Origin of the sequence: Streptomyces sp. NPDC048420, assembly GCF_040651535.1 — a bacterium.
Classification (GTDB): Bacteria; Actinomycetota; Actinomycetes; order Streptomycetales; family Streptomycetaceae; genus Streptomyces.
On the sequence record NZ_JBEZKG010000022.1, the window covers coordinates 113,556 to 163,713 of the forward strand.

A 50,158-nucleotide genomic window follows, 5' to 3' on the forward strand; every position below is an offset into this window, starting at 1 on the left:
GATCGATGTCGAGCGGCGGGTTCGGGTTCGGGTCGAGGCGGATGGAACCCGTCGGGACTCCTCGGCAGCCCCGGATCCCGGCTGGCCGTCCGCCGCGCTCGCGCCCGGCGGGGCCGCGGCTCTGTGGCTGGAGCAGGACGCGGCGGTGCCGAGTGTGGTCGACGCGGTGATTCTGGAGCGGGCCGCGGGGGCCGTACGGCTCGTTCTGGACCGTACGCGCGGACGTGCTGCCGTCGACGATCCCGCGCTGGTCGAGACCGTGCTGGACGCCACGGCTCCGGAGACGGCCCGGCTGCACGCGGCGCGTGGGCTCGGGCTGGACCCGGCAGCGTCCGCGCGTGTGCTGGCCCGGCTCGACGGGCGGCCCCGGATCGTGCCCGACCACCCCGCCGCCGAGCTGCCCGCCGGGCGGGTCGGGGTGGGCCCCGCCGTGCCCGTGCTCGACCTGCCGCGGTCCTGGGCCGACGCCCGCACCGCGCTGCGGTTCACGGCGGACGGAACGGCTCAGGACCCCGGGCCCGCAGTCGTGCACGCCGAGGAGCTGGGCGGTGTCGCGCTGCTGGCCGAACTCGTCGTACCCGGTGCCGAACCGCCGCCGGACGTCCAGCAGTTGGAGGTGGCGGCGGCGACCACGCCATGGCTGCTCACCGCCCTGCACGCCGTGGTCTCGACGGCTAGCCTGCGGGCGGCCGCCGCCGAGATCAACGTCCACCACTCCACGCTGCAGGACCGGTTGTCCCACGCCGAGCATCTGCTGGGCTGGCCGCTGCGTACGCCTCAGGGTCGGCTGCGGGCCCAACTGGCTTTGGTGATGCGGCAGTTGGCGCGACCGTAGCGCCGGGGCGACACGGTCAGCGGAACTCGTGCACGACCTCGATCTCGCCGACGATGTGCGCGTTGAACTCGTCGAGCTCCTCGGCCGGCACCCACAGTTCGAGGATCGTACGGCCGCCCGCCTGCTGGACGGGACAGCGGCTGACGAAGTCAGACTCGACCTCGAAGCGGGTCACGAAACCGGCGCCCTCGTGCTTGACGTTCCAGTCGCGGGCGATCCTGATCGCGTAGTCCTCGTTGAGCACCGGGTAGAAGATCGGCTGATCGGGCAGCCTCGGCGGCCAGGCACGCCAGGCGAGCTCCCGGACCAGGTCCAGCTCCTTGGGGCCGGTCGGGCGCCAGAGGGTCGTGGTGGTGGGCCGGGCGGTCATGGGCGTCGCTCTCTGCTTGCGGGGCGGGTACTTGCGGGCGCTCTATAGAAGCAGACGCTGGAAGTTTCAGAGATGCAATATCCTGGACGTACCCGTATCGGGACGGAGGAAAGCAGGCCCCATGACCGCCACAGACCCCGCGATGACCGCCCTCGCTCAGGGGTGGTGCGCGCTCTCTTTGTTGCACGGCCGGATCGAGGCCCATGTCGAGAGGGCCCTGCAGGCCGGGCACGACCTCAGTGTGCGGGAGTACTCACTGCTCGACGTGCTGGGACGGCAGCATGACGGGGAGGGCGGGCATCTGCAGATGAAGCAGGTCGCCGACGCGGTCGTGCTGAGCCAGAGCGCCACCACACGTCTGGTGACGCGCCTGGAGGACCGCGGGCTGCTCTCCCGCTATCTGTGTCCCACCGACCGCCGCGGCATCTACACCGATGTCACCGACGCCGGCCGCACCCTCCTCGAAGAGGCCCGCCCCACCAACGAGAAGGCCCTGCGCGAGGCCCTCGACGAGGCTGTGAAGAACCCCGAACTCGCGCCTCTCGTCCGGGCGTTGGAGTCACTTCGCGCACCGGCTTGAGTCAGGGGTGACAGGACGCCGTTCGTCGGGGTGAGCACCGCTTCGGCGGCCGTGTCGGCGCTCCGGGGTGCCGTCTGGCGAGGCCGCTGCCGCGCGTGATGACACGGGCCGGGCCGTCGGGGTCGACGCCGAAGTCGCGGCGGAGCCGGGTTCACCCCCGGCCATCACCACGGGCGGCCTTTGGCGGCCGCCGGTTCCTCCCCGCTGACCGTGGCGTCGATCAGGGGCCCCTTCGGGTGTTCGTCAACGGCGGCCTCCACACCCCCGGCCGAGAACGAAGGCTCCCCCTTGAGCACCCGGCGGTGGCGCGTGCCGCCGGACCGTCGGGTTCCGGGAGGAATTGCCGCCAAGCGCGACGGGCAAGGTGTTGGAGGACCAGCTGTGCCGGAACGCGCCGTGTTTCGCGGCCGAGGAACGGAGATCCAGCGTCATGACGAACCAGGCCACCGCCACCGCCCCGGGGGAAGACATGTCACTCACTCGGATAGAGCGTCTCGACGAGGAGATCATCGCGCTGCTCGCGCGCCGACGGGAGATGGCTCAGGAACTCCCCGCCCCGGCCCGGGCCCGCGCCGTCGACCCCGGCTTCGTGGAGACCGTACGGGACATCACGGACCGCTACCGCCAGGAGCTGGGCGGGGCCGGAGAGCTGGTCGCCCGCGCGGTTCTGGTGCTGTGCCATCCGGACCGTCAGAACTGATATGGCGGCCCTTCCGAAGGGCCGTACAAAGCTCTCGCCCCGGCGGTGAGGTGACCTGCCGGACAGCCATGAGGTGGTGAAGAGCACAGGTGGCGGGGCTACGGCGATCGTTGACACCCTCTCGGATTTGGCCGTACAAAGGGCCGCATGAGCGTGCCTCAGCTTCCCCTGTCCGGGGTCACGGTGGTCAGCCTCGAGCAGGCCGTGGCCGCGCCCTACGCCACCCGCCAGCTCGCCGACCTCGGCGCCAGGGTGATCAAGGTGGAACGACCGGGCGACGGTGACTTCGCCCGGCGCTACGACACGACCGTGCACGGCCACTCCAGCTACTTCGTGTGGCTCAACCGGTCGAAGGAATCACTCACGCTGGACCTGAAGGCCCCGCGAGGCCTTGAGATCCTGCGTCAACTCCTCGACGGTGCCGACGTGTTCGTCCAGAACCTGGCGCCGGGCGCGGCCGACCGGCTCGGGCTGGGCGTGGACGTCCTCCCCGCACGGTGGCCGCGGCTGATCCCCTGCACGATCTCCGGATACGGCACGGACGGGCCGTGGGCCGATCGCAAGTCGTACGACCTGCTGGTGCAGTGCCAGACGGGCCTGGTGTCGCTGACCGGGACCGCCGAGGAGACCGCGCGCGTGGGGATCTCCGTCGCGGACATCGCGGCGGGGATGTACGCCTACAGCGGCATCTTGACCGCCCTGTACGTGCGCGCCACCACCGGCACGGCTCACCCGGTGGAGGTGTCGCTCTTCGAGGCACTGGCCGAGTGGATGAGCCAGCCGGCCAATTACACGCGCTACGGGGGCAGTCAGCCGCCGCGCCTGGGCACCCAGCACGCCACCATCGCCCCGTACGGCGCCTTCACGGCCGCGGACGGCAAGGACGTGCTCTTCTCCATCCAGAACCAACGCGAGTGGCTGGTCCTCTGCTCCACTTTCCTGGGCCGCCCCCGACTGGCAGAGGACCCCCGCTTCGCAACTGGCTCGGACCGGGTCGCCCACCGCGAGGAGCTCAACGCGATCGTGGCCGAGCGGATCGCGCGCTCCGACGCCGTCAGCGTTCTCGAGGACCTGGAGGACATCGGCATCGCCTGCGCCGGGGTCAACGACGTCGCCGCATTCCTCGACCACCCGGTCCTGGCCGCCCGCGGCCGCTGGCACGAAGTGGCCGTCCCCGGCGGGGCCACGGTGGAGGCGCTGCTGCCGCCGGCCGACCTCGCGGGGCTGCCCGCGCGCATGGACCCCGTCCCGGCAGTGGGCGAACACACGGAGGCGATCCTCACCGAACTCGGCCGCACCGGCGACGACATCGCGGCGCTGCGCGCCGACTCGGTCGTCTGAGCACCCGCCCCCGCCCCCACTCCCGAACGGAGACACGAGCCATGAGCGTCCTGGACATCCTCTCCGACGATGTGCGGATTTACGGAGGTCACAGCGACGCGGTGCAGTTGGCGGCGCGGGGTGGTCTCGATGGTTGAGCAGAGCCAGCGGGACAGCATCTATCTGCGGCTCGCCCGGGAGCTGCGGACGGCCATCCTGCGCCAGGACTTCCCGGAGGGCGTCCGGCTGCCCACGGAGGCCGAGCTGGCCCAACGGTTCGGGATCAGCCGGCAGACCGTACGGCGGGCCTTCCAGGACCTGGTCGCCGAGGGCCTGGTGCACCGGGTCCCGGGCCGGGGCACCTTCGCCACTCCGCGTGAGGAGCAGTACCTGCGCCAGTTCGGCTCGGTGGACGACCTGATGGGGCTGTCCCTCGACACCCGCATGGACGTCGTCACTCCCCTGCACCGACGGGTGGACGTCGACGCGGCGGGCCGCCTCGGCCTGCACACCGACCGGGTGCACATGATGGCGTTTCTACGGCTGCACGAGGACACCGCGTTCTGCCACACCTGCGTCTTCCTGCCGCCGGAGGTCGGCCGGCTGCTGGAGCCGGTCCCTGAACTGGCGAAGCCGGGCGCCGCAGGAGCCACCACCGTCATCGGCCTGCTCGACGAACGGCTTCCCGAGCCGATCGCCGAGGCCGAGCAGAGCATCACGGTCGCGGCGGCAAGCGCCGAGATCGCCGGACACCTCGGCTGCGAACCGGGACGTGCACTGCTGCGCATCGACCGGGCCTACGAGTCGGCCGCCGGACAGCTCGTGGAGCTGGCCGTCAGTCACTTCCTACCCGAGCACTACTCGTACCGCGTGCGGCTGCGGCGCAGCGGGCGCTGACGTTTTGTCACCAGCAACTCCGCCGCCGTGGAGGCCGCCCCGGCTGCCAGTGACGTGTCGGAGCTGAGTGTGACCTTCTCCGCGCCGGCCACCGGCACCAAGGTCACCGGCCGCACCCCGCGCGAGTCTACCGGGCGTCCTGCCTCCCGGGCCGCGGTGGACGCGGGCTGATACCCGCACACCAACCAGGTCGGCCAGACCGGCAAGAGCATGTCGCCGCAGCTGTACATCGCCCACGGCATCTCCGGCGCGATCCAGCACCACGGCGTCGTCGGCGACCTCTTCGACGTCGTCCCCGCCCTCACCGAGGAGATCAACACCCGCAAGGGCTGAGTTCAGCTCTGCGTCACCACGGCAACGGCCCGTTGACGTCGAAGTAGCCGCCGGTCGGGCCGTCCGCGGCGACCTGCGCCATGCGGACGATGATCTCGGCGCCCTCCGCGACGGTCTGTGTGCCCGTGTTGCCGTTGAGGTCGGTCTTGGTGAAGCCGGGTTCCACGGAGTTGATCCGCATGGCCGGGAATGCCTTCGCGTACTGCACGGTGAGCATGTTGAGCGCCGTCTTGGACGTCGGGTAGGCGATGCCCGGGTAGAAGTGCGCGGGGTGGTCGGGGTCGGAGAGGTGGGTGAGTGAGCCCAGGCCGCTGCTGACGTTGACCACGACGGGCGCGGTCGAGCGCTGGAGCAGCGGCACGAAGGCGTGCAGGACGCGGACCACACCGAAGACGTTCGTCTCGAAGGTGTTGCGCATCTGGTCGGCGGTCACGGTCGCGGCCACCGGCACACTGTTGTCCTCCGTCCTGGTCTCGATGCCCGCGTTGTTGATCAGGACGTCCAGGCCGCCGTCGGCCTCGACTGCCTTGGCGGCGGCCTCCACGGAGGCGTCGTCGGTGACGTCGAGCTGGACGAACCGGGCGCCGAGTTCGTCGGCGGCGCGTCGGCCGCGCTGGACGTCACGGGCACCCACGTAGACGGTGTGACCTGCGGCGATGAGTCGGCGGGCGGTCTCGAAGCCGATGCCCTTGTTCGCTCCGGTGATGAGTGTTGTCGTCATGCCGTCCAGGTTGCTGCGCCGCGGCGGGGACAGCCAGGAGACCCTTCTTCCTGGGACTGGCGGTACCAGGCACATCGACGCCCGACGGTGTTCACTGAGGGGCATGGCGGCGACAGAACTGGGACAGGCGCTGCGGCGCTGGCGGGACCGGGTCCGCCCGGACGCGGCCGGACTGCCCACCGGCGGTCAGCGCCGCGCGGCGGGGCTGCGGCGTGAGGAACTGGCCCTGCTGGCCGGCATCTCGGTCGACTACGTCACGCGTCTCGAACAGGGGCGGGCGGCCAACCCGTCCGCTCAGGTCGTCGAGGCGCTGGCCCGGGCACTGCGGCTGTCGGGGGACGAGCGGACGTACCTCTTCGGGCTGGCGGGGCTGGTACCGCCGGGCCCCGACGTAGTGCCCGGCCACATCACGCCCAGCGTGCAGCGGCTCCTTGACCGGCTGGTCGACACTCCCGTCGCGGTCTCCGACGCGGCCATGACGCTGCTGCTGGCCAACCCGATGTACGCGGCGCTGATGGGTGACCCGTCCGCCCTGCACGGCTTCGAACGCAACACTGTGTGGCGCAACTTCACGGGCATGCCGAGCCGGGTGCGGCACACACCGGAGGAACGGCGGGTTTTCGAGGCCGGCATGGTCGCCGAACTGCGCGCGACCGCGGCCCGCTATCCCGCCGACCGTCAACTGCCCCACCTCATCGCCGAGTTGCGCGCGAAGAGCGCGCGGTTCGCCGAGCTGTGGGACGCGGGGGTGGTGGGCCGTCTCGCCGCCTCCCACAAGACGGTCGAGCACCCGCAGGTGGGCACGATCACCCTCGACTGCGACCTTCTCCGGGTGGAGGAGAACGACCTTCACATCCTGGTCTACTCGGCCGAGCCCGGCACCGAGGCCGCCGAGAAGCTGCGGCTGCTCTCGGTGCTGGGCACCCAGAACCTGGTCGCGAAGAGCTAGCGGAGCACCTTCACGTCCCACGGGGCCGAGAGTCACCTCGTCCCCGTACACCGCGTCCGTCAGTACGTCCCGGACCGGCGCCGGCAGTGGCATCGTCGCCTCGGCCCACGACCAGTTGTGCCGGAAGCGCACCCGGCGGCCGTCCGGTGCGGTGGCCGAGGTGGCGGTGACACTCGGGTGCGCGGGACGCCACTCCGCGGGCGCGGCCCACTCGAACAGCGCCCGCACGAAGGCGGGCTCCGGGACCGTGCCGACGTAGGTGATCCGGCCCGCGCCGTAGGTCCGCGAGCCGGAACCCGCCACGTCAATGGTTCGCACCGGATCGGGCACGGAAGGGGCGGCCGAGGGCCCCGACCGCCCGCGCCTTCAGTAGCCGTACCGGCTCTTCAGGTGGCGCCAGAAGTCGCGCAGCATCCACTTGTCGAACTCGGTGATCTGGGCCGCGCTGCCCGCCTTCATCAGGAAGCAGCACTGGCCGGTCGGGGTCCAGTCGTAGAAGTCGTCGAGGCCGAAGGTGTGGCCGACCTCGTGGAGATAGATATGGATGTTCTCCTGGGCCAGGGCGCCGGTGAAGTACTCCTGGCCGACACGCTGGCCCCAGTCACCCCCGGCACCGCCCTGGAAGCCCTTGGTCAGCCAGAGCGACTGGTCGTAGTGGCGGGCCACACCGCCGGGACACTTCGAGTAGTTGCCGTCCTGATGGAAGAAGCGGCCGCAGTCGGGGGCACACTGCGGGGCACCGCCGTCGTCCAGGTTTCCGGCGTAGATGTCGACCGAGTTGTCGGTCCACTGCAGGGTCGAGCGGTTCTTCACCGCCCAGCCGACGATGTTGACCGGCACCGTGGTGTAGGGCCAGGCGTTGGTGCCGGTGCCGTTGTCGAGCATGGCCGCCATCCACTTGCCGAACTGCTTCTTCAGCGCCGCGTGGACCTGGTCCCGGAGAGCGGCGCTGACCGGGGCGTCCGACTCCCAGCGGACGCAGTAGTTGACGCTTCCCTTGTTGGCCATGACCTGGTCCCAGCCGTAGTTGCGGAAGCCGTAGAGGTCGGGGTAGGTCGACTCGACGTGGTTCCACACCTCGCCCAGGGGCTGCACGAGGTTCGCGGGCGGGTTCCAGTTGTCCGCCGCCTGCGCCGGGGTCGCCGTGACGGCGGGTGCGGCGAGCACCGCGAGCAGGGCGGCGAGGACGGTGACGAAACGCACGATACGGGTGCGCATGGAGTGAACTCCCTTCGTGGGGGCGGGATTTCACTGGTGTGTCGCCGCTGCTCGCGAACGGGTTGCCCCCTGCCGCGGACAGGGTCGGCCGTGTTGTCATGGAAGCGGGCGGGGAGGTGAACACGCATGCGGATAGGAGGCCGCTACCGCCTGACGGAAAGGGTCGGGCAGGGCGGCATGGGGCGGGTGTGGCGCGCATGCGACGAGGTGCTGGAACGCCCGGTCGCGGTCAAGGAGTTGTACCTGGAGGGGCCGGGCACGGACCCCGACGAGCGGACCCGCCGCGAGCGCGCGCTGCGTGAGGCGCGGGCCGGTGCGCGTATCGACCATCCGGGCGTGGTCCGCGTCTACGACGTGGCCGAGGAAGACGACCGGCTCTGGATCGTGATGGAGCTGATCGAGGCCCCCTCGCTGGAGCGGACCGTCACCGACCGGGGTCCGCTGGGCGTACGCGAGACGGCCCGTGTCGGACTGGCGCTCACCCAGGCGCTGCGCCGGGTACATGCCGCCGGGGTGCTGCACCGTGACGTCAAGCCGGGCAACGTCCTGCTCGGCCCCGGAAACCGGGTCGTGCTCACCGACTTCGGGATCGCCGCCCTCCAGGACACCCAGGGGCTGACCAGGGACGGCGCGCTGATCGGCTCCCCGGAGTACATGCCCCCGGAACGAACCACGGGGGCCGATCCTGGTCCGGCCTCGGACTGGTGGTCCCTGGGCGCCACCCTCTGCACGGCCCTGACCGGCCGCTCCCCCTTCGCCCGCCCCTCGATGCCGGCGACACTGCTGGCGGTGGTCTACGAGGAGCCCGAACTACCGGGCGTGGACTGCCCGTTGACGCCGTTGCTGCGCCGGCTCCTCCACAAGGATCCGGCGCTGCGGCCCGGCGCGGACGAGATCGCAGCGTATCTGGCTCCGCTGGCCTCGGCACCCGAACCGACGGGTCCGACCGGAGGGCCCGCCCGCGACCCGCACTCCCGGCTCCTGATCGCGCTGGTCCTGATCGCCGCCGCGGCTGTCGCCGCCGTCATGATCGTGACCGCGATTCCACCCGGCGGCGAGACCCGGCTGCCGGAGACCACCCCGCCCCCGACGGTCGCCGGCACCTCCCGGCCACCCTCCTCACCAGCGACGACGGCTCCCTGAGAAGCCAAACACAAGCGGAATGTGACCCACCCCACAATCGATACGCTCCCGTTTCGATACCCGCGGAGTTACTCTGATTCCCACGAGAACGAAACCGTTTCGTTCAGCAGATTTGCCGCTGGACGAGGATGGAGCACGCGCCATGACCAGCGTCCTCATCGCCACCGGCCAGGCACTTCAGCGTGTCGGCCTCCGTATGCTCCTGGAGTCCCAGCCCGACCTGACCGTCGTCGGCGAGGCGTCGCACGGGTCGCAGGCGATCCGGCTGAGCGCCCTGTTGCGGCCGGACGTCGTCCTGCTGGACGGCCGCAGCGCCGAACCGGACACCGTCGAGACCGTCCGCCGTCTCGCCCAGGTCCCCGACGGGCCCGCCCCGCACGTCCTGCTCCTCACCACGGACACCGACACCTACCCCTACGGCGCCCTGCGCGCCGGAGCCGCCGGGCATCTGCCCGAGGGCGCCACCGCCGACGAACTGGTCGCGGCCGTCCGGGTCGTGGCCGCCGGTGACGTCGTCGTCTCCCCCGGACTGACCCGCGCCCTCATCGACGCGGTCCGCAACCAGCGTGCCCTGGAGAGCCACCCGCCGGGCAACCGGCTGGACACCCTCACCGGACGCGAGCGTGACGTCCTCACCGCGGTCGCCTCCGGCGACTCCAACTCCGAGATCGCCGACCGTCTCTCCATCGCTCCGACCACCGTGAAGTCCCACGTCAGCAGCATCCTCACGAAGATCGGCGCCCGCGGGCGGGTGCAGGCGGTGGTCTTCGCCTACGAGTCGGGGCTGGTCAGACCTACCCAGCACGTCCTGCACGCCTGATTTGGCCTCTGATACGTATCAGCCCCGTCCCGCCCGCCTGGAGACCCGCTGCCGCCGCTGTGGCCGTGGTGCCACTTCCTGTACCGGCCCGCCCAGGCCGAACTCGCCCCACCGCAGTTGCGCAACACCCGCTCCTGTGCACGATCCTGGGCAGGGCCGCACCGGTCCGGCCGGGCGCCGCCGGACGGCACCCGGCCACGCTCGACGACCGGAGCCTGCCGCGGGGCTCCTCCGGTTCAGCGCGCTGACGGCCAACGCCCATCGCATCCGCTACGGCGTCCCGTATCACCGGGACATCGAGGGCTACCCGGATCTCGTCGTGCACAGCCCGCTGCCCCCAGCCCGTGTCTACGACGGTTCGTTTCCCTCAGCGCTGTCAGGTTCCCGCCTACGCGACAGTCAGAGCAGGTCCAGGGCGTCGAAGGCGTAGCTGGGGCTGAGGTAGCCCCCACCGCCCGCCGAGCCGCTGGCGGCGTCGATCCGCAGTGTGTTGGTGCCGGTCCGCAACTGGGCGGCGGGGATGACGTACGTGTAGGTGTGGTTGTTGCCTCGGTAGCTGCCCACGGTCAGGGTGCGGGTGGAGGGCTCGGTGGCGGCAGCCGGGATGGTGGAGGTCCAGGTGTCGTTGACGGTGATCTGAGGGCGGCCGTTCGCCTTGGCCGTGGTGACGCCGATGCGCAGGGTGCGGTCGGCTGCCGCCTGCGCCGCGGTGAGGGTGAAGGAGACCAGCAGGCCCTGGTTGATCTCCTTGAACTGGTAGGCGGGCCAGGCCGAGGCCGTCGAGGTGCCGATGACGTAGGTGCCGGCGGTCCAGGCGGCGGCCCGGGAGTCGGAGGGGTGGGCGTGGGTGACGAGGGAGGCGTTCTTCAAGCCGGCCGGGGTGCCGTTCCAGTCGCCGATGCGCCAGATGGCGGTGTCGGCGGTGGGATCGCCGGTGATGGTGATGGTGTGCACGCTGGTGGCGGCGCCGGCGGTGACCGTGACGTCCTGGGTGTGCACGGCGAGTTCGCCCTTGTAGACGGTGAGGGTGTAGGTGCCGGGAAGGATGCCGCTGACCGCGTACTTGCCGGTGCTCGCGTCGGCCTTCCCCCAGTACTGCGCCACGGCGTTGGACACACCCACCACATAGGGGGATGAAGTGTCCCGTCCCGCCAGGCCGTTGCCGACGATCCGTCCGCGCCCGCTCGCGCCGGTCCAGCCGGTCAGGCCGAGGGCGTCCACCCAGGCGGTGTTGTCGCGGCCGGACACGGCGGTCGTCGGCGCGGACCCGTCGGTGAAGGCGAGGACGTACGGGCCGTGCAGACCGAAGCGCTCGGCCTCCGTCTGGCCTTCGGCGTAGTAGAGGTGCTCGTAGAGCCCGGCTCCTGACTCGTTTCCGTGGCGCAGGAGTTGACGGATGAAGGGCCCGCCGGAGTCCTTCTCCTTGTTGGAGCGTACGACCCAGATCGAGGCGGCGGAGGCACTGAAGCCGAAGTAGTCGTAGTCGATGGTCCGCAGGTCGGAGAAGTGCTTGGACCTGGTGGTGCCGTCGGCCTTCGCGAAAACGTCGGCGGACTCGATGACGGTGTCGGAGTTGGACCAGGTGTCCGGGTAGGTGGTCGGGAAGATGCCGGGCTTGAGGCGTGCGATGTAGCGACTGGCGGTGACGGAGGTGTCGGCCTTGTAGGTGAAGAGGTAGATGTTGTTCTCGCCGCTGCGCGCCGCGTAGTAGTGGATCAGGGTGCCATGGACGACCTTGATGAGGACGACTCCGGTGGCAGGGGTGGAGACCGTCACCGTCGAGGTGCCGAGGCCGCTCTCGATGTGGGAGTTCTTGCCGTCGTAGCCCTGGTACTCGGTGCCCTTGTAGACGAAGGACGAGAGGTCGCCGTTGCCGTGGTCGACCTTGAAGACCAGACCGGCTCCGGTGTCGACGACGTAGTGGGTCCCGTCGTCCGTGTAGCCGAAGCTCGCGGCCGAGGCGGTGACGGGAGTGGCGAGGGCCAGGGCGAGTCCGGCTGCCGAGGCGAGGACGGTACGGCGGGAGAGCGGGCTGTCGAACGACATGCGGTCAACTCCTGTGAGTGGAGGAGGGAGTTCGAGGGAGGGGCAGCCCGAGCTTGCCCTCCCGAAGGGCTCCGCACGAAGATCGACAATCGATGATCACAAAGCTGAAACAGCAGGTCACACCCAGTCCCAAGATGTGGGATCCGGGGCTGGATCCGCTTGATCATGAACGCTTCTTTTCACTTCTGTGGCATTTCCCGGTGGGAAGGGTTTGTTTCCGTACGCTTCCGTCCGTCCACAGAAAGGGATCTTCCGATGCGCTTGACCTGGGCCACCGTTGTGGTGAGCCTCGCCGCCGCGGTCGCCACCGCACTGCCCACCGATGCCGCCGCCGCGCCGAACCATCAAGGGCCTTACTGCCACAGCCAGTTGCTGGCCCGCGACGACTTCCGGCACGGCACCGGCCAGTGGTCGGCCGAGCTGGAGCAGGGCGGCAGCGTCACGGCGAAGCACGGCGTACTCGACGTCGACGTGCCCGCCGGGGCCTCTGTCTGGTTCAAGCGGCCCTTCTCGGGCCGCTACGAGATCGACTTCACGGCGACCCCCGTCTCGGCGGGCGGTGCCAACGACCGGGTCAGCGACCTGAACTCCTTCTGGAACGCCCGCGACCCGCGGTCCCCGCAGAACCTGTTCGCCACCACCCGCAGCGGAGCCCTCGCCGACTACGACGAGCTCACCACGTACTACGCGGGCCTCGGCGCGAACTCCAACACCACCACCCGCCTTCGCCGTTACGTCGGCACGGCGGGCTCCCGGCCGCTGATCTACGACTACACCTCGCCGCTGCTCACCGCGAACGAGCCCAACCGCATCCGGATCGTCTCCGACGGCAACCACATCCAGTACTGGGACAACGGCCGACTGGTCTTCGACTACATCGACGAAGACCCGTACACCAGCGGCTGGTTCGCCTTCCGCACCACCTGGAGTCACTTCCACATCACCGACTTCCGCGTCTGGCGGCTCCAGGGTGGTCAGGGTGCCTGAGATATCGCGCAGAGACGCTCTCAAGGCGGCAGCCGCGACAGTCGTGGCGACCCAGCTCTCCTGGGCACTCGCCGCCGACCCGGCCGCGGCGGCGCCGGCCCAAGCCCCCGCCGACCCCGTGAAGCTCACCTGGCTGGAGGGCGGCACCCCGGCCGAGGCCCCCGGCACCACCTTCGGCGTGGCCTGGCCCAAGGGCACGCTCCGCGCCGACCAGACCTTCGCCCTCACCGCCGGCAACGGCACCGCGGTCCCCGTCCAGTCCTGGCCCACCGCCTACTGGCCCGACGGCACCCTGAAATGGACCGCCCACGCGGTCGGCGCCACCGCCGAGCCCGCCGAGAACTACACCCTGAGTGCGGGCACGCCCACGAAGGCGGACACCGCGCTCACCGTGGACACCCGAGGCGGCACGATCGACGTCGACACCGGCGTGATCCAGGTCAGCATCGCCAAGGCGGGCGCACACGATCCCAACCGCAAGGTCCGCACCGACGGCTACACCCCCAGGGACCGCCACGCCCTGTCCATCGGCTTCGGCACCGACTGGAGCGGGCTCGGCTGGGCCTGGTGGACCGAGTGGGAGCGGCGCGGCCCCAAGTGGCGCACGGCGAAGAAGAAGCTGCTGGCCAGCGCCTCGACCATCGCCGCACAGCCCAACGGCTTCGTCCAGGGCAGTGGTCTGTACGACCTCGACACGGGCGCCTTCGCCATCCAGACCGCCCCGGTCGTCGCCGTCTCCCACCTCTCCGCCAGCTTCGGCCTGCCCGAACTGGCCGCCGAGCTGATCGGCGCCCTCGGTGAGAGCGACATCCCCGGGTTCCGGGCCGCCTGGCTGGACTACTGCCGCTACTACAACGCCTTCCCCGCCGAGCAGAAGGCCCGCTACGGCACGAGTTTCAAGGCAAGTCTGGTCCAGGGCCACTCCCGCCTGGACGCGTACGCGGCGAGCCTCACCGGCGAGGCCGCACTCGCCACCCGGGCCTGGACCAAGTTCAGCACGGGCGACGGCTACCCGGACGCGAGCACCCCCTGGGCGACCACGAAGATCAACGGCCCCGCCGTGCTCAATCCCGGGTCCGACGCCACCTGGATCAGCACCAACTCCACGGCGCTGTACGGTCTCGCGGCCATCCAGGACCTCGCTCTCGTCGGCGACGCGCTCGACTGAGGCGCCGGGCCGCACCGCGCCGGGCCCGCACCGGACCGGTGCGGGCCCGGCGCGGCGACCCAGGCTGCGCGTGCCTTCTCGGCGGGCGCGCGGTCTGGGAACAGTCGCCTTGCATGCATCTGACCAGCTCTCCAGGAGGAGCGCTCGGGGGCACGGACGGCGTGTGCACCGATCAGGCGGCCGTGTATCCGAGTTGGCGCCGCATGTAGGGCGTCATGAGGGTCTTCGCCTTGGCCAGGGTGGTGGTGCGGCCGCCGAGGACCGCGGTCTCGCCGCCCGGTACGGGCAGCATGGTCACCCCGTCGGCCGGACCGAAGGGCACGATCAGCGGGGTGCGGTGGATGGGGCGGTAGAAGCGCGGCTCCTTGCGGTGCCGGCCCGAACTGTTCAGGTGGGCGCGGATGTTCCAGGCCGCGAGGTCGGCCTGGGCGAGCGCGGCCGGGGTGATCTTGAGCTCGGAGGCGTCGTTGACGTCGCCGACCGCGAAGACGTCCAGCTGACCCTCGGCCCGCAGCGTGCGGTCGACCTTCACATGGCCCGCGGGGTTCAGCCAGTCGCCGTGTCCGCCCAGGCGCAGCCAGAGCGTGTTGGGGGTGGTGCCGGTGGCGAAGAAGGAGAGGTCGGCGGTGATGACGCCACCGCGAGTGTCGCGGTAGGTCCCGAACTCGTTGCCCGGGGACATGAAGGAGTCGAGCCGTACCTCCACGTCGTGGGCCTCCAGCCAGGCCTTCGCCTTGCGCCCGGCCCGTTCGCTGCCCGTGTTGCCGAGCAGCGCGGAACCGGAGTGCGCGAGCGTGACCCGGGCCTCCGGCCGGGCCAGCCGGATCTCGGCGCTGAGCTCGACTCCGGAGGGACCACCGCCGACGACGAGGATGTGCTCGGCGAAGGCGATCTTCTGCTGGTGCTCGCTGAAGGACTTCATCGCCTCCTCGGTGGTGCTCCCGGCGAACCGGGCCGGTGCCGGGTAGTCGGCGCCGGTCGCGATCACCACGACGTCGTACGGCAGCCTCGTCCCGTCGGCCAGCAGCACCCGGCGCTCGGCGGTGTCGATGGTGACCGCCTTGCCCACAACGACCCGGCCGTGGCGCAGCAGCCGGTCGTAGGGGATGAAGGGGGTCACGGTCCACTCCTTGCGCACCCCCGCCCGCAGCGAGGAGATGCGATGGAAGAAGACCTCCTTGCGGTCCACGAGCGTTACCCGTGCCGTCGCGTCCAGCCGTTTCGCCAGCCGAACGCCCGCATAGCCGCCGCCGATCACCACTACATCGCCGTCACTCACGCCGAGACTCCTGAAACCGTGGGGGGAGGGAGCGCCAGCGGACGAGCCGCTCCCCCGAGCACTCGGATGCCGGTGAGCGTAACCCTTGAAACCTCAAGTGTCAGTCGGGTCGTGTGTGTTTTTTGTGAAGCTGTCAGCGGCGGCGGTGTGTGATGTGCCCTCCGGTGACGGTGAGTTGGCCGGCGCGTCGGCGATGTCGAGGGCGGCGCGGGTGGTGCAGCCCTGCGGGTGCGGCGGCCGCTCCGCGCGGGGACCGTGCGGTGGCCAGGACGGGCCGGCGTCGTGATGGGCGATGGGCCGGTCGAGCCGAGTGCAGACGGTTGTCGCGCGTGGTGTTGCCGGTCGTGATGCTGGAGGCGTCGATGCGGACCTGGACGCGGCTCTGGGACATGTCCTGCGCGATCTGGATGCCGCCGTCGAACCGCTCGAAGCGGCCGTGGACGTGGGCCATGCCGACGCGCTTGGCGATGAAGCGGATCGCGGTGTGCGGCGGATCGAACAACCAGACGCGGGGCGAAGGGAGTTGGAGCGCCTGCGCCGGCTGGAGCCAGACCCGCTCGGCGGGGGTCATCCCGTTCGGCGCGACATCGACCGTCTCGCGGTGCGGCTGGAGTTCTTCGGCGGCGGCCAGCAGGCTGTAGCGGCCGGGCGGGAGTACGGCGACGAAGCAGCCGTAGGGGTCGGTCGTCCCCCGCGCCGCGACCCGGAGAGTGTCCAGGGCGGTGACGGTGACGTCCGCGCCCGCCATGGGCGAGCCCATGGGGTCGACGATCTCACGCGTCACGGCGCCGGCGCCGGGCGGCAGGGGGACGGAGAGGCCCGCCGCCTCGGCAAGGGCGGCTTGGACCGCCTGCGCCTGAGGAGTGCGAGGGCCATGGTGTTCACCTTTCTTCAGGGGATTGCTGGTGAGGCGCTCACGGTTGCCGTCCCTCGTGGGCGGCCCGCAGGAGCGCCCGCACGCCGTCCGCCGTCACAGGACGCGGGTTGGCGTACGGCTGCCCCGCCACCTGTACGGCCGCCTCCGCCACGTCGGCCTCCTTGAGACCGAGTTCGGCGAGGGAACGCGGTGCGCCGAGGCGTCCGGTCAGTTCCCACAGGGCATGTGACGGGTCGTCGGTGCCAAGTGCCCGCCTCAGTACCGTCAACGCCCCTGGGATCTCAGGGCCGTTGTAGGCGAGGGCGTACGGCAGGACGACGGTGTGGGTCTCGGCGTGCGGGAGCCCGTAGGTGCCGCCCAGCGCGTGGCACAGCTTGTGGTGCAGGCCCATGGTGGTGGAGCCGAGGCAGGACCCGCAGAGCCATGCCGCGTATAGCGCCTGTCCGCGTGCCTCCAGGTCCGCCGGGTCGGCGGCCAGTCGGGGCAGCGCCTCGGTCATCGCCCGCACACCCTCCTCCGCCATCAACGCGATCAGCGGCGAGGTGTCCGGGGCGTAGAGCGCCTCGACCGCGTGCGCGAGGGCGTTGATGCCGCTGGTCACGGTGAGCGGTACCGGCAGGGAGACGGTCAGTTCGGGGTCGTAGACGACACTGCGGGGCTGGACCTTCGGGTCCCGTCCGGTGCGCTTGACGCCGTTCTCCGTCAGGCCCCAGACGGGGGTCATCTCGGAGCCCGAGTAGGTCGACGGCACGGCGATCAGCGGCAGTCCGGTGCGCAGCGCGATGGCCTTGCCCAGGCCGATCGAGGAACCGCCGCCGACCGCGACGACCCCGTCGGCGCCGACTGCGCGTGCCGCCTCGACGGCCCGGTCGGCGTCCTCGACGGGGACATGCATACGGGCCTCGGCGTGCAGCCCGGCGCAGGAGGCGCCGAGCGCGTCGGCGACGGCCCGTGCGACCGTCTCACCCCGGCTGCCGCAGACCACCAACAGCCGTGACAAGCCTAGGTGTTCGGCCTCCCCGGGGGTCGCGGCAACTGCGGCACCGGGGCGGAAGACGACCCGACCGGGACGGCTCTCGTAGGTGAAGTCGTCCGAGAACGTCATGCGTCGGTCTCCAGTACGAGGTCGAAGCGGGCGTGCCGGAAGGGGTTCGGGATGCCGAACTCCGCGGCCAGGGAGGGGTCGTCGGTGGTGGCGAAGTCCTGGACCAGGCTCTGCTTCACGGCGAAGACGGCGTCGGAGTCGAGGTAGTCGCTGCCCGCGACGAAGATGTGGGTGGTGACCGGGGTGTGTCCTTCGGCGCCCGCGATGAAGTGGATGTGCGCGGGCCGGTAGGGGTGCCGGCCGGTCGCCCGGAGCAGGTCGCCCACCGGTCCGTCGGTGGGGATCGGGTAGGGCGCCGGGACGCAGGTGCGGAACCAGAAACGGCCCTCGGCGTCGGCGGTGAACAGTCCGCGTCCGTTGCCCGCGGGCTGCACGTCGGGCTGCTGGACGTCGTAGAAGCCCTGGTCGTCGGCCTGCCAGACATCGAGGACGGCACCCGGCAGCGGGGTGCCGTCCGCGGAGAGCACCCGGCCGCTGACCACGCAGGGCTCGGCGCCGCCCACGAGGTCGATGTCGTCGCCGAGTTCCCGGACGGGCGACTCGGTCATGTGGAAGGGGCCGAGCACGGTGGACTCGGTGGCGCCCTGCACGCGGTCGCCGTTGATCGTCTCGACGAGCATGGAGACGCCGAGGACGTCCGAGAGGAGGATGAACTCCTGCCGGGTGTCGGTGCACATCTGCCCGGTCGCCGTCAGGAAGGCGATCGCCTTCTCCCACTCCTCCTGGGTGAGCCGGGTCTCGCGCACGAAGTCGTGCAGATGGCCGATGAGCCCGGCGAGCAGCTCGCGCAGGCGTGGGTCGGTGGTCGCGTGGAGGCTGGCGACGGCCTCCTCGGTGACGCTGGTTCCGCTCGCGTCGCTGGTCATCCCGGCTCCTCCTGATCGACGGCGTTGCGCTTCTGCCATGGTCGCGCGTCTTCAGCCGTGACCGAGGATCCGCCGCAGCGCGTCCGTGAACAGCGCTTCGGCGTCCGGGGCCGCGGTCGCGTGCCGGAAGGCGACGAAGCCGTCGGGCCGTACGCGCAGGGTGCCCGCGTCGGAGATCTCGCTGCGGCGCGCCCAGTCGCCGTACGGATCCTCGTAGCGCTGTCCCGGGCCGACGACCACGGTGGCGATCTCGGTGTCCTGCGCCTCGGCGGCCCGGATCCGGCCCTCGCCGCCGCTGCCGGTGAGGTGAAGCGGCCCTTGCCGACCGTGTCCAGGGTGGACACCGTGCGGGTGCCCGAGGTGAGCCAGGCGTGCGGGATACGGGCGCCGGGGCGGGAGGTGGGCTGGTGGTGGACTTCGGGGTCGCGGGCGAAGGTCTCCTCGCCGGTGCCGTCGGGCACGACGGCGTCACCACGGCCCGTATCCACCAGCACCTGGACATCGGCCAGGGCGAGGTCGACTGGGACGCCTTCTTCGGCGCCCTGCGCGAGCTGGGCTTCGACGGCATGGCCACCGCGTGTGTCTTCGCCTGGGAGGAACAGACCCGCGAGTCCTCGGCGTTCATGCTGGACCGGATCACCAAGGAGCTCGGGAGTAGTCCCCTCCCGCCCACCTCTCAAGGCCCGGATCGGCGGGGCGCCGCGCCGGGCCGCAGGGGGCCTGCATAACGTAGGGGTAGATCACCATCTGCCCGGGAGCACGCATGGCCGGTAGCCGCCGTAAGAGATCCGGCGACAGCTTCGACGCCGTCGAGCCTCCGGGCGACGCCGAACTGGTCGCCGCGGTGGTGACGGTGACCGGTCTGGTGGAGTTCCTCGGTGCGCTGTCCGGGTCCGAGGTGTGGCTCCTCGGGCTCCTGGTGTTCCTGCCGGGTGCCGCCTCGGCGCTGGGCACGGTCCGGCAGACGACCTTCGTCGCCGTGTGGACGACCGTCGTCGTCACCGCCAGTGTGCTGCTGCGGGACCGTGACGCGGGGCACTGGCTCGACAGGCTTCTGCTGGTCCTGTTCACCATCGCCCTGGCCGCGACCTCCGTCTACGGATGCCATCGGCGGATCAGGCGCGAGCACGCGATGCTGCGCCTGCGCTCCACGGCAGCCGCCATGCAGCGGCACATCCTGCACCCGCTCCCCCTGCTCACCGACGACGTGCTGGTCAACGGCGTGTACGAGCCGCTGCAGGAGGAACGGCTCGTCGGCGGCGACATCTACGACGTCGTCGACTCGCCCTTCGGGACCCGGGTGCTGATCGGGGACGTGCAGGGCAAGGGGCTGGCCGCCGTGGGCGCAGCGTTCGCCGTCATCGGCGCCTTCCGGGAAGCGGCCCACCGCGAGCCCACTCTCACCGCGCTCGTCGACGCCCTGGACGCGGCGGTCGTACGGCACAACTCCTATGCCGCGCACACCGGCGACGACGAACGCTTCGTCACCGCCCTGATCGTCTGTGTCGGCGCGGAGACCGAGGTGCAGGCCGTCAACTGCGGACACGTCCTGCCGCATGTGCTGTACGAGGGGACGGTCACCAGCCCCGAACTGGAGCCCGGCGTCCCGCTGGGCCTGGCCGAGCTCACCGCCGAGCCCACCACGGTGGGCTGGTTCGAGTTCCCCGAGGGCGCGACGCTGCTGCTGAGCACGGACGGCCTGACGGAGACCCGGTCCGCGGACGGCACTTTCTACCCGGTCGACGAGCGGCTGTCGAAGTACGTCGGCCTCTCCCCCACCGAGCTGCCGCAGACCCTGCACGACGACGCCCGCACGTTCGCCGTCCGCGGCGCGCCGCACGACGACGTGGCCGTCCTCACGGTCCGCCGCTCCCAGCGCCACTGAGCGGGAGCCGGCAAGGGTCGCCGTAGCATCGGCTGCATGGACAAGCTTCCGCCGCTCACCGACGGCTCTCTGGACGAGGAGGCGGACGCCTTCCAGCAGTTGCGTCCGCGGCTGTTCGGGATCGCCTACCGCATCCTGGGCAGTGTGTCGGAGGCCGAGGACGTGGTGCAGGACGTGTGGCTGCGGTGGCAGGACACCGACCGGAGCGGGGTCCTGAACGCGGGGGCGTTCCTCGCGAAGATCACCACGCGGCTGGCGATCAACGTGGCGCAGTCGGCGCGGGTGCGGCGCGAGGCGTACATCGGGCCCTGGCTGCCGGAGCCGGTGGACACCAGTGTGGATCCGCAGGTCGGCGCGGAGCGCGGGGAGGCGCTGGAGCTGGCCGTGCTGCTGGTCCTGGAGAAGCTGAACCCCGTGGAGCGGGCGGCCTATGTGCTGCGGGAGGCGTTCGACTACCCGTACGACGAGATCGCGGGCATGCTCCAGCTGAGTCAGGCCAATGTGCGGCAGATCGTCAGCCGGGCCCGCAAGCGGCTGTCCGCCGAGCGCCGGGACCCCGTCGACACGGCGGAGCACCGGCGACTGCTCGACGCCTTCGTCGCGGCCGCGCAGCACGGTGACGTGGCCGCGCTGGAGAGCGTGCTGTCGGCCGATGTCGTGGCCTACGCGGACGGCAACGGCCTGCGGGGCGTGGCGCGCCTCGAGGTGGTGGGCGCCGGGCGCGTGGCCAGGATCAGCGCCTTCGTCAACAAGTTCATCCCGGGGGCCGAGTTCGCCCTGGCCGAGGCCAACGGTCTGCCCAGCCTGCTCATCCGCAAGGCCGGGGAGACCGTTGGCCTGGTCAGCGCCACCATGGGGGCGGACGGGATCGACGGCCTTTACTGGGTGCTGGCACCGGACAAGCTCCGGGCGTACGAGCGGTCGTCACACCGGGTCGTACCCCGGGAGGCGTAGGCGCTGGCGCGGGCGGGGATCAGGCCGGCGTGGCAGGGGCCGGCCCTCGGTCCGCCGCGGTGTGCCGTCGACCGTCGGCTCCCTCCGTCGAGACACCGTGACGGACACCGCGGGGGCCGGTCCACCGATCCGTCGCGGTGCCATCGCCTGCCGGCTTTCCCCGTCGGGGTACCGCGATCGACGCCAGAGGCGCGACGTCCTCCGTCACCTCCTCCCGGCGAGACGAGCAGCGCGAACAACCGGGCCAAGGCCGCCGAGCCCGGCCAGCCGCACCCCACCACCCCCCAGCTCGGCACCCCGCCACCCCCGCCCCGCAGGACGAGCAGCCCAGGTACCCGCGCACGGCCACCGAATCCGCCCCGCCACACCCCACCACCCACAGCGCGGCTCCCCGCTCCCGCAGCGCCGAGGACGGCGGCGTGCGGCACACCGGCGCCCTTCACCGGCCCCGTCGAAGTGTCCGCTCAGTCCTGCTTGAGCCATTCCTCGAAGCGCGTCGGTGCCGTCTCCACCGTGTCGTCGCCGGTGAGGACGCCGTCCGGGATGCCCGCGAACATGCCGGCGGTCTCGTCGGTGACGACGGTACGGCCGTCGGGCTTCGCCGCGAGGATGATCTCGGCGAGCCGGTCGAGGCGGTGGACCTCGGGGCCCGCCTTGAGGCGCAGACCGTTCACCGGCTCGCCCTGGGCCGTCTCGGCGACGACGGCGGCGACGTCCGCGGCGGCGATCGGGCGCAGCTGGGTGGAGGGCAGGTGCACCTCCGCGCCCCGTGTGGTCAGGTCCATCACCGGCGCGACGAACTCGAAGAACTGGCCGACCCGCACGATGGAGAAGGGCACTCCGCTCGCGCGCACGGCCTCCTCCTGGGCGACCTTGGCCAGGTAGTAGCCGAGCTCGGGCACCTGGTCCACGCCGATGATGGAGAGCGCCACGTGGTGGCCGACACCGGCCTCCTGCTCCGCCGCGGTGAGGTTCCGCATCGCGCGCGTGAAGAAGTCGATGGCGGCCTCCTTCTCGAAGGACGGGGAGTTCGCCACGTCCACGACCACGCCCGCGCCCTTGAGCACCTCCGCGAGGCCCTCGCCGGTGAGGGTGTCGACGCCGGTACTGGGCGCGGCCGCGACGGCCTCGTGGCCGCTGCCCTGGAGCAGGCTCACCACCTGGGAACCGATGCGCCCCGTACCTCCGATGACGACGATCTTCATCTCTGTCTCCCTTTCGTGTTCGGGTTCTGACAGCAGGACAGGACAGCGCCGGATTCTGTGACAGCGGGATGCCGGACGACATGCCGAGTTCGACAGAAAATGAGTCAGGGGTGAACAACTCCCCATGCGCCCCACGTTCTTGAGAGTGTCAGGACGTGAGGCGACCCAGAACCGTGAGGCCATCGTGTCGAACACCCCATCCACCACTCGCCGGGGATTCGGGACCCGCAACTGGCGCGTGGCGAGGAAACTCCAGGCCATCCTCCTCATCCCGGTGATCGTGGCTCTCGTCCTCGGCGGCATCCGCGTCAAACGCTCCGTGGACACCTGGCAGGACGCCCAGGACGCGGTCCGGGTGGCGGAACTGGTCCAGGCCGCGAACAAGTACGCGAGCGACGCCATCAACGAACGCGATGTGTCGGTGATCCCACTGGTCAAGGGCGACCGTACGTCGAGCGTGGTCACCAAGGCCCGGGCCATCACCGACGCCGACGCGAAGAAGTTCGACGAGGCGGTGGAGCGGATGCCGCAGACCCCCGGACTGCTGCGCCGGGTCGAGCTCGTCCGCATCGGCGAGAAGCAGCTCGCGTCGGTACGCGCCAGCGCCTTCACCTCCAAGCTGACCGGTGTGCAGACCGAGGAGAGCTACCACGCCGTCCAGCACCCGCTGATGGAGATCTCCAACGAGCTCGGCTTCGGCAGCAGCAACCAGGCCAGCTTCGGCCGCACCCTCTACGCCGTCTCCCTCACCCAGGCCGCCGAGTCCCTGATCCGGGCCATCGGCACCCACCTCCTGCTGGAGGACCGCGGCAAGCTCGCCGAGGGTGAACTCCAGTCCCAGATCGGCTCGTTCAGTTCCTACGTCTATCTCGAACAGGTCGCGCTCCAGGAGTACGCCGGGGCCGGCACCACCGGTGACATGGCCCGGCTGCGCAAGGCGCTGTCCGACGCGCAGAAGCGGGGCGAGGAACAGGCCGCCCAGGCGCAGACGCAGGCCGAGTCGGCCGGGAAGACCTTCGTGGCCCCGCCGAGCCTGGACAAGATGACCAGCGCCATCGCCTCCGGGGCCACAGCGGAGCAGCTCGCCGCGCAGGGCATCACGCCCGAGACGTTCTTCGCCGCCTCCACACTCAGCTTCGACGCGTACCGCAGCGTCGAGGTGTACCTCACCGACACCGCGCTGGCCAGTGCGCACAACATCGCCGACGACGCCCGTAACGACGCCATCATCAACGCCGCGCTGGTGCTCACCGCGGTGCTGGCCGCCTTCCTGCTCGCCGCCTGGGTGGCCCGGACGATGAGCACCAGCATGCGACGGCTGAGCGCCTCGGCCCACGAGATCGCCGGACAGCGGCTGCCGGCCCTGCTCACCCAGCTCACCAGGGCCATCCCGGGGCGGGTGGACGCGCAGGTGACACCGATCCCGATCACGACCACGGACGAGATCGGCGAGGTCGCCCGCGCCTTCGACCACGTCCACCGCGAGGCGGTCCGGCTCGCCGCCGAACAGGCCCTGCTGCGCGCCAACATCAACACCATCTTCAGCAACCTGGCCCGCCGCAACCAGTCGCTGATCGAGCGTCAGCTCGCCCTGATCACCGGCCTGGAGGGCAAGGAGGCCGACCCCGACCAGCTGGAGAACTTGTTCAAGCTCGACCATCTCGCCACCCGCGTGCGCCGCAACGGCGAGAACCTCCTCGTGCTCGGCGGGGAGACCCCGGCCCAGCAGTGGGACCAGCCGCTGCCCCTGGTCGACGTGATCCGCGCGGCGGCCTCGGAGGTGGAGCAGTACGAGCGCGTCGAGCTGTCGGGCGTCCCGGAGGCCGAGATCCACGGCCGTGCCGTGACCGACCTGGTGCACCTGCTCGCCGAACTCCTGGAGAACGCGACGACGTTCTCCTCGCCGCACTCCCATGTCCGGGTCACCGCGGCCCGGCTGCCCGACGGACGGATCATGATCGAGATCCACGACCGGGGCATCGGGCTGCCGCCCGGGGAACTGGCCGACATCAACCACCATCTGGCCGACCCGCCGACCGTGGACGTCGCGATCTCGCAGCGCATGGGCCTGTACGTGGTCGGCCGGCTGGCGGACCGGCACGGCGTCCGCGTCCAGCTGCGCCCCTCCGACGAGGGCCAGGGCATCACGGCGCTGGTGATGCTGCCCGACACGATCACCTACCGGGCGCCCGGAACGGAAGCAGACGCCGAGACCCTGGCGCTGGCCGCCTTCGCGGACCCCGGCTTCCCCCACGGAAGGGGCCGTGGCTACGAGACGTGGGGCGACCGGTAGACGCCGTACCCACAGCACCCGTACCGGAGCGACCCTGGACACCCATGTCACGGCACCGCGCGGCTCGGCATCAGGTCCCGCGCGCCCGTAGAGGTGTCCGCCGTCCTGCTGCCCCGCTCCTGACCGGCACCCCGCCCGGGACCCACCGAGCCGCCCTCACGCGATCAGGCACGATAGGTTCCGCCTCTAGGACATACGGAGGTGCCGTGGACGAGCAGGACGCACAGAGGGAGATCACGACCGCCAAGGAGGCGGCCGACGACGAGCTGGTCCTGGCGTTCGGGCGGTTGCAGGGCGCCGCGAACCGGCTGGAGTACATCCTCGGCCGGCGCATAGAGGAGGAGTGCGGGATCAGCCACCTGATGTACGAGGTGCTGCTGATCCTGGGCCGGGCGGGCGAGCCGGGGCTGTCGATGCGGGCGATCGGCCAGGAGCAGGTGCTCAGCACGGGCGGGGCGACCCGCCTGGTGGACCGGATGGAAGCGGCGGGACTGGTGCGGCGCGTCACAGACCCGGACGACCGGCGCGGACGTCTGGTGCGCCTGACACCACTGGGCGAGGAGACCGTCGTACGCGCGTCCCGGCTCCACGTGGAGAACATCAAGCAGTACTTCTTGGCCCCCCTGCCCGCCGCCCACTGGGAACGCTTCGCGGAGGACCTGCGCATTCTCAGCCACGCGGCCCGCGACTCCCTGCCCCTGCTGCCCTGAGGGGAGCGCCGCGTCGCGCGTCACACGAGTGGATCTGTCGGCGTTGAAATATCTGACGAGTCAGATATTGTTGGCCGGGTGAGAGTCCGCACCAGGCGGGCGCCGCGTCATCCGAGGTCCCCGATGAAGCTCGTCTACGTCTTCGACGCCTACTGCGGCTGGTCCCACGGTTTCTCCGCCACCCTGCGCGAGGTCGTCGCGCGGCACCCGGACGTGCCGGTCGAGGTGGTCTCGGGCGGTCTGTTCACCGGGTCGCGCCGGGTCCCGATCCGCGAGTTCGGCTACGTCCAGGGCGCGAACGCGCAGATCGCCGAGCTGACCGGCGCGGAGTTCGGCGCGGGCTACGAGCGGCTGATCGCCGACGGTTCGTTCGTGATGGACTCCGAGGCCGCCGCGCGCGGTGTCGCGGCGCTGCGCGAGGCCGCTCCCGAACGTGCCGCGGAGCTTGCCACCGCCGTGCAGGAGGCCTTCTACGTCGACGGCCTGAGCCTGTCCGACCCCGCGACCTACCGGAAGATCGCCGCGGACACCGGCCTGGACGCCGAGGCCGTGGCTGCCGCCTTCCAGTCCGCCGAGGCGCCCCATACGGCGGCGGACGACTTCCACCGTTCCGCCGGACTGGGCGTCACCGGCTTCCCCACCCTCCTGGCCGTGGACGGCGACCGCGCTGTCCCCCTGGCCCGCGGCCGCGCCAGCGCCGACGAGATCGCCCGGCGCATCGCCGCCCTGTCCTGACCACCGTCCCACCCCACCCCTGCAAGGAGCCCGCGCTCATGAGCACTCTGTCCTTCAAGGTCCTCGATCTGGACTTCCCGGCCGGATCCAAGAACAAGACCGCCACCCTCGTCACCGGCGAGCGTGAGGCGCTGCTGGTGGATGCCGCGTTCACCCGCGCCGACGGCCACCGCCTGGCCGCGGAGATCCTCGACTCCGGCAAGACGCTGACCACCGTGTTCGTCTCGCACGCCGACCCCGATTTCTACTTCGGCGCCGAAGTCGTCGCCGACGCCTTCCCCGACGCGGTGTTCGTCGCCACCCCGCTGGTCATCGAGCACATCCAGGACTCCTACGAGGGCAAGCTCAAGGCGTGGGCGGCGCTCGGGACCAACCTGCCCACCCGCCTGGTCGACATCCAGCCCCTGACCGGCGACCTCACCCTCGAAGGCCACACCTTCCAGCTCAAGGGAGGCCCGGACGCGCTGCCGGATCGCCACTACCTGTGGCAGGCCGAGTCCCGTAGCCTGCTGGGCGGGGTCCTGCTCTTCCAGCAGGAGCACGTCTGGGTCGCCGACACCCCCACCCCGGGCGACCGCGCCGCCTGGATCGGCCTGCTCGACGAAATGGCCGCTCTCCAGCCGGAGTTGGTCGTCCCCGGCCACCGCCTGCCGAACACGGCGGCCGACGCGACCGCCATCACCGCCACCCGCGACTACCTGGTGGTGTTCGAGGAAGAGCTGGGCAAGGCGGCCGACGGCGCCGCCCTGACCGGTGCCCTGGTCAAGCGCTACCCCGACAACGGCATGCTGATCGCCGCCCAGATCGGGGCGAAGGTCGCCAAGGGCGAGATGAAGTGGGGCTGACCATGAGCGAGTTCACCACCTCCACCGCGCCCGCCGACGTCGTACGGCGCCAGTACCTGGCCTCCGCGGCCGGCGACCTGGAAGCCCTGCGCGCCACCCTCGCCCCCGACGTGGAGTGGACCGAGATGGCCGGCTTCCCGCTGGCCGGCACCTACCGCACCCCCGACGGTGTCACCGCCAACGTCATGGAGCAGCTCGGCAAGGAGTGGGACGGCTGGATCGCCCACGACGACACCTATGTCGTCGACGGGGAGAACGTCGTCGTCCTGGCCCGCTACACCGCCACCAACAAGGCCACCGGCAAGCGGATCAACGTCCGTGTGGCCCACCACTTCGTCGTACGCGGCGGACTCATCGTCCGCTTCGAACAGTTCGTGGACACCGCCCTCGTCCGCGACGCCATGACCGACTGAACATCCGTCACCCCTGGCCGGCGGCGTTGTGCTGCCTCGCCAGTTCCCGGTACCACAGGGCGCTGTCCTTGAGGGTGCGGCGCTGGGTCTCGTAGTCGATGTGGACGATGCCGAAGCGCTTCGAGTAGCCGTATCCCCACTCGAAGTTGTCCATCAGCGACCACACGAAGTACCCGCGCAGATCGACACCGGCGGCCAGTGCCCGCTGGGCGGCGGTGAGGTGGCGACGGATGTAGTCGACCCGCTCGGGGTCGTGCACGGCGTGGGTGCCGTCGGGGCCGACGGTGACGTGGTCCTCGAAGGCCGCTCCGTTCTCGGTGATGACCAGCGGCTGGTCCGGGAAGCGGGCGTGCAGGTCCAGGAGGAGTTCTTCGAGTCCGTCGGGGTCGATGTTCCAGCCCATGGCCGTGTGCGGGCCCTCCTGCGCGACGAACTCGACCTGGGGCGAGCCGGGCCAGGCCGAGCCGCCCATGTCCTTGTGGCCGTCGTTGTTCTGCCGCGCCGTCGCCCCGTCCCACAGACGAACCCGGGTGGTGGCGTAGTAGTTGACGCCGAGCAGGTCCAGGGGCTGCTGGATCCGGGCGAGGTCGCCGTCCTGCACGAACGCCCAGTCCGTGACGGCCGCGGTGTCCTCGATGAGGTCCTGCGGGTAGTGGCCCCGCAGCAGGGGTTCCGTGAAGGCGCGGTTGGCCAGGGCGTCGATGCGGCGTACGGCCTCGTCGGCGCCGTCGCCCTCGCCGCGCAGCACGTGGAAGTTGAGGGTGATCGAGTACTGCGGGTCGTTGGTGGTGACCGCCCTGAGCTGCTCGACCGCCAGGCCATGGGCGAGGTTGAGGTGGTGGACCGCGGTCAGCGCCGCGGCGCCGTCGGTGCGGCCGGGGGCGTGGGCGCCGGAACCGTAACCGAGGTAGGCGGAGCACCACGGCTCGTTCAGCGTGGTCCAGATCGCGACCCGGTCGCCGAGGACTTCGCCGACGAGACGGGCGTAGTCGGCGAAGGCGTACGCGGTGGCGCGGTTCGTCCAGCCGCCCTCGTCCTCCAGCGCCTGGGGGAGGTCCCAGTGGTACAGGGTCGCGACCGGAGCGATGTCGCGCTGGAGCAGGCCGTCGACCAGGCGGCTGTAGAAGTCCAGGCCCTTCGGGTTGGCCAGGCCGCGGCCGGTGGGCTGGATGCGCGGCCAGGCGATGGAGAACCGGTAGGCCCGCAGCCCCAGGGACGCCATGAGGTCGAGATCCTCGTCGAGGCGGTGGTAGTGGTCGGCGGCCACGTCACCGGTGTCGCCGTTCCACGTCTTGCCCGGTGTGTGGGAGTAGGTGTCCCAGATCGAGGGACCGCGCCCGTCCTCGGTGGCGGCGCCCTCGATCTGGTAGGCGGCGGTCGCGGAGCCGAGGAGGAAGTGCGCGGGGAAGGACGGGGGCTGGGCTGTCGGCATGCGGGTTTCTTTCTGGAGATGCTGAAGAGCGGCGGCCGGGAACCACGGTGATGTTAACGTTAACAAGCTGTCAAGGCCCTCGCCCCGACGAATCCCGCTCCCACCCCGCCGCCTCGGAGTGCGCCCCGTGCCGACCTTCGCCAACCCCGTTCTCGCCGGCAGTCACCCGGACCCCTCGATCTGCCGGGTCGGGGAGGACTTCTACCTGGTCACGTCGTCGTTCGCGTACTACCCCGGCCTCCCGGTGTTCCACAGCCGCGACCTGGTGGACTGGACACCGCTCGGACACGTGGTCGACCGCCCCTCGCAGGTGTCGCTGACCGGCCTCGACGTCTCGGACGGCCTGTGGGCCGCGACGATCCGCCATCACGAGGGCACCTTCTACGTGGTGGTGGCCCTGGCGCGGGGCCGGCAGGGCAGCACCACGTACCTCTTCACGGCCTCCGAGCCCGCCGGCCCCTGGTCGGACCCCGTCGTCCTGGACGCCGAGGGCATCGACCCGTCGCTCTTCTTCGACGACGACGGCCGTTGCTGGTTCACCGCCTGCCGCGATGCCGCCGAACCCGAGGTGACGGGTCCCGGTGAGCTGTGGATGCGTGAACTCGACCTGGACAAGCTGGAGTTGACCGGCCGGACCCACGCGCTGTGGTACGGCGCGATGCGCGGCGCCTGGGTGGAGGCCCCGCATCTGTACCGGCGCGACGGCGTGTACTGGCTGATCGCCGCGGAGGGCGGCACCGAACACCATCACGCCGTGACCGCGGCCCGCGCGGACACCGTCACCGGCCCCTATGTCACCGACCCCCGAAGCCCGTTGCTCACCCACCGCCACCGCGGGGCGGCGGAACCGATCCACAACGTCGGTCACGTCGACCTCGTCGACACACCCGCCGGGGAGACCTGGGCCGTGGCCCTGGGGATACGGCCGACCCACGGCACGCACACGCTCGGCCGTGAGGTGTTCCTCGTCCCGGTCGAATGGACCGCCAGGGGCCCGGTGTTCGCGCCGGACACCGGACGGGTGAGGCTGTCGGAGCGGCTGCCCGCGGGGAGTGCCCCGGCGCCGTCGGCCCCGGACGGGCCGCTGCGGGACGACTTCGCCGGGCCCGCGCTGGGCCCGGAATGGAACAGCCTGCGCGGACCGGTCGACGACCTCGTGTCGCCCTCGACCGGGGGCGACGGCCTGACCATCCGGCTCTCCCCCGAGCCCCTCACCTCCACCGGGACCCCCGCGTTCGTCGCCCGCCGCCAGCAGCATCTGCGCATGTGCGCCGGCACGCGTATCCGCCTGACCTCCGCCGCGCCCGCGCAGGAGGCGGGACTGGTCGTCTTCCAGAACCACCACCGGCACGCCACCCTGGCCCTCGCCGTGGACGCCGAGGGAACCAGGCAGGTCGTCCTCACCGCGGTGGAGTCAGACATCGCCACCCGCCTCGCCGCCGTCCCGGCTCCCGGCGCCGAGGCCGTCCTCGCCGTGGACAGCGACGAGTCCGGCTACACCTTCCGCGTCGAGGACAGCACCGTGGGCAGCATCGAGCGGTCCTTCTTCAGCACGGAACGAGCCGGTGGGTTCGTCGGCGTCCACATCGGCCTGTACGGCACCGGTGGGCCCGACGCGGGTGAGGCGCGAGTGCGATGGTTCGAGTACGCCCCGACCCCCGAAGGCGATCAGCTGTAGAAGTTCTTCGCCCAGCGGTGCTCGGCCAGCAGTGACGACTCCCGTGCGCTGAGCGGCGGGGCGTCCGAGATCGCCGCGTTGCGTTCGACGTTCGTCAGGGACCGCATGCCCACGATGACCGTGGAGACGGCCTGACCGGCGAGAGCGAACCGCAGGGCGGTGGACGGGAGTTCGTCGGCACCGATGCCCAGGTCGGCCAGGATCGCGTCGACGCGCCGCTCGACCTGGGCGGGCCGGTCCTCCCTGAAGTACCAGTTGCGCCAGTCGCCCTCGGGGAAGGTGATGCCCTCGCGGATCGAGCCGGTGAGCGCTCCCTCGTCGAGGGCGACACGGGCGATCACGCCGACGCCGTACTCCTCGCAGGCCGGCAACAGGGCGTCGGACGGGGCTTGTTCGAAGATGTTGTAGATGACCTGGACCGTGTCCAGGACGCCGGTGCGCAGCACGGTGAGCACGTTCTCGGGCTGGTGGTCCTTGACGGAGATCCCGAAGAACCTGATCTTGCCCTCCCGCTTGAGGGCGTGGACGGTCTCCAGCCAGTCGCCCCGGCCGGTCCACTCGTCCTCCCAGGTGTGCAGCTGGAGGAGGTCGACGTGGTCACGGCCGAGTTCGCGCAGGCTGGTCTCCAGGCTCTCGCGAAGGTGCGAGCCGGGGAACACCTCCATGGGGTCGAGCCCGCTGTTCTCCAGGGACACGTGCACCTTGGGGCCGACCTTCGTGGCCACGTGCACCCCGTCGCCGCCGCCCGGGAGCTCCTTGAGGGCACGGCCGACGACGCCCTCACTGCGTCCGTAGGCCCGGGCGGTGTCGATGAAGGTGACGCCCAGGTCGAGGGCGCGATGCAGGGCGCGTACGCCGGAGTCGTCGTCGGCGCCGACCCAGGCCCCCTGGCCCAGTCCCCAGGCTCCGTAGCCGATCTCCGACACGCTCAGGCCGGTGCGGCCGAGTTGGCGATAGCGCATGTGCTGTCCGTACTCCCGGTGACGCCCCTGGTCAGGGGCTACTTGATTGTCCCGCCAGACGATACGGACGGCGACACCGGGGCGACAGCACGGACGGGCAGCGAAACTTTCGGAGCTGCGGTTCAGGGGGGTGCGGCCGTGCTGTGCCGTACGACGAGTTCCGGTGTGATCCGCTGCCGCTCCGGCCGCTCCCCGCCCAGCATCCGCACCAGCTGCTCGATGGCGCTCCTGCCGAGGTGGGCGAAGTCCTGGCGGACCGTGGTCAGGGCGGGCACCAGATATCCGGCGCCCTTCATGTCGTCGAAGCCGACGAGCGACACGTCCCGCGGCACCTTCACGCCCCGTTCGGCGAAGGCCGCCAGCACACCCATGGCCATCTGGTCGTTCCCGGCGAAGACCGCGGTGGGCAGGCCGGCGCCGGCGTCACAGAGTTCGTGGGCCAGGCGGAATCCGCTCTCCGCGCTGAAGTCGCCTTCCAGCAGGGCTCCTTCGGCACCCGCGGCGGCGAGTTCGGCCCGCCAGCCCTCGACGCGGGCCCGGGCGTCGAAGGTGCGCAGTGCGCCCGTCAGGTGGGCGATGTCCCGGTGTCCGAGGCCGAGGAGGTGGCGGACCGCGAGCCGGGCGCCGAGTTCCTGGTCGACCTCGACGAAGCCCAGACCGGGGTCGGGCACGCTGCCGGACATCACCACCGTCACCGGCACCCCGAAGGAGAGGCCCGACAGCGCCTCCACCGCGACGGGCCGGTCGGCGACGACCGCGATCGCCTCCACCGACTGGTCGGTGAGCCGTCGCAGCGTCTCCGTGAGGTCGTCGGCGGTGCTCTCGCCCTGCCGGCTGGCCAGGCTCACCCAGTAACCGGCCGCCTTGGCGGCCGTCTCCACGCCGAGGAGAATGCGCGGCAGCTCGAACAGGTCCGACCCGACGATCACCACGCCGATCGTCGAGGAACGACGGCTCTTGAGGGCTCTGGCGACGCTGTTGCGGCGGTATCCCAGCTTCTGGATCGCCGCCTCGACCCGGGTACGGGTCTCCGGACGGACCGAGGGATGGCCGTTGATGACGCGGGAGACGGTGATGTGCGAGACCCCGGCCTCCCGGGCCACGTCCATCATGCCTGGCGGCCGGTCCATGTCACTCGTCCTTCGCCCTCTGCCCCAGCAGGCGGCCCCGCGCCCACCGCCGATACTGTCACAGGCGCCGGGCCGCACCCTCTCCGAGAGCGTCGAGCGACGCGTCATCCAGCGGTCGCCGCACCGTACTGCGGTGTCCACTGCGTCGTCGCGATCGCCTCGCGGAGCTCGGACTCGGTGGCCCCTGGAGCGACGCCGTCCTCGACCGCGGCCAGCGCTACGGCCAGGGCGATCTCGCGGGCCGCGTCCCGCATGCTCGCCAGCGGCGGCAGCAGGGGGGTCGCCTCGTCGGAGCCGGCCCGCACCGCGCACTCCCCCACCGCCCGGGCCGCCGCCACCATCATGCGGTCGGTCACCCGTACCGCCCGGCTCGCGGTCACCGCCAGCCCGACGGCGGGGAAGACGTAGACGTTGTTGGCCTGCGCTACCGGGACCTCACGGCCGTCCACCTTCAGCGGCGGGAAGGGCGAGCCGGCGGCGATCAGGGCCCTGCCGTCGGTCCAGCGGGCCAGGTCGGCGGGGTCGGCCTCGGCGTTGGAGGTCGGGTTGGACAGCGGCAGGATGACCGGCCGGTCGCAGGAGCCGGCCATCGTCCGCACGATCTCCTCGGTGAAGGCGCCGTGCGCCGTGGACAGCCCGATCAGCACCGTCGGCTTCACCTCGCCGACGACCCGGGCGAGATCGAGGGAACTCCCGCCCCACTCCCGTACCTCCGCGTCGTCCCGTGCGTAGACGCGCTGCTCCGGGGTGAGGTCGGTGCGGGAGCGCACCAGCAGGCCGTCGATGTCGACGAACCAGAACCGGTCGGCGGCCTCCTGCTCGCTGAGGCCTTCCTCCACGAGAGCGGTACGGATCATGTCGGCGACCCCGACCGCCGCCGAACCGGCGCCCAGGACCACGATCCGGTGGTCGGTGAGCTGTGCCTCGGCGACCTTCGTGGCGGTGGTCAGCGCACCGAGGGCCACGGCCGCGGTGCCCTGGATGTCGTCGTTGAAGGTGAGCAGCCGGTCCTGGTAGCGGGTGAGGATCGGGCGCGCGTGGGCGGTCGCGAAGTCCTCCCACTGGAGCAGGGTGCCGGGGAGTTCGGCCTCGACGGCGGAGACGAACGCCTCGATCATCTCGTCGTACTCGGCGCCGGTGACGCGGTGCTGCCTGCGGCCGAGGTAGTGCTCGCCCTCCAGCAACTGCTCGTTGTCGGTGCCGACGTCGAGGAGGATCGGGAGGGTGCGGGCGGGGTGGATGCCGCCGATGGCGGTGTAGAGGCTGAGCTTGCCGATCGGGATGCCCATGCCGCCGACGCCCTGGTCGCCGAGGCCCAGGATGCGCTGGCCGTCGGTGACGACGATGACGTCGACCTCACCGCCCGGCCGGTTGCGCAGGATCTCCCGGAAGCGGTGGCGGTCCTCGTACGTCAGGAACAGACCGCGCGGCCTGCGGTAGATCTCGCTGAAGCGGCGGCAGGCCTCACCGACCGTCGGGGTGTAGACGACCGGCAGCATCTCCTCCAGGTGCCGGGTGAGCAGGCCGTAGAAGAGCACCTCGTTGGTGTCCTGGAGCTGGCGCAGGTAGATGTGCCGGTTGAGCGGCTTGTCGTACCCGAGGAACGCCTCGTACGCCCGGTCCGCCTGCTCCTGGAGCGTCTCCGTCGCGGGTGGCAGCAGTCCGTCCAGGCCGAGTCGGGCACGCTCCTCGGGGCTGAAGGCGGTGCCCTTGTTGAGCAGGGGGTCGGCGAGCAGGGCTGTTCCTCGGACACGGTCGGAGCTGGGCGTTGCCATGGCGTTCCTCGGTTCGACGGGCTTCGGGGACGGTTTTCGGGTGAGCAGCCGTCCCATCAGCATCCCTACTGCCCCGTCCCCGGACATCGGAATCACCGCCTCCGGGGACTGGCGACCCACTCGTTCAGGCGTCCCCCGCCGCGTGCACCCGCTGCCCTTCGACGAAGGTCTGCAGGACCCGGGTCGCGGCGATGTCCTGCGGCGGTCCCGCGAACGGGTCCCGGTCGAGTACGACGAGGTCGGCCGACTTGCCGACGGTGATGCTGCCGGTGAGGTCGTCGAGGCGGTTCACGTAGGCGCTGCCCGCCGTGTACGCGGCGAGGGCGGTGCCCAGGTCGAGGCGCTGTTCCGGCAGGAACTCCGGGGTGTTGTCGGGGGCGTCGGGGGCGATGCGGTTGACGGCGACATGGATGGCCTGGAGCGGGTCGGGGCTGCTGACCGGCCAGTCGCTGCCGGCGGCCAGGGTCGCTCCGGAGCGGAGCAGATCGCCGAAGGGGTACTGCCGGGTGCCGCGTTCGGCGCCCAGGAAGGGCAGGGTCAGTTCGTCCATCTGGGGTTCGTGGGCGGCCCACAGCATCTGGAGGTTGGCGCTCGCGCCCAGGGCGCGGAACCTCGGGATGTCGTACGGGTGCACGACCTGGAGGTGGGCCAGGTGGTGCCGGGTGTCCCGCCATCCGTTGGCCGTACGGGCGGACTCCACCGCGTCCAGGGCCTCGCGCACCGCGCGGTCGCCGAGGGCGTGGAAGTGGACCTGGAAGTCGAGCGCGTCGAGTTCGGTGACGTACTTCTTCAGGTCGTCAGGCTCGACGAAGCTGATGCCGCTGTTGCCCGAGGCGCAGCCGCAGCCGGTCAGATACGGGTCGAGCATCGCGGCGGTGTGGTTCTCGGCGATGCCGTCCTGCATGACCTTGACGGTGCCGGCCCGGAACCGGTCGCGGTGCAACTCCTCGCGCCGCGCGACGAGTTCGGCGATCTGCTCGGCGCCGCGCTCGCGGTCCCACCACAGGGCGCCGACGACCCGGGCGGTGAGCAGGCCTCGGTCGAGGGCTGCCTGGTAGGTGGGCGCCGGGTCGGTCATGTTGGCGTACGCCCCGACGATGGCGTCCTGCCAGGCGGTGACGCCGTACGAGTGCAGAACGGCCTGCGCCCTGAGCAGTGCGGTGAGTTGCTCCTCGGGGGTGGGGTCGGGGACCAGCTTTCCCACCAGGTGTACGGCGCCCTCCTGGAGCATGCCGGTGGGGTTGCCGTCGCTGTCGCGTTCGATGCGGCCGTCGGCGGGGTCGGGGGTACGGGCGTCGATGCCGGCGTGTTCCAGGGCCCGGCTGTTGACCCAGGCGCCGTGGTGGTCGCGGTTGGGCAGGAAGACGGGGCGGTCCGGGACGATCGCGTCGAGGGCCGCGGCCGTGGGGGCGCCGCCGGGGAACGCCTCCAGGGACCAGCCGCCGCCGGTGATCCACTCGACGTCCGGGTTCTGATCGGCGTAGGCCCTGATCCGGCGCAGGTACTCGGCCGGGTCGACGCTGTCGGCGAGGTGGCACAGGCCGAGTTCGAGGCCCGCGCCCTGCGGGTGGACGTGCGCGTCCTGGAAGCCGGGCAGCAGCAACTTCCCTGCCAGGTCGACGACTTCGGTGCGCGGGCCGATCAGCTCGCGCACCTCGTCGTGGCCGACGGCGGCGATCCGCCCGTCGCGCACGGCCACGGAGGTGGCGCGGCTGCGGGCGGGATCGACGGTGTGCACGGGACCGCCGGTGAGGACGAGGTCCGCGGTGTGTGACATGGGGGTGGGCTCCAGGGTTCGGGGTCCGGGAAGGTCAGACCGCCGTACGGTCCATCGGAAGGGTCAGGGACTCGGCGTCGGTGCCGCGGCCCGTCGTGAAGTACGGGGAGTGCCGTGCGTACTTGGCCACGGCGGCCATGGCGAGGCCGACGAGGACGATCACGGCGGGCAGGGAGAACATGAACCAGCCGTTGTCCGGGCTGAGTTCGAAGTGGTCGCTCATGGTCAGGTACGAGTATCCGAGGTAGCCGCCGAGGCCCAGCAGGATCAGGCCGGACACCGCGGGCACCGCGATGGCGAGCAGCGCCTCCCGGGCTCCCTGGTGCCGGGCGGAACGGAAGCGGACGGCGCAGGCGAGCGCAGTCAGGCCGTAGTAGAGGGCGACGATCAGGCCGATCGCGTTGACGGCGGCCAGCAGCATGTCGCTCAGCTTGGGAATCGCGACGGCGAGCAGGGCGATCACTCCGGCGACGGCCATGACGACGACGGTGCCGGCGGCGGGGGTGCCGTAGCGCGGGTGGATACGGGTCCACAGCGGTCCCATGGTGCGGTCGCGGCTCATGGCGAACAGACCGCGGGCCGTGGGGATCAGGGTGGCCTGCACGGAGGCGACCGCGGAGAACATGAGGGCGACCACGGGCAGGGTGGCCCAGGGTTCGCCGGCCAGTTTCTCGCCGAGGTACGGCAGGGCCTGGGGGCCGTTCGTGACGAGTTCGGTCAGGCTCATCTCGCGCTGGAAGGCGACCGAGGCGAAGAGGAAAAGGCCGAGCATCGCGAACAGGGCGATGAGGCCTCCTCTGGCCGCCTCACCCGGGCTCTTCGTCTCCTCGTTGACGCTGAAGGCCGCGTCCCAGCCCCAGAAGAAGAACACCGCGAGGACCATGCCCTGGGCGAAGGTCTTGCCGCTGGAGATCTCGAAGGGGTTGAACCAGGAGAGCGAGAAGGCGTGGTCGCCCGTGATCAGGGCCCAGCCACAGAAGGCCAGCAGGACCGCGTACTCGAAGATCAGCAGGGCGAACTGGAAGCGGGTGGCGGCCCGGATCCCGGCGACCGCGAGGACGGTGAGGCCGACGAGGATCACCAGGCCGACGCCCGTGGTGACTCCGGTGGACGTCGGATCGAGGGTGACGCCTGCGACGCTGTGCAGCCCCGCCTTGTTGGCGAAGATCAGGACGACCGAGCCCATGATCGCGCTGGTGTAGGCACAGAAGATGATCGAGCCGACCAGGGTGACCCAGCCGGTCAGGAAGCCGGGCCAGGGACCGAGGGACTTGCCGACCCAGACGTAGCCGTTGCCCATGTTCGGCTCGGAGCGGTTGAGACGGGCGTAGGCGGTGGCGATGCCGAGCACCGGGAGGAAGGCGAGGAGCAGCAGGGCCGGGGCCTGGAGACCCACGATGGTCGCGATCGTGCCCATGCCGATGGCGATGCTGGTGGTGGCCGCGGTGCTGGACGCGGCGAGGGCGACGCCGTCGACGACGCCGAGCGAACGGCGCAAGGCCGTGCCCGGCGCGGAGGACAGGGGCGGTACGGACGACATGGAGGGCTCCTCGGGGACGGGAGACGGGGAAGAGCCGCGCGGTGAGGTGATGGAACAGCCGACGTCCACATTCGGTCAACCCTGTTGACGTAAGGGAGCGGCGGGTCGTTCACTGAGGGCGTCCGGTCGAGAGGAACGTGCCCATGACCACCCGTGTCCCGCAGGAGCGCCGGCGCCGGCGCCCCACCCGCTCCGGGGTCCTGCTGTCCGAGGACCTGATCGTGGAGACCGCGCTGCGGCTGATCGGCGAGCACGGCTCCGAGGCGCTGAGCGTGCGCCGCCTGGGCGCCGCGTTGGGCTGTGATCCGAGCGCTCTCTACCGCTACTTCCACGACACCGACGACCTGGTGCTCGCCATCGCGGACCGGATCATCGGCGACGCGATGGCGGGGTTCGTGCCCGGGGACGACTGGGTGGCCTCGCTGCGCGAGATGGCCCTGCGGGTGCGGGCCGGGTACATCGCGCATCCGCGGGCGGCCGCCTTGGCCGCGCATCGGGTGACCCGGCGCGCGAGCGAGATCCGGGCGGTGGACACGGGCATCGGTCTGCTGCTGTCCGCGGGCTTCGAACCGGCCGCCGCCGCCCGCCTCTACCTGGCCTTCGTCGACACCGTCATCAGTCACGCGGCCACCGACGCTGCGTTCCAGGCGCTCCCGCGCCAGCAGCGCGAGGCGGACCAGCGGGCGTGGCGGGACGTCTACCAGGACCTGGACCCGCAGTCGTACCCGGCGCTGACGGCCGTACGCTCCGAACTGCCAGGCATGGCGGGCAGTTCCTTCGAGGAGGCGGTGGACCTCCTGCTGGAGGCGCTGGCGGCGCGGGCGCCGGGGGGCTGAGCTTCCAGGTGGTTGGCGCCGGTACGACGCCTCCGCCGGTGGCCGGCGAATCCGGCGCGGTGACCGGCGCGTCCTTGTCCGTGAAGTGGCAGCGGACCTGTCTTCGGACAGCCTCGCCTCGGTGCTCGTGCCCGAAGGTCACTCCGCTCGCTCAACGAATCGTGTGTCCGGCGCGGGCGAAGGGGCCGCCAGTCCGGCCGCGCCGATCAGCAGCACCGCTCCGACCGCGACCGCTCCCTGGTGTGCCGAAGGCTCCCCCAGCAGCGGGCCCGGCCTCCGGCCAGCCAGGCGGCCGTGCCGACCTCGTGCTCCAGGATGTGCGCACGGTCCGGGGCGAGGAAGCGGTCACCGCGGTCGAGGTGGACGCACAGCGCGATCAGGTTGCCCATCGACCCGCTGGGCACCCACAGAGCGGCCTCTTTGCCGAGGAGGCCGGCGACCTCCTCCTCCAGGGCCCGCATGGTGGGATCGCCGTCGAGTACGTCGTCGCCGACCTCGGCACGGGCCATCGCCTCGCGCATCCGTGCGTCGGGACGGGTGACGGTGTCGGACCGCAGGTCGACCGGCGGTCCGGGCGGGGGTGGTGTCACGGAAGCCTCCGAAGAAGAGAACGTCAGCTGCTCGGGCCGTGCGACGCGGCACGGTACCGGGTCATCAGCAGGGCGGCCAGGACGCTGAATCCGGCGCCGAGGAACATCACCGCCGACGGTCCGGACGCGTCCACGAACCAGCCGCCGACCATGGCGCCCAGCGCGATGGAGACGTTGAAGGCGCAGATGTACAGCGAGGTGGCGGCCTCGGGGGCCTTCGGCGCGCTGGCGAAGACAAGGGTCTGCAGGCAGACCGGGAGCGCGGTGTACGCGATGCCCCAGACCAGCAGCAGGATCACCGTGCCGGGGTGCCACCGGCCGTTGACCACCAGCAGGACGACGGCCGCGGCGAGCAGCAGGATGCAGGTGAGCGTGGTGGCCCGCAGCGCGCGGCCCGCCGCCGCACCGCCGGCGAAGTTGCCGACGACGCCGGCCACGCCGTACAGCAGCAGCAGTGCGCTGACCCAGTGGGACGGGATGCCGGCGTCCTGCTCCAGGAAGGGCGCCACATAGGTGTACGCGGCGAAGTGGCCGATCACCATGGCCGCCGTCACGAGGGTGGCGATCCTCAGGTTGCCGTCCCGCAGCAGCTTGGGCACGTCCGCCAGGCGCACGACGGCACGCGGGGCGAGCGGGGGCAGCAGGACGGCGGCCGCGACGAGGATCAGTACGCCGATCACGGCGATCGCCCAGAACGCCGTACGCCAGTTGGACAGGCCGCCGACGAAGGTGCCGAACGGTACCCCGGCCACCGAGGCGATGGAGATGCCGCTGAAGACGACCGCGGTGGCCCGGACGGACTTCTCCGGCGCCACCAGGCGGATGGCGATGCCGGCCGCGATCGACCACATCACCCCGTGGGCGAAGCCCGTCAGCAGAGGTGAGGTCATGAGGATCGCGTACGAGGACGACAGAGCGGTGAAGGCGTTGCCCGCGACGAAGACGGCGAGCACCAGCAGGAGCAGCAGCCGGCGGTCGAGGCGGCGGGTCGCCACGGTCAGCACGGGGGCGAACAGGCCCGCGATGGCGCCGTACAGGGTGACCGAGAGCCCGACGGTGCCTTCGGAGACTCCGAGGTCGCGGCTCATGGCGGGGAGCAGCCCGATCGGGACCATCTCCGTGGTGGTGAAGGCGAAGACGCCCATGCCGACGGCGACGACGGCGAGCCAGCTGCGCAGCGGACCGAGGACGGTGGGGGACGCGGCCTGCCGGTCGGTGCCGTCGGGGACGGTGTCGGGCACGGTGGCCGTGTCGTGCGGGGAGGGGGACGAGGGTGTCACAGGGGTTCTCCGGGTCGGGCGGGGGTGGTGGCGGGTGAGCACGCGGACAGCAGATCCGCGGCACGTTCCAGACGAACGACTCCGACATGTACGACTGGTGGTTGCGGACCTTCAGCCGGGAGCTGGCACGCGCCCAGGGCGCCGGAGATCTCCGCAAGGAACTGGCACCCGAGGACGTGGCGGCAAGCGTGGTGGGCTCGTTCACCGGCATCCAGATGCTCTCCCACGTCACCAGCGCCCGCCGCGACCTCCACGACCGCCTGACCAACTGGTGGGAGCAGATCCTGCCCGGCATCGCGACCCCGGAGGCCCTGGACCGACTGTTCCCAGCCGGTTCGCCCGAACTCGGCCTGAGCGACGGACGCTGACCGGACCCGGGGGACGAACCACCCATCGAGACCGTTCGCTCCCCCGGCGGCCGGATCCGTACACCGCCCCTCTCCGACCCTCCCAGCCGTTCGAGGTCAACTCACCGCGGCAGGGCTTCTGTTGGACTGCACCCGGCCGGGCCGGGAGGCGGCCGGGTGCCGTACGACGGACAAGGCGTGCGAATACGACGTACGGCCCGCACCCCCACCTCACCCCTCGGACATCTGCGCAGGAGCATCACACAGGCTGCACACGGCCTTTCGAAAGCCTCGCTACTTTTGCCTCCGGCTCGATCCTCCGTGCGAACGAGACCGGCCACGGCCATCGGGCCGATGGTGCAGTCGACTCAGGAAGACCAGATGGACTACTGCTCCTCGTGCCGTCGGCATCTCAACGGCGCCCTGGCGTGTCCCGGATGCGGCGCCTACGCCCCCGACATCGCTCCTCCCGTCCAGTACCTCTCCACAGCGGGAGCGTCGGCGGCACCGGTGTGGGACGAGGCACCCACGTGGCACGACGCGGGCCGTCACGAGGACCCGGTGACCGGAACCGACTCGCCCGAACTCCCGTCCGACGACGTGGCGGACGGGCCGGTCGTCTCGGAGGGCCGGGCGGCACGGCGTCGGCAGCGGGCCCGCTGGAAGAAGAACCAGCGCAAGGCCGTGGTCGCGACCGCGGTCGCCCTCGTGGGCGGTGGCCTGACGGTTTCGGCGATGAGCCAGCAGTCCAATGCGCGGCCCCAGGCGGCCACCTCGCCGGACAACCACGCCATGGGCGTGTCCGAGCTGCCGACCTCGGACGACACTCCCACGGTGGCGACGCCGGCCGAGGCGCACCAGGCATCCAAGACCACGTCCTCCACGGGGTCGGGCAAGCACCGGCGGACGGCCGACTCGGTGTCCACCACGACCGGCACGTCGGTCCACACGGACTCCGCCGCCTCCCCGGCGCCCACCGCGACGACGGCCTCGCAGCCGCAGTCCCAGTCGCGGACCACGCTCTCGACGACGGTCTCGGCGGATGTCGGCACCACCGGCACGAAGACGGAGCCGACCCCCTCGTCCACAGCCACGGACACCACCGCTACGACGACGACCACCACCACCACGACCACGGGTACGGACAGCTCCTCGGGTTCGCAGACGACCACCCCCTCGTCGTCGGACTCCGACCCCTCTGGGCTGTGCGTGCTCAACCTGCTCTGCATCAGCTGACCGAGCGGCGCTTCGCGGCTACCAGCACAACGGAAGAGCGGCGAGGCGGTCCTCCAGCAGGCCGGAGATGATCCGGTGGTCCGCTGCGGAGGGATGCCAGTCGCAGCCGAGGTGGTCCAGGGCGGGATCGTCGTAGTACCAGTGGCCGACCCGGTCGTCACCCCGGGCGTTCCTGGTCCGGGCGATCCGCTCGACCGTCTCCGCGAAGACGGTCGAGCCGGGAGTGCTGGTGGCGCTGACGAGGAGGAACGTCCTGGGGCCGTAGCGGGCGCGCAGCTTGTCGAGGAAGCCGTGGTACGCGGACTCGTAGGCGGCGACCAGGTCGGCCTGCGTGGTCCACCTCTCGCCCGGGTTGAGGGGTGTCGAGAAGTCGTTGAGACCTAGTCCGATGACGACGACCTGCGGCCGCCAACTGGCCGGTTTTCGCCATACGTCGCCCTCGACGGCCAACAGGGCACGGTCGTAGTAGGTGCGGAAGTCGGTTCCCGGGCTGCTGCCGTTGTAGTTGCGGACCATGCCGCGGCCGGAGATGGCGTTGATCTGGTGATCGGCGCCGAGCTTGCGGGCGGTGAGGGCGCCGAAGGAGAGGTCCGCGTCGGTGTTCCGGTCGACTCCTCCGTTGCCGGAACAGTCCCGCGTGCCGGAGACGTTGCCGTAGCCCGCCGTGTAGGAGTCGCCGATGAACTCGATCTGCCTGCGGCGGGGCCGGGGTGCGGCCAGGACCACCCCGCCGGCAGCGGCGACGAAACCGCCGAACCGGCCCTCGGACCAAGCGCTTTCCGTACGTTTGACGAGTCGCACGCGGTGCTCGGTGTCGGAGAGCCCCCTGACCCAGGCGGTGGTCCGCCCCGGGGTCACCAGCGTGGCCGCGGTGGTGCCGTCGATCTGTACGTCGTAGTCGTTGACGGAGTCGTCGAGCAGGACGCCGACGCCGGTACCTCGGAACCGGCCCTCGAAGGAGATGCCGGGCCAGCTGTACCGCACGAACCCGTCGGCAGCCGGCACGACCCGGCCCACCGTGTGGAACCGGGTCGAGGCGGCGGACGCCCGCGAGGGCGCGGCTGTGCCGGCGACAAGGCCCGCGGCGGCCGCTGTGACCAGCGTTCTGCGGGACAGGTGGCGGGGCTGAGGCAGGTCCATATGGCCATCCTTCAGTGGGGTGGACGGTCCGAGCGGAGGGTCGGCAATCACCGTGGCCGGGAGTCCCAGGACGCTGTCCGCCCCTCCCGACGCCCGGCGCGGGAGCGCTCCCACCCCCGGGCGCTGTTCAAGGTAACCGCCCCTCACGCCCCGTCAACCCCTCCCGGCAGCGGCTCGGAGCGGATCAAGCGAAACAGGTCCACAGTCCCCGGGCCATGACGCGGTGCGGATCCCGCTCTGGCGTACCCCGGACCGCCCTCCTCGTCCCACAGCACGATGACCGGCAGCCCTCGACCACGGCTCGGTTGCGTGACCCGGGCCGGAGTCCCGCTGATCCAACGAACGCGACGCCACGCCGGAGTCTTCGGGCGAAGACTCCGGCGTGGCGTCCTTGTGCTGACCGGCGTTCTGGTCCGGACCCTCAGCGGCTCAGGCAGTCGTCAGCTTCTGGATCCGCGGGTGGTTCTCCAGTGCCCAGCGCACGGTCTTCGGCGGGCGTCCGAGCAGGTTTTCCAGCTCGTCGGTGATGTCGCCGTATCCTCCGCGGCCGATGATCCGGTTCAGGGTCTTCAGGTGCTCCGCGATGTGCGGGTACGCGGACATGTGGGTGTCGATGTAGGTCTCGTTCCAGGTTTCGATGTCTTCGGGAACATACGTGACCGGGCTTCCCAGCACGGCGGCGAAGTCCTCCGCGAACCCGTGCCCGTCCTTCATCTCCGGACCGGTGAGCGCATAGGACTTCGAGATGTGCGGCGCCGGGTCGACCAGGATCTTCGCGCACAGTTCCGCGACGTCGTAACCGGCGATGGGTGCGAACCGGTGGTCGCCGAAGGGCAGGCGCAGCTCACCGTCGGCCAGTGAGCCGAGGGCCAGCCAGGTCATGATGGGGTTCTCGACGAAGAAGGCCGCCTGGATGTTGACGGTCGGGACGCCGGACCACTCCAGCACCCGCTCGGCGATCCAGTGGGCCCGCTGCTGCGGCGACCAGTTGGCGACGATCCCGCCGAGCCGCGCGCGCCGCTCTTCCTCAGGTGCGGTCATGTCGTCGAAGGTCATGAACGACTGCTCGTACTCGGAGATGTTGACGAACACCTCGATGTCGCCCTGGGCTCGCGCCGCCGCGGCCATCAGGCTGACGGCGTCGGTGTAGTACGGCGACAGACCCATGCTGAAGTAGATGCGCCTCACGCCCTTCAGCGCGGCGGTCACGTCGGCGATGGTGAGCAGGTCACCGACGAAGACCTCGGCCCCGGCCTGGCGGAGCGAGTGCGCACGTTCGTCGTCCTGCCGTACGAAGGCGCGCACGGGGTGCCCTTGTTCGAGCAGCATGTCGACCATCGTCCGGCTCACACCACCGATTTCGCCTGCGGCACCGGTGATCAGGATGGGATTGCGCTCTGACATCGAAGCGTCCTTTGTCTGGTGGGGGTGGGTTGGATGTTCGCAAGGCCGGAGACGGGGCCGTCTCCTGTGAACCTGTGGCTCAGCCGGCCAGGCGGTTGATCTTGCGGATCTGCTTGTCGAAGGCCCGGGCGGGAACGAGACGGCGCAGTGTGCTCACGCGTCCGGCCGTGGGGCCGGCCGTGTAGCGCAGCTTCGGCCTGGTGTCGGTCGCCGCCGCGACGATCGTCTTGGCGACGACGGAGGGGGCGTCACCGCCCCTGACCGCCTCCGCCAGCACGCGGTCGACGGCCTGCCGCTGCTTCGCGTAGGCGTGCAGAGGCGTGTCCGGCCTCGCGCTGTTGGCCTCGAATCCGGTCCTGGTGTAGGCGGGTTCGACGAGAAGCGACCGGATGCCGAGCTCCCGGACCTCGTGGTCCAGGGACTCGGAGTAGCCCTCGATCGCGTGCTTGGAGGCGGCGTAGACGGCCATGTACGGCTGGGGTATGAATCCGAGTACGGACGAGATGTTGATGATGCGGCCGCGCTTCTGGGCGCGCATGTACGGCAGTACCTCGGTCACCATGCGCATGACCCCGAAGACGTTGGTGTCGAAGACGGCCTGGGCCTGATTGACGGAGGTTTCCTCCGCCGCGCCCGTCGAGCCCACGCCGGCGTTGTTGACCAGGACGTCGATCCGGCCGAACCGCTCGCTCACCTCCTGGACCGCCGCGGCGACCGAGGTATCGCTCGCCACGTCCAGGCCGAGGAAGGTCACACCGTCCAGCGGAGTGACGCGTGAGGTGTCGCGGCTTGTGCCGACCACGTCGAAACCTGCTGCGACCAGGGCGAGCGCGGTTTCCCTCCCGATACCGGATGACGCACCCGTCACGAGGGCCACCGGCCGATCTGTCGTCGTCATTACTCCCTCACTCGTCCGCAGCGATAGAAAACCGATCGGTCTCCATCACTGTAAACCGATCGGTTTCCGCATGCAAGCCCAGGAGGGAGGAGGACGGTGTGGGCGGCGCGCAGCAGGCTCGGCGACGCTTATCCGGGCATGGGTCATCCCCCGCACGCCGGGCGGCGGGGCGACGGGGGTGACAGAGGTGACAGGGAAGCGTTCCGGAGGGACCGAGGGGATCGATGCGTCAGCGCACGCCGGCCGCGTCGAGCAGGGTGACCACCGTCGGCGCCATGAGACCCGTCAGCCGGTCCGCCCCGATGCCCGCGCGGGCGCTGCCACCGTCGAAGACCAGGCTGAGCTGGCGGGCCAGCAGATCGGGATCGCCGGCTCCGCCCCGCTCGGCCTCGGCACGGAAGAAGGCGGTCAGGCTCTCCTTGACCCCATGGGCGACCCGGCTCGCAGGGTGACTCTGGTCCTTGAGCTCGATCTGCGCGGCCAGGAAGGGGCAGCCGTAGAACTCGGGCCTGCTCGACTGCGATTCCACCTGCTCGAAGACATGCAGAATCCGCTCACGGGGCGAACGGTCGTCGTCCAGCACGGGCAGGAGCCCTGCCACATAGACAGATGTGCGCCGCTCCAGGCTCGCCGCGAGCAGTTCGTCCTTGCTCTCGAACAGCTGGTACATGGAGCGCTTCGACACTCCCGCCGCCTTGCACAGCGCCTCGACGCCGATGTTGACGCCGTCTCGGTAGGTGAGCGTGGCCGCCGCTTCCAGCAGCCGCTCCCTGGGGCTTTGTTTCACTTCGGTGGTCATACCGCGAGGTTAACCCAGAGCGAGGTAAAAAGAAACCGATCGGTTTCCGGCGGTCTCCGAGTGACGGCTCGGCGATGGCCTGGGGAAAGACCGTCGCCGAGCCTGATGGTGTGTGGCTTCGCTATGCCGGAACCGCCGGCTTCTCGGGTGCCGCCCCCACCGGGATGCGGTGCAGCCCCTTGCGGTCGTACCACCCCAGTACGCCGAACCCGAACAGTGCCGCCGCCACGAGGCCGGCCGCCATCATCACCCAGCCCCGGGTCAGACCCGCGTCGCCCTGAGCGTCGTAGTAGAGGATCGAGCGGATGCCGCCGGTGATCTGCCGCAGCGGCTCGAACTCCGCGAGGAAGCGGTAGAAGCCGGGCAGCGCCTCGATGGGGGTGGTCGCCCCGGCCGTCGGCACCGCCATCCCGATGAAGACCAGGGTGACCACCAGCATGCCGGGGGTACCGAAGACCGCGAGGAGGGTGAGCGCGCCGATCCCGGAGACCGCGATGGCGGCCACCGAGAACAGCCACAGCAGCGGCAGGTGGGAGGCGTCCATGCCCATGATGCCGACCGCGCCGACCATGACAAGGGTGCCCATGAGCAGGGACAGGGCGGCCATGAGGGTGCTGCTGATGGCGAGGGTCTGCACCCGGGTCGCCCGGATCAGCGGGCGGTGCAGGCGCCGTGGGCCCATGTCGTTGTGGGTGTAGCCGAGGGCGTGGTCCACCTGGCCGCTGATGACGTTGGCGGAGAGCATGCCGACGACCACGAGGGTGAGCGCGTAGTAGAACGCCGTCAGACCCAGGCCGCTGTGCGGGTCGAGCGGATGGCCGTCCTCGACCGTGACGGCGGCCGGATCGGCGAGCAGGACGCGCGCCGCGGCGGGCAGCTTCGCCTGCTCGGCGCCGGTCCGCGCGGTCAGCTCCTTGCCCACCTGGAGCGAGGCGTTCTCGGCGGCCTGCGTCGTCGCCGTCCGGGCCAGGCCGGAGCCAAGACTGCCGGCCGACTGGTTGGTCAGCACCCTCAGCGTGGGGCGGGCCGGGGTCCTGTCGGCCGTGGTGCCGGTCAGCGCCGTGATCGAGGAGGTGAAGTCGGCGGGCACGACGAGCGCGCCGAACAGCTTGCCCTTACCGAGCTCCTCCGTCACCTCCTTCTCGTCCATCACCTTCCAGTCGATCTTGTCCCCGCTCGCGGTCGACTGCTTGATCGACTCGGTGATCCGCGCCCCCAGGTTGACCTGCTCGCCGCCCATCGCGGCTCCCTTGTCGGCGTTGACCAGACCGACGGGCAGCTTCTTCATGTGGCCGGCCGGGTCGATGTTGGCGCCGACGTAGAACACGGTGAACAGCAGCGCGAGTACGCCTGTGATGACGCCTCCCGCGATCCACAGAGGTCTGGCGCGCAGGACGCGGAAGGGGTGAATGTCACTCATGACGTTTTCTCTCGCTCGGTGGACGCGGAACGCCTGGCCGGGGGCCGCCAGCCGCCGGTGACTTCCTTGACGGGCTTGTGCGGGAAACGGCGCTGGGCGTACTCCTGCGCCTGGGAACCCGGCAGGACGTAGAGCGTCTCCTTCTTGTCCTGGAGCGGTCGCAGGACGGTGTCCATGAACGACTTGCGGTCATCCAGGTACGGACCCAGCACGTCCTCGCCGGCGGGGCAGACGGCAACGCAGTAGCCCGACTTGTAGCCGGGGGGCGAACTCAGGCTCTGCCACATGGAGGCGCTCTCGGAGTCGGTGACCCGGGAGCGGTAGTCGGCGGCGTCCTCGCTGTCGGCCACGGTCTGCGCCCAGTCGGTGAACCCGCTCATGAACTCGCGGTAGTTGTGGGTGGTGCAGGCCAGCCCGTCGAAGGCGCCGTCCTTGGCGATGGCGCCGACCGGGCAGGCCGCGACGCACAACTTGCAGTCGATGCAGGGGTTGTAGTCCAGCGCCTGCCCGTACTCGCTCACCTCCGCGTCCACCAGCACGGTGACCAGCAGGATGAAACTGCCGAACTCCGGGTGGATGACGTTGCGGTGCAGGCCCATCACGCCGAGCCCGGCGGCCACCGCGACGGTCTTGTGCGCCACCACCCAGATCCGCTCGCGGGGGAAGCGGTCCATCTCCTGGGGGAAGCCGACGGACGGATTGAGTGCGCGGTACCCGGCGTCCTGGAGCGCCTGGGTGACGCTGCGCGCGGCGTGGTTGGCCTGTTCGTCGGTCTGGTGGAACTCCTGGTTGGCCACGCTGCGGGCCGGGGAGCGGCAGTTGTCGCGGTTCAACCGGACCGCCATCGCGATCAGGGTGCGGGTGCCGGGCAACGCGGACTGCACGTACTCGCGCTCGCCGGCCAGGTCGGGATGGTCGAGACTCACCGCGGCCGCGTCGTCCGCACCGGCCGCCAGGCACAGTTCACGCAGCCAGGCCGCGTCGATCACCGACGGCGGGCTCGCGTGGTCACCGGCTCTGCGCCGGGCGAGTACGGCCTGCACCGACGGGTGGGCGGCCAGTTTCGCCGGAAGCCTGGGACTCGGAGGTTGCCCCTCGGCGTCACGCGCGGAATTCATCCGTGCTCCTAGTGAGTGACTCGGGTGCGGAATTCGCCGGCCCGGCCGACGAGAAACCGGTCAGTTTCATCACCGTAAACTGACCGGTTTCCACACGCAAGCCCAAGCAGCAGGCCCGAGCTGCAAGTCCCGGTCGCCGGGCCGAAGTTGCGGTCCCACCCCAGCTGCACCACCTGCTCAACTCGGTGCCGATGTGCGTACCGCTCGCGACGATCGGGACGAGCGGCGCGCTGGCCATCAAGCCGTTCGGCGCCGGGATGGCCGCCTTCGTGGACGTGCTGGTCGTACGCATCCTGCCGGGAACGGCCGTCATGAAAACTGCTGGGGCGGGCGCCCTGGTACGCGCCGGGCCCGTTGGCACGCTTCTACAGCCGTTTCGACATCGAGGAGACGGACATGCCGACCGACGACACCGCCGACAGGCCGGTCCCCGTCGCCGCGGGCTGCCCCCTTCCCTGCGAGCGGCGTGCCGGTGCCACACAGGCACCCCGCCGGGGCCCACTCCGCCGAGTGCGGGGATCCCCTCCCCCCTGTCGTCCGCCTCCACCTCACCCCCGACACCATTCCGGAGTGGCCATGCGACACGGTCGGGAAATTCGGCCTCAAGCTCCAACTCAGCCTGAACGACGCCGATATCGACCAGGCAGGACAGACGGGTTGCGCTCGGAAACCGATCGGTTTACCGTTGTGGAAACCGATCAGTTTCCGAGCTCTTCGTGGAGGCAGTCATGACCGCTCTGAAGGATGCGAACGTCTTCGTCACCGGTGGCAACCGGGGCATCGGCAAGGCCCTGGTGGAAGAGCTGTACGCGCGGGGAGCCGCAAAGGTCTACGCCACGGCCCGCGACCCGCGCACCGTGACGCACCCCGACGCGGTCCCGGTGGCGCTGGAGGTCACCGACCCGGCCTCGGTGGCGGCGGCTGCCGCCCAGGCGCAGGATGTCACCGTGCTGATCAACAACGCCGGTGCCGCGGTCGGCGCTTCCTTCCTCGACTCCCCTGTCGACGACGTACGCAGGGAGTTCGAGACCAACTTCTACGGCCCGCTGCTTCTCACCCGGGCTTTCGTACCGGTCATCGAGCGCAACGGCGGCGGCCACCTCCTCAACGTGCACTCCGTTCTCTCCTGGCTGGCCCTCGGCAACTCCTACAGCGCCTCCAAGGCCGCCCTGTGGTCGCAGACCAACTCCCTGCGCCTGGAGCTTCAGCCGCGCGGCATCTCCGTCACCGGACTGCACATGGGATACGTCGACACGGACCTGGCAGCGGGTGTCGACGCGCCCAAGTCCGACCCGCGTGACATCGCCGCACTCGCCCTCGACGGCATCGAGACGGGCGCGTACGAAGTCCTCGGCGACGACCTCACGCGTCAGGTCAAGGCGGGCCTGGCCGGCGACCTGGCCGGGCTGTACGCCCAGCTGGCCAACTAAGACAGGACAGGAAGACAGAGATGCCCAGTCAGGATTCACGTCCCACGATCCACATCCCGGGGACGACCAGCCACACGCTCGCCCCGCGCGCGGGACACGAGGGCCGCGAGGG

General features: G+C 70.8%; 43 protein-coding genes and 7 pseudogenes (1 of these 50 running past the window's edge). 26 read left to right on the forward strand and 24 right to left on the reverse strand.

The genetic code is table 11. The features are described 5' to 3' along the window. Positions 1-835, forward strand: partial view of a helix-turn-helix domain-containing protein gene (locus AB0D34_RS35095; protein WP_362669149.1) — the 3' portion only. It extends 155 nt beyond the left edge of the window; only the last 835 of its 990 coding nucleotides appear in the window; its start codon lies beyond the left edge, outside the window; its stop codon occupies positions 833-835. Positions 836-851: 16 nt separating this feature from the next. Here AB0D34_RS35095 and AB0D34_RS35100 read toward each other — a convergent pair whose 3' ends face one another. Then, positions 852-1,205, reverse strand: a complete 354-nt coding sequence (locus AB0D34_RS35100; protein ID WP_362669151.1) for a hypothetical protein — start codon at positions 1,203-1,205, stop codon at positions 852-854. A 121-nt stretch (positions 1,206-1,326) separates the two neighbouring features. On the opposite strand from AB0D34_RS35100, the gene AB0D34_RS35105 reads away from it, so the two are divergent. The 5 genes and pseudogenes from AB0D34_RS35105 to AB0D34_RS35125 all read left to right on the forward strand — a co-directional run. Beyond that, positions 1,327-1,785: a MarR family transcriptional regulator gene (locus tag AB0D34_RS35105; RefSeq protein ID WP_362669153.1), complete on the forward strand. Its 459-nt coding sequence runs from the start codon at positions 1,327-1,329 to the stop codon at positions 1,783-1,785. 430 nt (positions 1,786-2,215) lie between these two features. Further along, on the forward strand, positions 2,216-2,485 hold the full coding sequence (locus tag AB0D34_RS35110; RefSeq protein WP_362669156.1) for a hypothetical protein: 270 nt from the start codon (positions 2,216-2,218) through the stop codon (positions 2,483-2,485). Positions 2,486-2,632: 147 nt separating this feature from the next. Next, a complete protein-coding gene (locus tag AB0D34_RS35115) occupies positions 2,633-3,826 on the forward strand; it encodes a CaiB/BaiF CoA-transferase family protein (protein ID WP_362669158.1) in 1,194 nt (397 codons plus the stop codon). Positions 3,827-3,955: 129 nt separating this feature from the next. Beyond that, complete coding sequence (locus AB0D34_RS35120; protein WP_362669160.1) at positions 3,956-4,702, forward strand: GntR family transcriptional regulator; 747 nt, start codon at positions 3,956-3,958, stop codon at positions 4,700-4,702. Positions 4,703-4,717: 15 nt separating this feature from the next. Next, positions 4,718-5,035, forward strand: a pseudogene (locus AB0D34_RS35125) (FAD-binding protein); the annotation flags it as partial. A 13-nt stretch (positions 5,036-5,048) separates the two neighbouring features. On the opposite strand, the gene AB0D34_RS35130 reads toward AB0D34_RS35125, so the two are convergent. Next, on the reverse strand, positions 5,049-5,756 hold the full coding sequence (locus AB0D34_RS35130; protein ID WP_362669162.1) for an SDR family NAD(P)-dependent oxidoreductase: 708 nt from the start codon (positions 5,754-5,756) through the stop codon (positions 5,049-5,051). Between the two features lie 103 nt (positions 5,757-5,859). Between AB0D34_RS35130 and AB0D34_RS35135 the strand changes: the two genes are divergently transcribed. Further along, positions 5,860-6,705 carry a helix-turn-helix transcriptional regulator gene (locus AB0D34_RS35135; RefSeq protein WP_362669164.1) on the forward strand — a complete coding sequence of 282 codons (846 nt, stop codon included), beginning with the start codon at positions 5,860-5,862 and terminating at the stop codon, positions 6,703-6,705. A 366-nt stretch (positions 6,706-7,071) separates the two neighbouring features. On the opposite strand, the gene AB0D34_RS35140 is transcribed toward AB0D34_RS35135, so the two are convergent. Further along, complete coding sequence (locus AB0D34_RS35140) at positions 7,072-7,923, reverse strand: hypothetical protein (RefSeq protein ID WP_362669166.1); 852 nt, start codon at positions 7,921-7,923, stop codon at positions 7,072-7,074. Positions 7,924-8,049: 126 nt separating this feature from the next. Between AB0D34_RS35140 and AB0D34_RS35145 the strand changes: the two genes are divergently transcribed. Both AB0D34_RS35145 and AB0D34_RS35150 read left to right on the forward strand, forming a co-directional pair. After that, positions 8,050-9,066, forward strand: a complete 1,017-nt coding sequence (locus AB0D34_RS35145; protein ID WP_362669168.1) for a serine/threonine-protein kinase — start codon at positions 8,050-8,052, stop codon at positions 9,064-9,066. 142 nt (positions 9,067-9,208) lie between these two features. Further along, complete coding sequence (locus AB0D34_RS35150) at positions 9,209-9,886, forward strand: response regulator transcription factor (RefSeq protein WP_362669171.1); 678 nt, start codon at positions 9,209-9,211, stop codon at positions 9,884-9,886. A gap of 399 nt (positions 9,887-10,285) precedes the next feature. On the opposite strand, the gene AB0D34_RS35155 is transcribed toward AB0D34_RS35150, so the two are convergent. After that, a complete protein-coding gene (locus tag AB0D34_RS35155) occupies positions 10,286-11,932 on the reverse strand; it encodes a rhamnogalacturonan lyase B N-terminal domain-containing protein (RefSeq protein ID WP_362669174.1) in 1,647 nt (548 codons plus the stop codon). A 255-nt stretch (positions 11,933-12,187) separates the two neighbouring features. Between AB0D34_RS35155 and AB0D34_RS35160 the strand changes: the two genes are divergently transcribed. The 3 genes and pseudogenes from AB0D34_RS35160 to AB0D34_RS35170 form a co-directional block, all read left to right on the forward strand. Next, positions 12,188-12,919 carry a DUF6250 domain-containing protein gene (locus tag AB0D34_RS35160; protein ID WP_362669177.1) on the forward strand — a complete coding sequence of 244 codons (732 nt, stop codon included), beginning with the start codon at positions 12,188-12,190 and terminating at the stop codon, positions 12,917-12,919. Between the two features lie 118 nt (positions 12,920-13,037). Continuing rightward, positions 13,038-13,265 (forward strand): annotated as a pseudogene (locus AB0D34_RS35165) (hypothetical protein); the annotation flags it as partial. A gap of 39 nt (positions 13,266-13,304) precedes the next feature. Then, a pseudogene (locus AB0D34_RS35170) lies at positions 13,305-14,087 on the forward strand (Tat pathway signal sequence domain protein); the annotation flags it as partial. A gap of 172 nt (positions 14,088-14,259) precedes the next feature. On the opposite strand, the gene AB0D34_RS35175 reads toward AB0D34_RS35170, so the two are convergent. The 5 genes and pseudogenes from AB0D34_RS35175 to AB0D34_RS35195 all read right to left on the reverse strand — a co-directional run. After that, positions 14,260-15,366, reverse strand: a complete 1,107-nt coding sequence (locus tag AB0D34_RS35175) for an FAD-dependent oxidoreductase (RefSeq protein ID WP_362669179.1) — start codon at positions 15,364-15,366, stop codon at positions 14,260-14,262. Positions 15,367-15,685: 319 nt separating this feature from the next. Further along, a pseudogene (locus AB0D34_RS35180) lies at positions 15,686-16,242 on the reverse strand (YceI family protein); the annotation flags it as partial. A gap of 38 nt (positions 16,243-16,280) precedes the next feature. Then, positions 16,281-17,348 (reverse strand): maleylacetate reductase, encoded by a 1,068-nt coding sequence (locus tag AB0D34_RS35185; protein ID WP_362669181.1) that lies wholly within the window; start codon positions 17,346-17,348, stop codon positions 16,281-16,283. Continuing rightward, complete coding sequence (locus AB0D34_RS35190) at positions 17,345-18,214, reverse strand: intradiol ring-cleavage dioxygenase (RefSeq protein WP_362669183.1); 870 nt, start codon at positions 18,212-18,214, stop codon at positions 17,345-17,347. Before AB0D34_RS35190 ends, AB0D34_RS35185 begins: the two co-directional genes overlap by 4 nt. 51 nt (positions 18,215-18,265) lie before the next feature. Further along, positions 18,266-18,681: pseudogene (locus tag AB0D34_RS35195) on the reverse strand (2,4-dichlorophenol 6-monooxygenase); the annotation flags it as partial. A 3-nt stretch (positions 18,682-18,684) separates the two neighbouring features. Here AB0D34_RS35195 and AB0D34_RS35200 point away from each other — a divergent pair. The 3 genes and pseudogenes from AB0D34_RS35200 to AB0D34_RS35210 form a co-directional block, all read left to right on the forward strand. Beyond that, positions 18,685-18,942 (forward strand): annotated as a pseudogene (locus AB0D34_RS35200) (TIM barrel protein); the annotation flags it as partial. 35 nt (positions 18,943-18,977) lie between these two features. After that, complete coding sequence (locus AB0D34_RS35205; RefSeq protein WP_362669185.1) at positions 18,978-20,099, forward strand: PP2C family protein-serine/threonine phosphatase; 1,122 nt, start codon at positions 18,978-18,980, stop codon at positions 20,097-20,099. 36 nt (positions 20,100-20,135) lie between these two features. Continuing rightward, the gene (locus tag AB0D34_RS35210) at positions 20,136-21,053 is read left to right on the forward strand and encodes an RNA polymerase sigma-70 factor (RefSeq protein ID WP_362669187.1); all 918 of its coding nucleotides are present in this window, start codon (positions 20,136-20,138) and stop codon (positions 21,051-21,053) included. 464 nt (positions 21,054-21,517) lie between these two features. On the opposite strand, the gene AB0D34_RS35215 is transcribed toward AB0D34_RS35210, so the two are convergent. Continuing rightward, positions 21,518-22,258: an NAD(P)H-binding protein gene (locus tag AB0D34_RS35215; protein WP_362669190.1), complete on the reverse strand. Its 741-nt coding sequence runs from the start codon at positions 22,256-22,258 to the stop codon at positions 21,518-21,520. Positions 22,259-22,442: 184 nt separating this feature from the next. Here AB0D34_RS35215 and AB0D34_RS35220 point away from each other — a divergent pair, with 184 nt between their 5' ends. The 5 genes from AB0D34_RS35220 (at position 22,443) to AB0D34_RS35240 (ending at position 27,254) form a co-directional block, all read left to right on the forward strand. After that, on the forward strand, positions 22,443-24,551 hold the full coding sequence (locus tag AB0D34_RS35220; protein ID WP_362669247.1) for a nitrate- and nitrite sensing domain-containing protein: 2,109 nt from the start codon (positions 22,443-22,445) through the stop codon (positions 24,549-24,551). A gap of 206 nt (positions 24,552-24,757) precedes the next feature. Beyond that, complete coding sequence (locus tag AB0D34_RS35225) at positions 24,758-25,261, forward strand: MarR family transcriptional regulator (protein WP_362669193.1); 504 nt, start codon at positions 24,758-24,760, stop codon at positions 25,259-25,261. 123 nt (positions 25,262-25,384) lie between these two features. After that, positions 25,385-25,996, forward strand: coding sequence for a DsbA family protein (locus tag AB0D34_RS35230; protein WP_362669195.1), 612 nt, complete (start codon positions 25,385-25,387; stop codon positions 25,994-25,996). Positions 25,997-26,034: 38 nt separating this feature from the next. Continuing rightward, positions 26,035-26,841: an MBL fold metallo-hydrolase gene (locus AB0D34_RS35235; RefSeq protein WP_362669197.1), complete on the forward strand. Its 807-nt coding sequence runs from the start codon at positions 26,035-26,037 to the stop codon at positions 26,839-26,841. 2 nt (positions 26,842-26,843) lie between these two features. Beyond that, the gene (locus AB0D34_RS35240) at positions 26,844-27,254 is read left to right on the forward strand and encodes a nuclear transport factor 2 family protein (RefSeq protein WP_362669200.1); all 411 of its coding nucleotides are present in this window, start codon (positions 26,844-26,846) and stop codon (positions 27,252-27,254) included. A 7-nt stretch (positions 27,255-27,261) separates the two neighbouring features. On the opposite strand, the gene AB0D34_RS35245 is transcribed toward AB0D34_RS35240, so the two are convergent. Next, complete coding sequence (locus AB0D34_RS35245) at positions 27,262-28,686, reverse strand: GH1 family beta-glucosidase (protein ID WP_362669203.1); 1,425 nt, start codon at positions 28,684-28,686, stop codon at positions 27,262-27,264. Positions 28,687-28,813: 127 nt separating this feature from the next. Here AB0D34_RS35245 and AB0D34_RS35250 point away from each other — a divergent pair, with 127 nt between their 5' ends. Beyond that, positions 28,814-30,364 carry a glycoside hydrolase family 43 protein gene (locus AB0D34_RS35250; RefSeq protein ID WP_362669205.1) on the forward strand — a complete coding sequence of 517 codons (1,551 nt, stop codon included), beginning with the start codon at positions 28,814-28,816 and terminating at the stop codon, positions 30,362-30,364. Here the strand turns inward: AB0D34_RS35250 and AB0D34_RS35255 are convergent. The 5 genes from AB0D34_RS35255 to AB0D34_RS35275 all read right to left on the reverse strand — a co-directional run bounded on the left by AB0D34_RS35255 (position 30,355) and on the right by AB0D34_RS35275 (position 37,548). Continuing rightward, positions 30,355-31,326 carry an aldo/keto reductase gene (locus tag AB0D34_RS35255; RefSeq protein ID WP_362669207.1) on the reverse strand — a complete coding sequence of 324 codons (972 nt, stop codon included), beginning with the start codon at positions 31,324-31,326 and terminating at the stop codon, positions 30,355-30,357. The two genes, AB0D34_RS35250 and AB0D34_RS35255, sit on opposite strands and share 10 nt — an antisense overlap. 122 nt (positions 31,327-31,448) lie before the next feature. Next, positions 31,449-32,456, reverse strand: coding sequence for a LacI family DNA-binding transcriptional regulator (locus AB0D34_RS35260; protein ID WP_362669209.1), 1,008 nt, complete (start codon positions 32,454-32,456; stop codon positions 31,449-31,451). A 104-nt stretch (positions 32,457-32,560) separates the two neighbouring features. After that, positions 32,561-34,231: an NAD-dependent malic enzyme gene (locus AB0D34_RS35265; RefSeq protein ID WP_362669212.1), complete on the reverse strand. Its 1,671-nt coding sequence runs from the start codon at positions 34,229-34,231 to the stop codon at positions 32,561-32,563. Positions 34,232-34,355: 124 nt separating this feature from the next. Next, positions 34,356-36,008, reverse strand: coding sequence for an amidohydrolase (locus tag AB0D34_RS35270; RefSeq protein ID WP_362669214.1), 1,653 nt, complete (start codon positions 36,006-36,008; stop codon positions 34,356-34,358). Positions 36,009-36,042: 34 nt separating this feature from the next. Continuing rightward, positions 36,043-37,548: an APC family permease gene (locus AB0D34_RS35275; protein ID WP_362669216.1), complete on the reverse strand. Its 1,506-nt coding sequence runs from the start codon at positions 37,546-37,548 to the stop codon at positions 36,043-36,045. Between the two features lie 143 nt (positions 37,549-37,691). Here AB0D34_RS35275 and AB0D34_RS35280 point away from each other — a divergent pair, with 143 nt between their 5' ends. Beyond that, on the forward strand, positions 37,692-38,384 hold the full coding sequence (locus tag AB0D34_RS35280; RefSeq protein WP_362669219.1) for a TetR family transcriptional regulator: 693 nt from the start codon (positions 37,692-37,694) through the stop codon (positions 38,382-38,384). A gap of 206 nt (positions 38,385-38,590) precedes the next feature. Here AB0D34_RS35280 and AB0D34_RS35285 read toward each other — a convergent pair whose 3' ends face one another. Both AB0D34_RS35285 and AB0D34_RS35290 read right to left on the reverse strand, forming a co-directional pair. Continuing rightward, complete coding sequence (locus AB0D34_RS35285; protein WP_362669221.1) at positions 38,591-38,974, reverse strand: beta-eliminating lyase-related protein; 384 nt, start codon at positions 38,972-38,974, stop codon at positions 38,591-38,593. 23 nt (positions 38,975-38,997) lie between these two features. Beyond that, positions 38,998-40,254, reverse strand: coding sequence for an MFS transporter (locus AB0D34_RS35290; RefSeq protein ID WP_362669223.1), 1,257 nt, complete (start codon positions 40,252-40,254; stop codon positions 38,998-39,000). Between the two features lie 86 nt (positions 40,255-40,340). On the opposite strand from AB0D34_RS35290, the gene AB0D34_RS35295 reads away from it, so the two are divergent. Beyond that, positions 40,341-40,622, forward strand: a complete 282-nt coding sequence (locus tag AB0D34_RS35295) for a hypothetical protein (RefSeq protein ID WP_362669225.1) — start codon at positions 40,341-40,343, stop codon at positions 40,620-40,622. Positions 40,623-40,955: 333 nt separating this feature from the next. Continuing rightward, positions 40,956-41,837, forward strand: a complete 882-nt coding sequence (locus tag AB0D34_RS35300; protein ID WP_362669228.1) for a hypothetical protein — start codon at positions 40,956-40,958, stop codon at positions 41,835-41,837. 18 nt (positions 41,838-41,855) lie between these two features. Here the strand turns inward: AB0D34_RS35300 and AB0D34_RS35305 are convergent, their stop codons facing one another. From AB0D34_RS35305 to AB0D34_RS35330, 6 genes are all read right to left on the reverse strand, one after another. Beyond that, positions 41,856-42,977 carry an SGNH/GDSL hydrolase family protein gene (locus AB0D34_RS35305; RefSeq protein WP_362669230.1) on the reverse strand — a complete coding sequence of 374 codons (1,122 nt, stop codon included), beginning with the start codon at positions 42,975-42,977 and terminating at the stop codon, positions 41,856-41,858. 429 nt (positions 42,978-43,406) lie between these two features. Next, positions 43,407-44,381 carry an NAD(P)H-binding protein gene (locus AB0D34_RS35310; protein ID WP_362669232.1) on the reverse strand — a complete coding sequence of 325 codons (975 nt, stop codon included), beginning with the start codon at positions 44,379-44,381 and terminating at the stop codon, positions 43,407-43,409. A gap of 79 nt (positions 44,382-44,460) precedes the next feature. Continuing rightward, positions 44,461-45,279: an oxidoreductase gene (locus tag AB0D34_RS35315; protein WP_362669235.1), complete on the reverse strand. Its 819-nt coding sequence runs from the start codon at positions 45,277-45,279 to the stop codon at positions 44,461-44,463. Between the two features lie 229 nt (positions 45,280-45,508). Next, positions 45,509-46,078 (reverse strand): TetR/AcrR family transcriptional regulator, encoded by a 570-nt coding sequence (locus AB0D34_RS35320; RefSeq protein WP_362669237.1) that lies wholly within the window; start codon positions 46,076-46,078, stop codon positions 45,509-45,511. A gap of 121 nt (positions 46,079-46,199) precedes the next feature. Beyond that, positions 46,200-47,498 (reverse strand): SNG1 family protein, encoded by a 1,299-nt coding sequence (locus AB0D34_RS35325; RefSeq protein ID WP_362669239.1) that lies wholly within the window; start codon positions 47,496-47,498, stop codon positions 46,200-46,202. Then, complete coding sequence (locus tag AB0D34_RS35330) at positions 47,495-48,616, reverse strand: 4Fe-4S binding protein (RefSeq protein ID WP_362669241.1); 1,122 nt, start codon at positions 48,614-48,616, stop codon at positions 47,495-47,497. The genes AB0D34_RS35325 and AB0D34_RS35330 overlap by 4 nt, the downstream gene beginning before the upstream one ends. Before the next feature lie 728 nt (positions 48,617-49,344). Between AB0D34_RS35330 and AB0D34_RS35335 the strand changes: the two genes are divergently transcribed. Both AB0D34_RS35335 and AB0D34_RS35340 read left to right on the forward strand, forming a co-directional pair. After that, on the forward strand, positions 49,345-50,046 hold the full coding sequence (locus tag AB0D34_RS35335; protein ID WP_362669243.1) for an SDR family oxidoreductase: 702 nt from the start codon (positions 49,345-49,347) through the stop codon (positions 50,044-50,046). 20 nt (positions 50,047-50,066) lie between these two features. After that, a pseudogene (locus AB0D34_RS35340) lies at positions 50,067-50,158 on the forward strand (alpha/beta hydrolase); the annotation flags it as partial.

Coding starts and splice junctions, on each gene's coding strand:
- AB0D34_RS35260 (WP_362669209.1), bottom strand. CDS start 32,456: ATGGACCGGCCGCCAGGCATGATGGACGTGGCCCGGGAGGCCGGGGTC.
- AB0D34_RS35160 (WP_362669177.1), top strand. CDS start 12,188: ATGCGCTTGACCTGGGCCACCGTTGTGGTGAGCCTCGCCGCCGCGGTC.
- AB0D34_RS35265 (WP_362669212.1), bottom strand. CDS start 34,231: ATGGCAACGCCCAGCTCCGACCGTGTCCGAGGAACAGCCCTGCTCGCC.
- AB0D34_RS35105 (WP_362669153.1), top strand. CDS start 1,327: ATGACCGCCACAGACCCCGCGATGACCGCCCTCGCTCAGGGGTGGTGC.
- AB0D34_RS35155 (WP_362669174.1), bottom strand. CDS start 11,932: ATGTCGTTCGACAGCCCGCTCTCCCGCCGTACCGTCCTCGCCTCGGCA.
- AB0D34_RS35245 (WP_362669203.1), bottom strand. CDS start 28,686: ATGCCGACAGCCCAGCCCCCGTCCTTCCCCGCGCACTTCCTCCTCGGC.
- AB0D34_RS35320 (WP_362669237.1), bottom strand. CDS start 46,078: ATGACCACCGAAGTGAAACAAAGCCCCAGGGAGCGGCTGCTGGAAGCG.
- AB0D34_RS35240 (WP_362669200.1), top strand. CDS start 26,844: ATGAGCGAGTTCACCACCTCCACCGCGCCCGCCGACGTCGTACGGCGC.
- AB0D34_RS35135 (WP_362669164.1), top strand. CDS start 5,860: ATGGCGGCGACAGAACTGGGACAGGCGCTGCGGCGCTGGCGGGACCGG.
- AB0D34_RS35190 (WP_362669183.1), bottom strand. CDS start 18,214: ATGACCAGCGACGCGAGCGGAACCAGCGTCACCGAGGAGGCCGTCGCC.
- AB0D34_RS35335 (WP_362669243.1), top strand. CDS start 49,345: ATGACCGCTCTGAAGGATGCGAACGTCTTCGTCACCGGTGGCAACCGG.
- AB0D34_RS35145 (WP_362669168.1), top strand. CDS start 8,050: ATGCGGATAGGAGGCCGCTACCGCCTGACGGAAAGGGTCGGGCAGGGC.
- AB0D34_RS35325 (WP_362669239.1), bottom strand. CDS start 47,498: ATGAGTGACATTCACCCCTTCCGCGTCCTGCGCGCCAGACCTCTGTGG.
- AB0D34_RS35330 (WP_362669241.1), bottom strand. CDS start 48,616: ATGAATTCCGCGCGTGACGCCGAGGGGCAACCTCCGAGTCCCAGGCTT.
- AB0D34_RS35130 (WP_362669162.1), bottom strand. CDS start 5,756: ATGACGACAACACTCATCACCGGAGCGAACAAGGGCATCGGCTTCGAG.
- AB0D34_RS35115 (WP_362669158.1), top strand. CDS start 2,633: ATGAGCGTGCCTCAGCTTCCCCTGTCCGGGGTCACGGTGGTCAGCCTC.
- AB0D34_RS35100 (WP_362669151.1), bottom strand. CDS start 1,205: ATGACCGCCCGGCCCACCACCACGACCCTCTGGCGCCCGACCGGCCCC.
- AB0D34_RS35210 (WP_362669187.1), top strand. CDS start 20,136: ATGGACAAGCTTCCGCCGCTCACCGACGGCTCTCTGGACGAGGAGGCG.
- AB0D34_RS35255 (WP_362669207.1), bottom strand. CDS start 31,326: ATGCGCTATCGCCAACTCGGCCGCACCGGCCTGAGCGTGTCGGAGATC.
- AB0D34_RS35110 (WP_362669156.1), top strand. CDS start 2,216: ATGACGAACCAGGCCACCGCCACCGCCCCGGGGGAAGACATGTCACTC.
- AB0D34_RS35215 (WP_362669190.1), bottom strand. CDS start 22,258: ATGAAGATCGTCGTCATCGGAGGTACGGGGCGCATCGGTTCCCAGGTG.
- AB0D34_RS35305 (WP_362669230.1), bottom strand. CDS start 42,977: ATGGACCTGCCTCAGCCCCGCCACCTGTCCCGCAGAACGCTGGTCACA.
- AB0D34_RS35315 (WP_362669235.1), bottom strand. CDS start 45,279: ATGACGACGACAGATCGGCCGGTGGCCCTCGTGACGGGTGCGTCATCC.
- AB0D34_RS35280 (WP_362669219.1), top strand. CDS start 37,692: ATGACCACCCGTGTCCCGCAGGAGCGCCGGCGCCGGCGCCCCACCCGC.
- AB0D34_RS35230 (WP_362669195.1), top strand. CDS start 25,385: ATGAAGCTCGTCTACGTCTTCGACGCCTACTGCGGCTGGTCCCACGGT.
- AB0D34_RS35310 (WP_362669232.1), bottom strand. CDS start 44,381: ATGTCAGAGCGCAATCCCATCCTGATCACCGGTGCCGCAGGCGAAATC.
- AB0D34_RS35140 (WP_362669166.1), bottom strand. CDS start 7,923: ATGCGCACCCGTATCGTGCGTTTCGTCACCGTCCTCGCCGCCCTGCTC.
- AB0D34_RS35235 (WP_362669197.1), top strand. CDS start 26,035: ATGAGCACTCTGTCCTTCAAGGTCCTCGATCTGGACTTCCCGGCCGGA.
- AB0D34_RS35275 (WP_362669216.1), bottom strand. CDS start 37,548: ATGTCGTCCGTACCGCCCCTGTCCTCCGCGCCGGGCACGGCCTTGCGC.
- AB0D34_RS35150 (WP_362669171.1), top strand. CDS start 9,209: ATGACCAGCGTCCTCATCGCCACCGGCCAGGCACTTCAGCGTGTCGGC.
- AB0D34_RS35120 (WP_362669160.1), top strand. CDS start 3,956: ATGGTTGAGCAGAGCCAGCGGGACAGCATCTATCTGCGGCTCGCCCGG.
- AB0D34_RS35270 (WP_362669214.1), bottom strand. CDS start 36,008: ATGTCACACACCGCGGACCTCGTCCTCACCGGCGGTCCCGTGCACACC.
- AB0D34_RS35295 (WP_362669225.1), top strand. CDS start 40,341: ATGTACGACTGGTGGTTGCGGACCTTCAGCCGGGAGCTGGCACGCGCC.
- AB0D34_RS35300 (WP_362669228.1), top strand. CDS start 40,956: ATGGTGCAGTCGACTCAGGAAGACCAGATGGACTACTGCTCCTCGTGC.
- AB0D34_RS35205 (WP_362669185.1), top strand. CDS start 18,978: ATGGCCGGTAGCCGCCGTAAGAGATCCGGCGACAGCTTCGACGCCGTC.
- AB0D34_RS35185 (WP_362669181.1), bottom strand. CDS start 17,348: ATGACGTTCTCGGACGACTTCACCTACGAGAGCCGTCCCGGTCGGGTC.